The 53798-nt window shown below is 64.1% G+C and carries 61 protein-coding genes and 2 riboswitches (2 of these 63 only partly in view); of the genes, 36 read left to right on the top strand and 25 right to left on the bottom strand.

Annotated features, from left to right (window positions below; genetic code table 11):
* Window positions 1–327, top strand: the 3' portion of a protein-coding gene (locus KUL25_RS08600; protein WP_257892571.1) for a glycosyltransferase family 32 protein. 132 nt of this gene lie to the left of the window's left edge; the window shows 327 of its 459 coding nt (coding positions 133–459); the start codon falls outside the window, past its left edge; the stop codon is at window positions 325–327.
* On the opposite strand, the gene KUL25_RS08595 is transcribed toward KUL25_RS08600, so the two are convergent.
* Window positions 281–646 (bottom strand): MerR family transcriptional regulator, encoded by a 366-nt coding sequence (locus KUL25_RS08595; RefSeq protein WP_257892570.1) that lies wholly within the window; start codon window positions 644–646, stop codon window positions 281–283. The genes KUL25_RS08600 and KUL25_RS08595 overlap by 47 nt on opposite strands.
* Before the next feature lie 130 nt (window positions 647–776).
* On the opposite strand from KUL25_RS08595, the gene KUL25_RS08590 reads away from it, so the two are divergent.
* The 3 genes from KUL25_RS08590 to KUL25_RS08580 are packed head-to-tail and all read left to right on the top strand — an operon-like array spanning window position 777 to window position 3081.
* On the top strand, window positions 777–1214 hold the full coding sequence (locus KUL25_RS08590) for a PaaI family thioesterase (RefSeq protein ID WP_257892569.1): 438 nt from the start codon (window positions 777–779) through the stop codon (window positions 1212–1214).
* Between the two features lie 3 nt (window positions 1215–1217).
* A complete protein-coding gene (locus KUL25_RS08585; RefSeq protein ID WP_257892568.1) occupies window positions 1218–1739 on the top strand; it encodes a PaaI family thioesterase in 522 nt (173 codons plus the stop codon).
* A gap of 7 nt (window positions 1740–1746) precedes the next feature.
* The gene (locus tag KUL25_RS08580; protein ID WP_257892567.1) at window positions 1747–3081 is read left to right on the top strand and encodes an MATE family efflux transporter; all 1335 of its coding nucleotides are present in this window, start codon (window positions 1747–1749) and stop codon (window positions 3079–3081) included.
* 77 nt (window positions 3082–3158) lie between these two features.
* On the opposite strand, the gene arsC is transcribed toward KUL25_RS08580, so the two are convergent.
* From arsC to KUL25_RS08565, 3 genes are read right to left on the bottom strand one after another with little or no spacing between them, the layout of a single operon-like run.
* Window positions 3159–3500, bottom strand: coding sequence for an arsenate reductase (glutaredoxin) (arsC, locus tag KUL25_RS08575; RefSeq protein ID WP_068360673.1), 342 nt, complete (start codon window positions 3498–3500; stop codon window positions 3159–3161).
* On the bottom strand, window positions 3491–4573 hold the full coding sequence (locus KUL25_RS08570; protein WP_257892566.1) for a quinone-dependent dihydroorotate dehydrogenase: 1083 nt from the start codon (window positions 4571–4573) through the stop codon (window positions 3491–3493). The genes arsC and KUL25_RS08570 overlap by 10 nt, the downstream gene beginning before the upstream one ends.
* Complete coding sequence (locus KUL25_RS08565; RefSeq protein ID WP_257892565.1) at window positions 4551–4886, bottom strand: DUF952 domain-containing protein; 336 nt, start codon at window positions 4884–4886, stop codon at window positions 4551–4553. Before KUL25_RS08565 ends, KUL25_RS08570 begins: the two co-directional genes overlap by 23 nt.
* Before the next feature lie 125 nt (window positions 4887–5011).
* On the opposite strand from KUL25_RS08565, the gene KUL25_RS08560 reads away from it, so the two are divergent.
* The 3 genes from KUL25_RS08560 to KUL25_RS08550 all read left to right on the top strand — a co-directional run bounded on the left by KUL25_RS08560 (window position 5012) and on the right by KUL25_RS08550 (window position 7689).
* Window positions 5012–6610, top strand: a complete 1599-nt coding sequence (locus tag KUL25_RS08560; RefSeq protein WP_257892564.1) for a bifunctional metallophosphatase/5'-nucleotidase — start codon at window positions 5012–5014, stop codon at window positions 6608–6610.
* Window positions 6611–6801: 191 nt separating this feature from the next.
* Window positions 6802–6969: a hypothetical protein gene (locus KUL25_RS08555; RefSeq protein ID WP_257892563.1), complete on the top strand. Its 168-nt coding sequence runs from the start codon at window positions 6802–6804 to the stop codon at window positions 6967–6969.
* Between the two features lie 21 nt (window positions 6970–6990).
* A complete protein-coding gene (locus KUL25_RS08550) occupies window positions 6991–7689 on the top strand; it encodes an SOS response-associated peptidase (RefSeq protein ID WP_257892562.1) in 699 nt (232 codons plus the stop codon).
* Here the strand turns inward: KUL25_RS08550 and KUL25_RS08545 are convergent.
* Entirely contained in the window at window positions 7686–8636 is a 951-nt protein-coding gene (locus tag KUL25_RS08545; RefSeq protein WP_257892561.1) for an SLAC1 anion channel family protein, read from the bottom strand. The two genes, KUL25_RS08550 and KUL25_RS08545, sit on opposite strands and share 4 nt — an antisense overlap.
* Window positions 8637–8649: 13 nt before the next feature.
* The gene (locus KUL25_RS08540) at window positions 8650–9204 is read right to left on the bottom strand and encodes a carboxymuconolactone decarboxylase family protein (protein ID WP_257892560.1); all 555 of its coding nucleotides are present in this window, start codon (window positions 9202–9204) and stop codon (window positions 8650–8652) included.
* 172 nt (window positions 9205–9376) lie between these two features.
* On the opposite strand from KUL25_RS08540, the gene KUL25_RS08535 reads away from it, so the two are divergent.
* Complete coding sequence (locus KUL25_RS08535; RefSeq protein ID WP_257892559.1) at window positions 9377–9892, top strand: flavin reductase family protein; 516 nt, start codon at window positions 9377–9379, stop codon at window positions 9890–9892.
* Between the two features lie 25 nt (window positions 9893–9917).
* Here the strand turns inward: KUL25_RS08535 and KUL25_RS08530 are convergent, their stop codons facing one another.
* Window positions 9918–10316 carry a cupin domain-containing protein gene (locus tag KUL25_RS08530; RefSeq protein WP_257892558.1) on the bottom strand — a complete coding sequence of 133 codons (399 nt, stop codon included), beginning with the start codon at window positions 10314–10316 and terminating at the stop codon, window positions 9918–9920.
* A 78-nt stretch (window positions 10317–10394) separates the two neighbouring features.
* Here KUL25_RS08530 and KUL25_RS08525 point away from each other — a divergent pair, with 78 nt between their 5' ends.
* Window positions 10395–11585, top strand: coding sequence for an FAD binding domain-containing protein (locus KUL25_RS08525; protein ID WP_257892557.1), 1191 nt, complete (start codon window positions 10395–10397; stop codon window positions 11583–11585).
* Between the two features lie 59 nt (window positions 11586–11644).
* On the opposite strand, the gene KUL25_RS08520 is transcribed toward KUL25_RS08525, so the two are convergent.
* Complete coding sequence (locus KUL25_RS08520; RefSeq protein ID WP_257892556.1) at window positions 11645–12229, bottom strand: glutathione S-transferase family protein; 585 nt, start codon at window positions 12227–12229, stop codon at window positions 11645–11647.
* The gene (locus KUL25_RS08515) at window positions 12226–13182 is read right to left on the bottom strand and encodes a cyclase family protein (protein WP_257892555.1); all 957 of its coding nucleotides are present in this window, start codon (window positions 13180–13182) and stop codon (window positions 12226–12228) included. Before KUL25_RS08515 ends, KUL25_RS08520 begins: the two co-directional genes overlap by 4 nt.
* Before the next feature lie 87 nt (window positions 13183–13269).
* Between KUL25_RS08515 and KUL25_RS08510 the strand changes: the two genes are divergently transcribed.
* From KUL25_RS08510 to KUL25_RS08485, 6 genes are all read left to right on the top strand, one after another.
* A complete protein-coding gene (locus KUL25_RS08510) occupies window positions 13270–13758 on the top strand; it encodes an OsmC family protein (protein ID WP_257892554.1) in 489 nt (162 codons plus the stop codon).
* A 35-nt stretch (window positions 13759–13793) separates the two neighbouring features.
* Window positions 13794–14399 carry a TetR/AcrR family transcriptional regulator gene (locus KUL25_RS08505; RefSeq protein ID WP_235602088.1) on the top strand — a complete coding sequence of 202 codons (606 nt, stop codon included), beginning with the start codon at window positions 13794–13796 and terminating at the stop codon, window positions 14397–14399.
* A gap of 98 nt (window positions 14400–14497) precedes the next feature.
* Complete coding sequence (locus KUL25_RS08500; protein ID WP_257892553.1) at window positions 14498–15319, top strand: FAD binding domain-containing protein; 822 nt, start codon at window positions 14498–14500, stop codon at window positions 15317–15319.
* Window positions 15320–15322: 3 nt separating this feature from the next.
* Window positions 15323–15793 carry a (2Fe-2S)-binding protein gene (locus tag KUL25_RS08495; RefSeq protein WP_257892552.1) on the top strand — a complete coding sequence of 157 codons (471 nt, stop codon included), beginning with the start codon at window positions 15323–15325 and terminating at the stop codon, window positions 15791–15793.
* Window positions 15790–18165, top strand: a complete 2376-nt coding sequence (locus KUL25_RS08490; RefSeq protein WP_257892551.1) for a xanthine dehydrogenase family protein molybdopterin-binding subunit — start codon at window positions 15790–15792, stop codon at window positions 18163–18165. Before KUL25_RS08495 ends, KUL25_RS08490 begins: the two co-directional genes overlap by 4 nt.
* An 18-nt stretch (window positions 18166–18183) precedes the next feature.
* Window positions 18184–18807, top strand: coding sequence for a glutathione S-transferase family protein (locus tag KUL25_RS08485; RefSeq protein ID WP_257892550.1), 624 nt, complete (start codon window positions 18184–18186; stop codon window positions 18805–18807).
* Here the strand turns inward: KUL25_RS08485 and KUL25_RS08480 are convergent.
* The 4 genes from KUL25_RS08480 to KUL25_RS08465 form a co-directional block, all read right to left on the bottom strand.
* On the bottom strand, window positions 18804–19766 hold the full coding sequence (locus KUL25_RS08480; RefSeq protein WP_257892549.1) for an ester cyclase: 963 nt from the start codon (window positions 19764–19766) through the stop codon (window positions 18804–18806). The genes KUL25_RS08485 and KUL25_RS08480 overlap by 4 nt on opposite strands.
* 10 nt (window positions 19767–19776) lie before the next feature.
* Window positions 19777–20310: a cupin domain-containing protein gene (locus KUL25_RS08475; RefSeq protein ID WP_068355531.1), complete on the bottom strand. Its 534-nt coding sequence runs from the start codon at window positions 20308–20310 to the stop codon at window positions 19777–19779.
* The gene (locus tag KUL25_RS08470) at window positions 20310–21197 is read right to left on the bottom strand and encodes a polysaccharide deacetylase family protein (protein WP_257892548.1); all 888 of its coding nucleotides are present in this window, start codon (window positions 21195–21197) and stop codon (window positions 20310–20312) included. Before KUL25_RS08470 ends, KUL25_RS08475 begins: the two co-directional genes overlap by 1 nt.
* 63 nt (window positions 21198–21260) lie before the next feature.
* Window positions 21261–22340 (bottom strand): C4-dicarboxylate TRAP transporter substrate-binding protein, encoded by a 1080-nt coding sequence (locus tag KUL25_RS08465; RefSeq protein ID WP_257892547.1) that lies wholly within the window; start codon window positions 22338–22340, stop codon window positions 21261–21263.
* A 251-nt stretch (window positions 22341–22591) separates the two neighbouring features.
* Between KUL25_RS08465 and KUL25_RS08460 the strand changes: the two genes are divergently transcribed.
* Window positions 22592–23116: a TRAP transporter small permease gene (locus KUL25_RS08460; RefSeq protein WP_257892546.1), complete on the top strand. Its 525-nt coding sequence runs from the start codon at window positions 22592–22594 to the stop codon at window positions 23114–23116.
* A 13-nt stretch (window positions 23117–23129) separates the two neighbouring features.
* Window positions 23130–24446 (top strand): TRAP transporter large permease, encoded by a 1317-nt coding sequence (locus KUL25_RS08455; RefSeq protein WP_257892545.1) that lies wholly within the window; start codon window positions 23130–23132, stop codon window positions 24444–24446.
* A 10-nt stretch (window positions 24447–24456) separates the two neighbouring features.
* Here the strand turns inward: KUL25_RS08455 and KUL25_RS08450 are convergent, their stop codons facing one another.
* The gene (locus KUL25_RS08450) at window positions 24457–25371 is read right to left on the bottom strand and encodes a LysR family transcriptional regulator (protein ID WP_257892544.1); all 915 of its coding nucleotides are present in this window, start codon (window positions 25369–25371) and stop codon (window positions 24457–24459) included.
* A 147-nt stretch (window positions 25372–25518) separates the two neighbouring features.
* Between KUL25_RS08450 and KUL25_RS08445 the strand changes: the two genes are divergently transcribed.
* Both KUL25_RS08445 and pcaD read left to right on the top strand, forming a co-directional pair.
* Window positions 25519–26625, top strand: coding sequence for an LLM class flavin-dependent oxidoreductase (locus tag KUL25_RS08445; RefSeq protein ID WP_345790959.1), 1107 nt, complete (start codon window positions 25519–25521; stop codon window positions 26623–26625).
* The gene (gene pcaD / locus KUL25_RS08440; protein ID WP_257892542.1) at window positions 26622–27407 is read left to right on the top strand and encodes a 3-oxoadipate enol-lactonase; all 786 of its coding nucleotides are present in this window, start codon (window positions 26622–26624) and stop codon (window positions 27405–27407) included. Before KUL25_RS08445 ends, pcaD begins: the two co-directional genes overlap by 4 nt.
* Here pcaD and KUL25_RS08435 read toward each other — a convergent pair.
* Genes KUL25_RS08435 through cobO form a run of 3 tightly spaced genes read right to left on the bottom strand, consistent with a single transcriptional unit; the run spans window position 27402 to window position 29911 of the window.
* Complete coding sequence (locus tag KUL25_RS08435) at window positions 27402–28847, bottom strand: cobyric acid synthase (RefSeq protein ID WP_257892541.1); 1446 nt, start codon at window positions 28845–28847, stop codon at window positions 27402–27404. The genes pcaD and KUL25_RS08435 overlap by 6 nt on opposite strands.
* 3 nt (window positions 28848–28850) lie before the next feature.
* Window positions 28851–29294, bottom strand: coding sequence for a hypothetical protein (locus KUL25_RS08430; RefSeq protein ID WP_257892540.1), 444 nt, complete (start codon window positions 29292–29294; stop codon window positions 28851–28853).
* Window positions 29291–29911: a cob(I)yrinic acid a,c-diamide adenosyltransferase gene (gene cobO / locus KUL25_RS08425; RefSeq protein WP_257892539.1), complete on the bottom strand. Its 621-nt coding sequence runs from the start codon at window positions 29909–29911 to the stop codon at window positions 29291–29293. Before cobO ends, KUL25_RS08430 begins: the two co-directional genes overlap by 4 nt.
* Before the next feature lie 72 nt (window positions 29912–29983).
* Window positions 29984–30179: riboswitch (cobalamin riboswitch) on the top strand.
* A gap of 32 nt (window positions 30180–30211) precedes the next feature.
* On the opposite strand from cobO, the gene KUL25_RS08420 reads away from it, so the two are divergent.
* From KUL25_RS08420 to cobJ, 7 genes are read left to right on the top strand one after another with little or no spacing between them, the layout of a single operon-like run.
* Window positions 30212–30628, top strand: a complete 417-nt coding sequence (locus tag KUL25_RS08420; RefSeq protein ID WP_257892538.1) for a DUF1636 family protein — start codon at window positions 30212–30214, stop codon at window positions 30626–30628.
* Window positions 30629–30660: 32 nt separating this feature from the next.
* Complete coding sequence (gene cobW, locus KUL25_RS08415) at window positions 30661–31713, top strand: cobalamin biosynthesis protein CobW (RefSeq protein ID WP_257892537.1); 1053 nt, start codon at window positions 30661–30663, stop codon at window positions 31711–31713.
* Window positions 31714–31719: 6 nt separating this feature from the next.
* Window positions 31720–35004, top strand: a complete 3285-nt coding sequence (gene cobN, locus KUL25_RS08410) for a cobaltochelatase subunit CobN (protein ID WP_257892536.1) — start codon at window positions 31720–31722, stop codon at window positions 35002–35004.
* Window positions 35001–36128, top strand: coding sequence for a hypothetical protein (locus tag KUL25_RS08405; RefSeq protein WP_257892535.1), 1128 nt, complete (start codon window positions 35001–35003; stop codon window positions 36126–36128). Before cobN ends, KUL25_RS08405 begins: the two co-directional genes overlap by 4 nt.
* A gap of 12 nt (window positions 36129–36140) precedes the next feature.
* Window positions 36141–36770, top strand: a complete 630-nt coding sequence (locus tag KUL25_RS08400; RefSeq protein WP_257892534.1) for a precorrin-8X methylmutase — start codon at window positions 36141–36143, stop codon at window positions 36768–36770.
* Window positions 36767–37492, top strand: a complete 726-nt coding sequence (gene cobI / locus KUL25_RS08395) for a precorrin-2 C(20)-methyltransferase (protein WP_257892533.1) — start codon at window positions 36767–36769, stop codon at window positions 37490–37492. The genes KUL25_RS08400 and cobI overlap by 4 nt, the downstream gene beginning before the upstream one ends.
* Complete coding sequence (gene cobJ / locus KUL25_RS08390) at window positions 37489–38241, top strand: precorrin-3B C(17)-methyltransferase (RefSeq protein WP_257892532.1); 753 nt, start codon at window positions 37489–37491, stop codon at window positions 38239–38241. The genes cobI and cobJ overlap by 4 nt, the downstream gene beginning before the upstream one ends.
* Here cobJ and KUL25_RS08385 read toward each other — a convergent pair.
* Window positions 38214–38969: a cobalt-precorrin-6A reductase gene (locus KUL25_RS08385; protein ID WP_257892531.1), complete on the bottom strand. Its 756-nt coding sequence runs from the start codon at window positions 38967–38969 to the stop codon at window positions 38214–38216. The genes cobJ and KUL25_RS08385 overlap by 28 nt on opposite strands.
* Between KUL25_RS08385 and cbiE the strand changes: the two genes are divergently transcribed.
* The 7 genes from cbiE to KUL25_RS08350 are packed head-to-tail and all read left to right on the top strand — an operon-like array spanning window position 38968 to window position 44449.
* Entirely contained in the window at window positions 38968–40167 is a 1200-nt protein-coding gene (gene cbiE, locus KUL25_RS08380) for a precorrin-6y C5,15-methyltransferase (decarboxylating) subunit CbiE (protein WP_257892530.1), read from the top strand. The two genes, KUL25_RS08385 and cbiE, sit on opposite strands and share 2 nt — an antisense overlap.
* Window positions 40149–40541, top strand: coding sequence for a cobalamin biosynthesis protein (locus tag KUL25_RS08375; RefSeq protein ID WP_427854411.1), 393 nt, complete (start codon window positions 40149–40151; stop codon window positions 40539–40541). The genes cbiE and KUL25_RS08375 overlap by 19 nt, the downstream gene beginning before the upstream one ends.
* Window positions 40538–41332: a precorrin-4 C(11)-methyltransferase gene (gene cobM, locus KUL25_RS08370; RefSeq protein ID WP_257892529.1), complete on the top strand. Its 795-nt coding sequence runs from the start codon at window positions 40538–40540 to the stop codon at window positions 41330–41332. Before KUL25_RS08375 ends, cobM begins: the two co-directional genes overlap by 4 nt.
* Window positions 41325–42647: a cobyrinic acid a,c-diamide synthase CobB gene (locus KUL25_RS08365; RefSeq protein ID WP_257894829.1), complete on the top strand. Its 1323-nt coding sequence runs from the start codon at window positions 41325–41327 to the stop codon at window positions 42645–42647. Before cobM ends, KUL25_RS08365 begins: the two co-directional genes overlap by 8 nt.
* The gene (cobA, locus tag KUL25_RS08360; RefSeq protein ID WP_257892528.1) at window positions 42644–43366 is read left to right on the top strand and encodes a uroporphyrinogen-III C-methyltransferase; all 723 of its coding nucleotides are present in this window, start codon (window positions 42644–42646) and stop codon (window positions 43364–43366) included. Before KUL25_RS08365 ends, cobA begins: the two co-directional genes overlap by 4 nt.
* Complete coding sequence (gene cobF / locus KUL25_RS08355; protein WP_257892527.1) at window positions 43356–44102, top strand: precorrin-6A synthase (deacetylating); 747 nt, start codon at window positions 43356–43358, stop codon at window positions 44100–44102. The genes cobA and cobF overlap by 11 nt, the downstream gene beginning before the upstream one ends.
* Complete coding sequence (locus KUL25_RS08350; RefSeq protein WP_257892526.1) at window positions 44099–44449, top strand: DUF1636 family protein; 351 nt, start codon at window positions 44099–44101, stop codon at window positions 44447–44449. The genes cobF and KUL25_RS08350 overlap by 4 nt, the downstream gene beginning before the upstream one ends.
* Here KUL25_RS08350 and KUL25_RS08345 read toward each other — a convergent pair.
* The 6 genes from KUL25_RS08345 to KUL25_RS08320 form a co-directional block, all read right to left on the bottom strand.
* Window positions 44433–44909: a hypothetical protein gene (locus tag KUL25_RS08345; RefSeq protein WP_257892525.1), complete on the bottom strand. Its 477-nt coding sequence runs from the start codon at window positions 44907–44909 to the stop codon at window positions 44433–44435. The two genes, KUL25_RS08350 and KUL25_RS08345, sit on opposite strands and share 17 nt — an antisense overlap.
* 16 nt (window positions 44910–44925) lie before the next feature.
* Entirely contained in the window at window positions 44926–45627 is a 702-nt protein-coding gene (locus KUL25_RS08340) for a CbtA family protein (RefSeq protein WP_257892524.1), read from the bottom strand.
* Window positions 45628–45631: 4 nt separating this feature from the next.
* A complete protein-coding gene (locus KUL25_RS08335; protein WP_068355615.1) occupies window positions 45632–45811 on the bottom strand; it encodes a CbtB domain-containing protein in 180 nt (59 codons plus the stop codon).
* A 40-nt stretch (window positions 45812–45851) separates the two neighbouring features.
* Window positions 45852–46072: riboswitch (cobalamin riboswitch) on the bottom strand.
* Between the two features lie 124 nt (window positions 46073–46196).
* Window positions 46197–48182 (bottom strand): putative bifunctional diguanylate cyclase/phosphodiesterase, encoded by a 1986-nt coding sequence (locus KUL25_RS08330; protein WP_257892523.1) that lies wholly within the window; start codon window positions 48180–48182, stop codon window positions 46197–46199.
* Window positions 48183–48228: 46 nt separating this feature from the next.
* Window positions 48229–49518: a type I glutamate--ammonia ligase gene (locus KUL25_RS08325; protein WP_257892522.1), complete on the bottom strand. Its 1290-nt coding sequence runs from the start codon at window positions 49516–49518 to the stop codon at window positions 48229–48231.
* A gap of 13 nt (window positions 49519–49531) precedes the next feature.
* Window positions 49532–50788 carry a cytochrome P450 gene (locus KUL25_RS08320; RefSeq protein ID WP_257892521.1) on the bottom strand — a complete coding sequence of 419 codons (1257 nt, stop codon included), beginning with the start codon at window positions 50786–50788 and terminating at the stop codon, window positions 49532–49534.
* A 68-nt stretch (window positions 50789–50856) separates the two neighbouring features.
* Between KUL25_RS08320 and KUL25_RS08315 the strand changes: the two genes are divergently transcribed.
* Window positions 50857–51570, top strand: a complete 714-nt coding sequence (locus KUL25_RS08315) for a type 1 glutamine amidotransferase (protein ID WP_257892520.1) — start codon at window positions 50857–50859, stop codon at window positions 51568–51570.
* On the opposite strand, the gene KUL25_RS08310 is transcribed toward KUL25_RS08315, so the two are convergent.
* Window positions 51559–52209, bottom strand: a complete 651-nt coding sequence (locus KUL25_RS08310; protein ID WP_257892519.1) for a GntR family transcriptional regulator — start codon at window positions 52207–52209, stop codon at window positions 51559–51561. The genes KUL25_RS08315 and KUL25_RS08310 overlap by 12 nt on opposite strands.
* 119 nt (window positions 52210–52328) lie before the next feature.
* On the opposite strand from KUL25_RS08310, the gene KUL25_RS08305 reads away from it, so the two are divergent.
* Together KUL25_RS08305 and KUL25_RS08300 are read left to right on the top strand one after the other, a co-directional pair.
* Complete coding sequence (locus KUL25_RS08305) at window positions 52329–53312, top strand: LysR family transcriptional regulator (RefSeq protein WP_257892518.1); 984 nt, start codon at window positions 52329–52331, stop codon at window positions 53310–53312.
* A 223-nt stretch (window positions 53313–53535) separates the two neighbouring features.
* On the top strand, window positions 53536–53798 hold the beginning of the coding sequence (locus KUL25_RS08300) for a GcvT family protein (RefSeq protein WP_257892517.1). It continues 2173 nt past the right edge of the window; 263 of the gene's 2436 nt are visible here — the first part of the coding sequence; it begins with the start codon at window positions 53536–53538; its stop codon lies beyond the right edge, outside the window.

Genomic DNA, 53798 nt, shown 5'->3' with positions numbered 1-53798 from the left:
CGGGTCTGGAATGACACCGAAGCACGCGCGCTTCTGGCCGATGGGTTCCCCAACGTCGTGGCCGAAGCCTATGACATCGCGCCCCATGCCTCGATGAAAAGTGACGTTTTCCGCCTCGCGGTGCTGCAACGCCACGGCGGGGTCTACGTTGATGCGGACATGGTGCTGCGCAAGGAGCGGGGGGCAGACCTTTGGGCCAGCTTCACCGAGGCGCTGGTGTTCAAAAGTATACCGGCTGCACTGGTTGGTGGCCGGGCGCTCTGGGTCCCGCTGAGGGGGGCTATGAAGCCGCGCTGGCGTCGCGCAGGTCCCGAAGTTCTTCGATGATCTCATCAAGTTCCTTGCGGCGCGCGCGCAGTTCTTCCAGTTGCGCATCGGCCTTGGCGATCCAGATGTCACGCTGGCCTTCCCAGCCCTCGCCACGATCATAAATCTCCAGCCATTGGCGGATCTCTTCGAGCGAGAACCCGAAGCGCCGCCCGCGCAGGATCAGGGTCATGCGGGCCAATTCGCGCGGGCCGTAGAAGCGGGCACGGCCCTCTCGTTCGGGCGACAGAAGCTCGATATATTCGTAGTGGCGCAAGGTGCGGGGCGTCACGTCGAAACGCGCGCACATCTGTTTGAAGTCGAGGCGGTCCTCAGACATATCTTTACGTCCCAAGAAATACGTAACGTTATCCGAGTATGCCGCGAGTTGGCGGGGATGTTAAGTAAAACCCCTTGCGCCTGCCGCGCCTCGGCGTGACACCTAGAAGGGTAACGCGGAAGAGGGACCCATGGCGGACAAGACACTTCAGAACGACAAGTCCCACCCGGTGCGGCGGTTCATCGAAGCCCTGCCGTTTTCCAAGGCCTTGCAGATGGAAATGGAAGAGATGGCGGATGGGCGCGCGGTGATTTCCATGCCCTATTCCAAGGATTTGGTCGGCGATCCCGCCACGGGCGTGATCCACGGCGGCGCGGTCTCGGCGCTGATGGACACCTGCGGCGGAGCGGCGGTAATGAGCCACCCGCAGGTCACAGCGGCCACCGCAACGCTGGACCTGCGCATCGATTACATGCGCCCTGCCACGCCCGGTGAGAGGATCACGGCGCGCGCGCATTGCTACAACGTCACGCGGTCCGTGGCCTTCGTGCGCGCAGAAGCCTTCGACGAGGACCAGACCCGCCCCGTGGCAGCGGCGACCGGTGCGTTCACCGTGGCGGGGGGCTGAGCCATGGCCCGTCCCCGTCCCGAACCTGTCGATGTCATCAAGGGCCGCCGCGACCGCGCCTTGTCGCTGCTGATCGCCGGCGTGCCCTATATCGCGACCATGGGAATTACCTTTGACCGCCGCGGCGACGAGTTGACGGCGGTGCTGAACTACCACGACAAGCTGATCGGCAACCCGCTTCTGCCCGCGATCCATGGTGGGGCGACGGCCTCGTTCCTTGAGGTCGCGGCGATCATGGAGTTGGGGTTCAACATCCTTTGGGATCAGATCGAGACCGGGCGGCTTGATGCCGATGCGCTGACGCCCCAGTCGCTGCCCCGGATGCCCAAGACGATTGATTTCACCGTGGATTACCTGCGCACGGGCCTGCCGCGCGACGCCTATGCGCGGGCGCGGGTCAACCGCTCGGGCCGCCGCTATGCCAGTGTCCATGTGGAGGCCTGGCAGGATAACCGCGAAAAGCTGTTTGCGCAGGCGACCGGACATTTCCTGATGCCCGCGCCGCTGACACCTGACGCCCCGTAGCGCGCCAATGGAAACGTCCCCCGAGGTCACCACGCCGCCCAAACCCTTGACCCACAAACGGGTGCTGAAGATCGCGCTGCCGATCGTGATCTCTAACGCCACGGTGCCCCTGCTGGGCATCGTCGACGTGGGCGTGGTGGGGCAGATGGGCGAGGCGGCCCCGATTGGCGCCGTGGGCATCGGCGCGATCATCTTGTCGAGCGTCTTCTGGATCTTCGGCTTCCTGCGCATGGGCACCGTGGGCCTTGTGGGGCAGGCGGAAGGGGCAGGCGACACGGCCGAGGTCTCGGCCATCCTGACGCGCGCGTTGATGATTGCGGGGGTGGGAGGGCTTTTGCTGATCGCGCTTTATCCGGTGATGATCTGGGCCGCATTTTCGTGGGAGCCGACGACGCCCGAGGTCGAGGCGCTGGCGCGGCAATACCTTTTCATCCGCATCTGGACCGCGCCCTTCGCGATCTCGGTTTTTGCACTGACGGGGTGGTTGGTCGCGCAAGAGCGCACGGGGGCGGTTTTTGCGATCCAGTTGATCATGAACAGCCTCAACATCGCGCTGAACTTCCTGTTCGTGCTGGGCTTTGGGTGGGGCGTGGAGGGCGTGGCCTTGTCCTCGGCCATTGCCGAGGTCGTTGGCGCAGGCGTGGGCCTGTGGTTTTGCCAAAGCGCCTTCGCCCGGCCCGCGTGGCGCGATTGGCCAAGGGTGTTCGAGCGGGCGCGGCTGGTGAAAATGGCGCTTCTCAACGTGGATATCCTGATCCGCTCGGCGCTGTTGGTGGCGATGTTCACATCGTTCACGTTTCTGGGCGCGCAGTTCGGCGATGTGACGCTGGCCGCCAACGAGGTGTTGATCCAGTTCCTATACCTCACGGCCTATGCCATGGACGGTTTCGCCTTCGCGGCCGAGACGCTGATCGCGCGCGCCTATGGGCGGCAGGACCCGGCACGCGTGCGCCGCTCGGCCGTGCTGACGTCGGTCTGGGGCTTGGGGATCTGCTTCGCCATGGGGGCGGCGTTCTGGTTTGGCGGGCCATGGTTGATCGACCTTCTGGCCAAGGACACCGAGGTGCAGGCCATGGCGCGGGTGTTCCTGCCGTGGATGGCGATCGCGCCGCTGGTGGGCTGCGCCGCCTGGATGCTGGACGGCATCTTCATCGGCGCGGCGCGGGGCCGGGACATGCGCAACATGATGATCCTGAGCGCCTGCATCTACGTGGGGGCCGCGGCGGTCCTGATCCCGGCGTTCGGCAATCACGGGGTCTGGGCGGCGCTGTTGATTTCTTTCGCGGCGCGGGGGGTGACCCTGGGTGCCCGCTACCCGGCATTGGAGCGGGCGGCGGGGTGAGGGATCTTGAGTTGTATTTGGCAAGATGAATGAAGGAGCCGGTGCCCGGTTTGCGGGCGCTGCGGTGCGCGGCGCGCCTAGAGCAGGGGCAGGAGCGCCTCTGGCGGGCGGCCGATGGCGGCGGCCTTGGGGGTGATGAGGATCGGGCGTTCTATCAGGATCGGGTGGGTGGCCATGGCGACGATGAGCGCGGCATCATCGGCATCTGCCAACCCGAGGTCCTTGTAGAGCTTTTCGCCCCGACGCATCAGCGCGCGCGGCGCGACGTCCATTTTGGCCAGGAGATCTTCGATTTCTGCCTCGGTGGGCGGGTTTTGCAGGTAAAGGCGCACGCCGGGTGCGTGGCCCGCGTCTTCCAGAAGCGCCAGGGCGGCGCGGGATTTGGAGCAGCGCGGGTTGTGCCAAAGGGTCAGGTCCATTCGTCTGCTCCGGTGCCGGTGGCGGCGGCGACATTGGCAAAGCCGTCGCGTTGAAGGCGCGCGTCGACGCCCTTGGCGATCTTCGTGACCATCGAAAGCCCGCCGTAGACAAGCCCGGTGTAGAGCTGCACGGCGCAAGCGCCCGCGCGGATCTTGGCATAGGCTTGCTCGGCCGAGGCCACACCGCCCACGCCGATCAGGGGCAGCGTGCCGTCGGTGAGGCGATAAAGGCGGGCCAGCGCGCGGGTCGATTTCTCGAACAGAGGCTGGCCTGAGAGGCCGCCCGCCTCGCCCGCGTGGCGGCTGTGCAGGCCGTTGCGGTCCAGCGTGGTGTTGGTGGCGATGATCCCCTGGAGGGGGCTGTCCAGCGCAACTTCGGCGATGTCGGCCAACTCGGCCTCGCTGAGGTCCGGGGCGATCTTGAGGAACAGGGCGACGGTTGACCCGGCGGGGGTGTCCGTCCGGGCGGCATCGACCTGCGCGATTATTTGGCGAAGCGCCGCTTTGCCTTGCAGGTCGCGCAACTTCTCGGTGTTGGGGGAGGAGACATTGATCGTGGCGAAATCGATGTGGGGCGCGCAGGTGCGGAAGACATGGGCGAAATCCGCCACGCGGTCCGCACTGTCCTTGTTCGCGCCGAGGTTGAGGCCAATGGGAATGTCGCGCTGAAGCCCGTTCAGCCGCGCGGCGATGGCATCCGCGCCGTCATTGTTGAAGCCGAAGCGGTTGATGGCGGCCTGATCCTCGGTCAGGCGGAAGAGGCGGGGTTTGGCGTTGCCGGGCTGCGGGCGCGGGGTGGCGGCGCCCACTTCGATGAAGCCGAAACCGGCGCGTTGCAGCGGGCCTGCGACCTCTGCGTTCTTGTCGAAACCGGCGGCGAGGCCGATAGGGTTGGGCAGATCCATGCCCGCAATCCGGGTCGCGACGCGCGCGGACGTGAAGGGGCCGTCGGACGGCCCGACACCCGCCTTCAAGGCCATTAGCGCAAGGCCATGGGCACGCTCGGGGTCGAGCCGCCGCAGCAGGGGAAGGCCAAGTTTCTCCAGCATCTCAGAGGTCCGCGGGGAAGACATGCGCCCCGTCCACCACCGGCAGGGGCGCGTGCCAGATCACATCGGCGCGGCGCAGGGGGCCGTAGAGGTGGGGGAACAAGGCACCGCCGCGCGAGGGTTCCCACTTCAGGGCGGGGCCCAGATCGTCGGCTTCCAGCGCGGCAAGGACCAGCCCGTCGATATCGGCGAAATACTTCGCCGCCGTCTCTGCCGCTTGCTCTGCCGTGGAAAAATGCACGTAGCCGTCGGCCACGTCGATGGGCGCGCCGGGGGTCTCTCCGGTGGCTTCAAGTGCGGCCCATTCCTCCGCAAGCAATATCTTGTAAATCCGCATGAGATCGTTTCCCCCGCGCGCGCCGTAACGTCAAGTGTCACCCTGCCGTCATCAAGCCGCTTTACTTGGACGCGGGCCGACGCCAAGCTGGCATCAGTTCTACAATAACCTTGGGGAGACTACCTATGCTTGCTCGTATTCTGGGCTCGACCGCCATGGTGGCGGGGCTTGCTGTTGCTGCACCCGTTGGTGCCGACACCACGCTGCACCTTCTGCACATCAACGATCTGCACAGCCGCATCCAGCCGATCAACCGGTTCGATTCGACCTGTGGCGCCGAGGATGACGCCGCGGGTGAATGCTTTGGCGGCGTGGCCCGTGTGGCGACGGCCATCAACACCCTGCGCGGTGAGCTGGAAGCCGCCGGTGAGAATGTGCTGGTCCTCGATGCGGGCGACCAATTCCAAGGCTCGCTGATGTACACAACCTACAAGGGCGAGGTCGAGGCCGAGTTCATGGAGGCGATCGGCTTCGACGTCATGGCCGTGGGCAACCACGAATTCGACGACGGCCCCGAGAACCTGGCCCGCTTCGTGGAAATGGTCAGCTTCCCGGTGATCTCTGGCAACCTCGACCTGTCGCAATCCAACGTCCTGTCCGACGAGATGGTGCCCGATCACGTGATCCTTGATGTGAACGGCATTCAGGTCGGCATCATCTCGGCGCTGGCCACGGATACGGCGGAAACCTCCTCTCCCGGCCCCAGCATCATCTTCCAGAATGAGATCGACGCGCTGCAAGCGGATGTTGATGCGCTGACGGAAGCTGGCGTGAACATCATCATCGCCCTGACCCACGTGGGCCTGCCCCAGGACATTCGTATCGCCGAGGCCGTCACCGGCATCGACGTGATCGTGGGCGGGCATTCGCACACCTATCTGTCGTCCTCCGACCCGGACCGCGCGGGCGCCTATCCGACGATGATCACCAACCCCGACGGGGCGTTTGTTCCAATCGTGCAGGCCTATGCCTATTCCAAGTACCTGGGCCATCTAGAGGTGACCTTTGATGACGACGGTAACGTGGTCTACGCCTCGGGCGATACGATGGTGCTGGACGCCTCTGTCACGCCGGATGCCGATATCGCGGCCCGTGTGAGCGAACTTTCGGGTCCCATCGAGGAGGCAATGGCCGAGGTGATCGGCGAAAGCACGGATGTCATCGAAGGCTCGCGCGAGGTGTGCCGGGCAATGGAATGCGCCATGGGCAACCTTGTCGCGGACGCCATGCTGGAGCGGGTGCGCGAGCAGGGCATCGATGTGGCGATCCAGAACGGCGGCGGCCTGCGGGCCACCATCGACAGCGGCGAAGTCACCATGGGTGAGGTCTTCACCGTGCTGCCGTTCCAGAACACGCTGGCCACCTTCCAGCTGACCGGTGCGGGCATCGTGGAGGCGCTGGAGAACGGCGTCAGCCAGGTGGCCGATGGCGCGGGTCGTTTCCCGCAGGTTTCGGGCATGTCCTACACCTTCGACCTCAGCCAGGAGCCGGGCAGCCGGATTTCCAACGTGATGATCGGCGATGCGCCGATCGATCTGGAAGCGGTCTATGGTGTTGTTTCCAACAACTACATGCGCGGCGGTGGCGACGGCTATTCCAGCTTCACCACGGCGGAAAACGCCTATGATTTCGGACCGGGTCTGGAAGAGGTCGTGGCGACGTATCTGGGGGAAAACAGCCCCTACACGCCCTACACCGACGGGCGCATCACCCAGGCGGAGTGATCCTGCAACAGCCTGGATTATAGGCAAATTGAACCGGCGTTGGGCAACCAGCGCCGGTTTTTTCGTGACGCCGCGTCGCCATGCAAAACATGCAAGGCGGGTCTTCGCAAACCGGGGCTGGTGAAAACTGTTGGCGCTAACATATTGGGGTCAAGACAAACAAAGCCACCGCACGAAACAGGAGTTGCACCATGGCCTCGAACTTCACGAACCTTCGCGTTGCCGCTCAAAAGCGCGCCGCCTACAACCGCACCGTTGCCGAAATCTCGGCAATGCCGACGCGCCTTGCCGTCGAAGACCTTGGGATCTTTCCGGGCGATGCCCACGAAATCGCGTACCGCACCGTTTACGGGAAGTGATTAACGGGGTCTAATGCGGCCATGTGTGGCCGCATGACGATGACCCATCCCAATGACGCCATGGCGCAGCTGTTTCAGGCTGCGCCATCCAACGACCTCCCCCAGCCGCCGAACTACAACATCTGCCCCACAAATATGGTGGGCGTGGTGACGGCCTCGGACACGGGACGGGGCCTGAGGCCGACTTCCACCCAACGCGCGTTCCGCCCGATGCGCTGGGGCTTCATCCCCCATTGGTACAAGAAGCCGGGCGGCGGCCCTTTGCTGATCAACGCACGGGCCGAAACCATTGCCGAAAAGCCCGCCTTTCGCGCCGCCGTGCGCGACCGCCGCTGCCTGATTCCCGCCACGGGGTTCTATGAATGGACCAAGGGCGAGGATGACGCGCGGCTGCCGTGGTATTTCTCTCGCACCGATGGGGCGCCGCTGGTCTTCGCCGGCATCTGGCAGGCCTGGGACAAGGGCGAGGAAGAGGGCCCCCTGACCACCTGCGCCATCGTCACCACGGGCGCTTCGGACTGGATGTCCGAGACCCACCACCGCGAACCCGTTGTGCTTGCGCCCGAGGATTGGGCGACCTGGTTGGGCGAAACCGACGCCAAGGCCGCGCCGCTGATGCGGGCGGCTCCCGAGGGAACCTACCAGCGTTGGCGGGTGGATCGGACGGTGAATTCCAACCGCGCCAAGGGCCCGGATCTGATCGCGCCGTTGGCGGCTTAATCCGGCTGGAACAAGGCCCCCGACAGGGCCGCGCGCGTGGTCTGCACCGCCAGCACGACAATCACGACCGACAGGGCGGCCAGAAGCGCGTAGCCGAACATGAGGTGCAGCGTTGACCCGGCCAGTGCGGCGTAGCGGAAGCTGACGACCGCAATGGCGGCCAGCGGAAACGACAGCGCCCAGAAAGACAGGGCGAAGGGCAGCCGCAACAGCGCGGGCAATTGCAGCGCCACAAGCACGGTGAAGAAGTAGCCGAGGTTGATCATCAGATGCGCTACCGCATCCACCGTGCCGCCGTGAAAACCAACCCACCCCAGGAATCCGAGCGCCGGGGGGGCGATCAGGATAACGATGGTTGGTTGCAGTTTTCCGGGCAAGGGATCGTGGAAAATCAAACGGTTGAAGACCAGCGTCAGCAGAATGATCCAGAACAGCATCCCCACGGCGTAGAAGTACCAGCTTAGCTCGATGTAGCCCAACGCCTGACCGCCCAGGGGGGCCATGAGGTTGCCGACGGCGGGGATGAACCACGCGGGCGACAGCTGCCCCGGCCCGAATGCCCGGTGGCTGATCCAGGCGGAAATCACGATCAGCGTCAGCACGCCTTGCGCCGCCGCACCGATAATCCACACGACGCGCGCCAACTCGGGCGAGAGGTCCAGAAGAAACGTCGCCATCAGGAGGATGGCGATGCTGGTGGCGGGAAAGAACGCCAGCTTGATCGGGTGCGTCCACTCGGCCTTCAGCGCCGCCGGATGCCGCAGGCCTTTTAGGGCCAGCGTCGCGAACAAAACCCCAAGCAACACGATCCCAAGGCCGCCCGCAATCAGGGCGGGCAGCGCAAAGCCGCCCGCGCCAAAGGCAAGCGACAGGCCGAAAATCCCCATCGGGATGGTGAAAAAACTGATCGGCGTATGTGCCAGTTTGCTGTGGGGGGCGGAGGTCATTGCACAGTGTCCTTCAGGGGGCGGGCAGGGGGCGGGCCGCAAGCTCATCGGTGACCGCTGGGTCGAGCGGGGTGTCGAATGTGTTCACGATGAAGGCCAAGGTGGAATAAAACCCGACGGTGGCAAAGAGATCGAGCACGCCTTGCGAACCCACCAATCCGGAAAGGGCGGCAAGGGTTTCGGGCGACAGCCGCGATTGGTCAATCACCTCATCCACCGCGCGGGCGAGGGTGGCGTCGTCGGTCCCCATCGCGTCCAAGGGGCCACGGAGGGAAGCGATGCGGGCATCCTCGAACCCCAGCACGCGGGCGCGGGACACGTGGTGCCCCCACTCATAGTCCGAGTTCAGCCGCGCCCCCGCGCGCAGGATCACCACCTCGGACGCGGCAGGGCCCAGGCTGGTGTCCAGCACCACGTGCTGGCGCAGATTGGCCCAGGCGCGCACCAAATCCGGATGATGGGCCATGGTGCGATACACGTTCAGGCGCCCCGCAAAGGCATCTTCCAGATCTGCCAGCGCGTCTGGCCAAGCGTCGGGTGGCAGCGGAGAGAGGCGGGCTTGTGTCATCGCAGGGGTCCTTTGATCAAGCGTTTCCTTGACGTGGCACGACCCAAGGGGAAGGCGCAAGGCACGTCGGTACGGAATTTGTGTATCAAGAAATATTCTTCAAAAAATCATGCATAATAATTTGAAATAATGCGTTTTGACCTCATCCTTGTGCTGCGAACAGGAGGACACCATGAACGCTGCGACCCCCATCACCGATCAGATCATCAACGCCACGGATTTGCGGCGGACCCTTGGCTGCTTTCCGACGGGCGTGGCGGTTGTCACCACCACCAGCCGCTCTGGCGCGCCGATCGGGGTGACGATTTCGTCGTTCAACTCGGTCTCCATGGACCCGCCGCTGATCCTGTGGAGTCTTGGGCTGAAGGCGCTGAGCCTTGCGGACTTCCGCGCCAACGGCCATTTCGCGGTCAACGTGTTGTCCGAGGCGCAGGCCGAGTTGCCGCGCATCTTCTCCAGCCCGGTGGAAGAGCGCTTCGATGGGCTGGAGTGGACGAAAGGCACCGGCGGTGTGCCTGTGCTGGCGGGATCGGCTGCCGTGTTCGAATGCTCGACCCATGCGCGTTACGATGGAGGCGACCATGAGATTTTCATCGGTCGGGTCGAGCGCCATGGCCACGGCGACGCTGCCCCGCTGCTGTTTGCCAAGGGGCGCTTGACGACCCTGCCGGAAGCCGCCACCGCGTGACGCCGGCCCGCCCGCGTCGCGGTGCCTAGCACAGCGGCGCGTTCGGGCTGTCGAGGTATTCGACCGTCGTGAAGCACAAAACCGTGTCGCCAATGTTTTCAAGGTCATGTGTCATGCTTTCGCCCTGCTTGAAGGTGAAGTGACGCGTGGTGCCGATGTCGTAATCGACCTCGGCGACGGTGCCATCCGCATAGCGGGACCGGGCGCGCCCCGGGGTCGTGGCGACCCAGAAGTAATCCAGGACATGGGTGTGAAACGGCAGCCGATCGCCCGGCTGCATCGTGATTAGCCACACCCGCGCCCGCGCGCTTTCGCTAACCATTACCGATCCCACGGCACCGCTTTCGCGGCCTGCCGCAAGGTCCTCGATCAACGCAGGCGTCCAATGGGGCCCCTTGAAGGCGTCTTGGTCGATTTGTGCCATTTCATATCTCCAACAGACTCGCCTTTTATTTATAGAGTGATAAATAAGAACTGCAAAGGCATGTTCGGAGGCGAAATTTTGACAGGTACAGCAGCGGTTATCGGAGGCTCGATCGGAGGGCTGTTTGCGGCTGCGGCCCTGCGCAAGGCAGGGTGGCAGGTGCAGGTCCATGAGCGCGTGGGCGTGCCCCTGTCGGGGCGCGGTGCGGGCATCGTGACCCATCCGCAGTTGCTTCATGCGTTGGCCGAGGTTGGCGCGGACACGTCCGATCTGGGCGTGCAGGTGCACGACCGCGTCGTCTTTGATCGCGACGGCGCGCGGGTTACGACGCTGCCTTACCCGCAGATCGTGACATCCTGGGACCGCATGTATCAAACGCTGCGGCGGCTGATCCCCGATGACGCGTATCATTTGGGTGAGATGCTTGCCTCTTACACCGAGGATGCCGACGGCGTCACATTGCACTTCGAGAGTGGTGCCGAGGCCCGCGTTGATCTGCTGGTCGGGGCCGATGGCTTCCGCTCGGCCGTGCGGGCGCGTCTGTTACCCGATGTCCAGCCTGCCTATTCCGGCTATGTCGTCTGGCGCGCCCTGGCGCAGGAGGCGGATTTGTCGCCCGAGATGCGGGACCGCATCTTTGACGTCTTCGGCATGTTCATGCCCCAGGGCACGCAGATCGTGGGCTACCCCATCGCGGGCGAGAACAATGACCTGCGCCCCGGCCATCGGCGCTATAACTTCGTGTGGTATTTTCCTGTCAGCCAAGACGGCCTGACGGACATGCTGACGGACGCGAGCGGCCAGACCCACGCGATCTCGATCCCGCCGCCGCTGGTGCGCGACGACGTTCTGGCGCAGTTGGAAGAGACGGCCGCACGGGTGTTGCCGGACGTGTTTCAGCACGTTCTGGCCAAGAGTGAACGGCCCTTCTTCACGCCGATCTACGACCACCTCTCGCCCACTTTCGCAAAGGGCCGCGTGGCGCTGTCGGGGGATGCGGCCTGCGTGGCGCGGCCCCATGTGGGTATGGGCGTGACGAAAGCAGCGCAGGATGCGCTGGCCTTGGCGCGGCATTTGGCGGGCGATGTGAGCGCAGGCTTGCAGGCCTATTCGGCCGAACGCGTGCCCTTGTCGCGTGCCGCTTATGAGCGCTCGCAAATGCTGGGGCGGCACATGATGCAGGTGCCGATGCAGGGCGATCCGATGGACGGCCGCCACAACCCCAATATGGACGAGATCATCCGCCTTACAGCCGTGGCGGATTTCTAGAAGGCATCAAGAACGCGCAATCTGACCCCAAAACCGGCTCCTACTTCTTGGATTGCGCTTTAGCCCCGAAGTTCTTCGTAGGACGTCATCACGATGTCGCGGTAGGCGGCCCGGTCCTTCAGTTGTTCGTACCAGCGGGCCACTTCGGGGGTTAGCGGATCACACAGATCGCAGGCGCGGTACATCATCGCGCCCGCCGCGACATCGGCCATTCCAAAGCTGTCGCCGCCAAGCCATTCGGTCTTGGCCAACTGCCATTCCAGCGGCGGCACGGCGGCGAGGAAATCGGCGATCAGCGCCGCCGCATCCAGCACCCGTGCCTCTGGCGCGGTGCGCACAAGTTCGTAGAACATCCGCAGGAAGGCCGGTTGCAGGGTAGAGGTGGTGTATTCCATCCATTGATCCGCCAGTGGCGAAACCCCGCCAGACAGATACCGCAAGATCGCGTGGCTTTCCCAAAGTGTCAGGTCCCCGTCCTGAAGGACGGGAACGCGTGGGACGGGGGTCATGGCGGCGAACGCCTCGGTATCGGTGCCGCCATATTTGCCGCCGACGACCCGGTTTTCAAACGTCATGCCGTGCTCGGTCAGTGCCCAGAGCACTTTCTGGACGTTGACCGAGGAGGGGCGTCCCCAAACGATCATTTGATCGCCTGGGGATTGATCGGCGAGCCTGCCGCGCCGGGAATGTGCAGGGGCGGGGCGGTGAACAGGAACTCGTAAACGCCATCTTCGGCGCAATCCTCGCCCAGTTCTTTCAGGTAGAAGATCTCGCCCATGGAAATGCCGATCGCCGGGATCACGACCCAGTGCCACGGTTGATTGGCCTCGTCGGTCTCGTTCGGGCGCACCTCGCAGCCCCAGGTGTCGGCGCAGATGGCGGCAATGTCATTGGCCTTGATCCAGCGTGCGGTCTCGAAGCTCAGCCCCGGCGCGTCGCCGCCTGCATAGCCGCTCCAATCGCCCGCCGCGAGGCAACGTTCTTGATGGCCCGTGCGCACGATCACGAAATCGCCCTTGCGGATTTCAACGCCCTGCGCCGCGGCACAACCGTCCAGATCGGCATTCGTGATGCCATAGCCATCGTCAAGGCTATCGACACCCTTCCACCGCGCGATATCCAGCAGCACGCCGCGCCCGACCATCTTGTCGCGCACGTGTTCAATGCCCAACCGCTTGGCACCATTCACCGTCACATCCGTCGCCGGATAGCCGTTGTACATCTGCTCATCCAGGAAGATGTGGCACAGCGCGTCCCATTGCGTGCTGCCTTGACAGGGCAGATTGATCGCGTCGTCGGCATAGCGCAGGTAGGCCTTTCCGTCGCCGTCCTGCTCGCCTTGTACGGCATCGGTTCCGGTGGCCAGCATCTGGTGAATCATGTTCCAACGCCCCCCGAAGAGGCCCGATTGGATCTTCTCTTTCAGATCCAGCCCCAGCGCGAAGGTCTTGCCCTTCCGCACCAGCCCCGCCGCCGCGACGATATCCTCGGGCGAGACGTTGTTGAGCGTGCCGATCTGGTCGTCATCCCCCCAGCGGCCCCAATTGGATAGCTCTTTCGCGGTATCGTAAATCTCCTGACGGGTCAGTTTGGCCATGGTGTCCTCCCAAACGGCATATTCTTAATGATCGACCGATAAATAGATGCTAGCGTTGTGCAGACAATCTAGCAACAGGGTGCTTACATGGCCGATACGAGCAAGACATTCGACGTGATCTTTGAAGGCAAAGGGGTGGCGACAGGCAAAATGCGCAACGACATCTCGGTCGAATGGCCAATGATGAAGGAAAGCTTCGAGCTTGCCACAGACGAGGGGCCCTTCCACGGTGGCGATGGCACGGCGCCGCCACCCCTGGCGCTTTTCACCGCCGCGCTGACCGGCTGCCTGATGACCCAGATCAGGGCCTTCGCCAAGCGCCTGAAGATTGACATACGCGGCGTTGAAGTGGGCGCGCGCCTGCATTGGAAAGGGGAGCAGACCGGCAATGATCCCTATGTCACCCACCCCGTCGCGTTCAGCCTTGACGTCGACATCGACAGTGACGCGACGCCGGACCAACTTCACGGGCTGCTGGACGCGGCGAAGAAGGGATGCTTTCTTGAGCAAAGCCTTGCGACCGGTGTGATCGTGGGGCACCGCTTGAAACTCGGCAATGAATGGATCGATGCGTGAATGATGGTTCCCCTCCCTCTCAGCCCCGGCGCCGGATGGCCTCTGGCGAACGGCGCGAGGAGTTCCTGACCAAAGCGATCGAATTCTTCGCCCAGGAGGGATTCGAATCCTCGACCCGTGATTTGGCCAAGCGGCTGGGAGTGACCCAGCCGCTGCTCTACCGCTACTTCCCGTCAAAGGATGATCTGATCGCCGAAGTCTATGACGCGGTCTATGTAAAGCGGTGGCAGGATGAATGGGGCGAGCTTCTGGCCGACCGCTCGCGCCCCGTGCGCGACCGGCTGCTGGAGTTCTATGATGCCTACACCGAGATCGTGTTCCACAACGATTGGATGCGCATCTTCCTGTTTTCCGGCCTCAAGGGTGTCGATATCAACCGCCGCTACATGCAGCTGGTGCGCGAACGTATCCTGGAGCCGATCCTGACCGAGATCCGCCATGAGGCGGGACTGACGGACCTGGTGCCCACGGATGAAGAGGTGGAGGCCGCCTGGATCATGCACGGCGGCATCTTCTATTATGGCGTGCGGACGCTGATCTACGAGGTCTCGATCCTCAACAACAAGAGCTTCGTGATCGAGACGGCCATTGACGCCTTCCTCTGCCAGATCGCCGCCGCCCGTGCCGCCGGAGAGGCGTAGCGCTTCGGGTCTCCTTGCCTTCCAGAAAGTCCTTGCGACTTATTTATAGATCGATAAATTAGCCAAATTGGGGCGGGAAACCCGTCTGGGGGGATGAAATGAAAGCTGCCGATTTTCTGTATGAACGCCCCGCGTCGCTGGGGGATGCCTTGGCACTTCTGGCCGATGCGGATCGCGACGCCGCGCCACTGGCGGGCGGACAAAGCCTGATGCCGATGATGAATTTCCGCCTCGCAGCCCCCGGTATGCTGGTGGATCTTTCGGGGTTGGACGCCTTACGGGGGATCACGCTGGAAGACGGCGCGCTACGCATCGGTGCGATGACGCGGTATGTGGAGCTGACAGGATCTGATCTTGTATCAGATCATGCGCCGCTGATCGCCCAGGCGCTGCCCCACATCGCCCATGCGGCCGTGCGCAACCGCGGCACCATCGGCGGCAGTGTGGCACTGGCGGACCCTGCGGCCGAGATGCCCGCGCTCCTGCTGGCGCTTGACGCGGTGATCACGGTGCAATCCGAGGAGGGATCCAAGGATCACGCCGCCAACGACTTCTTCCTTGGCATGTATGAGACCGCGCTGGAGCCGGGCGAATTGGTTACGGCTATCACGATCCCGCCGCGCGGGGATCGCCGGTTTGCCTTCTATGAACTTGCGCGACGCCACGGCGACTATGCGATGGCCGGTGTCGCACTGTCTTGCGCCACCGACCGCACCGACCACCGCGTGGCCTACTTTTCAATTGCCGACCGTGCGCTGCGCGCCACCGCGGTCGAGGCGGTGCTGGACGCCGGTGGCGCCGTTGATGACGCGATCGCCGCGTTGGAGGGGCTTCCTTTCTCGGGCGATCTGAACGCAAGCGATGCCACGAAGAAGCACCTCTCGGGCATTGTTTTGAAACGCGCATTGGGGGGGCTTTAGGCCATGTCCGACAGCAAGATGATCTCGGTCACCGTGAATGGTGAGACCACGACAGCCGCCGTTCCCGTGCGCCAGAACCTTGTGGATTTCCTGCGCAATACCATGGGCTTGACGGGAAGCCATGTGGGTTGCGAGCACGGCGTCTGCGGTGCCTGCACGTTGGAAGTGGACGGCGCCATGGTGCGCGGATGCCTGATGCTGGCGGTGCAAGCCGACGGCACACAGGTCACGACAATCGAAGGCTACGGCGACCGCGCCGCCGCTTTGCGGGACGCTTTCACCGCCCGCAATGCGCTGCAATGCGGGTATTGCACGCCGGGGATGCTGGCCTCTGCGGTGGAATATATAGAGGGCGGGGGGGCAGCGGACCGCGCCGCCATCCGAGAGCATTTGTCGGGAAATTACTGCCGCTGCACCGGCTATCAATCCATCGTCGACGCGGTCTGCGATGTCATCGACGGAGCAAGCGCATGAGCGGCCCCCTGACGATTTTCGACAAGCCCAATTCCTATATCGGCAAGCCCGTTGACCGCCCCGACGCCAAGCGTCTGTTGCAGGGGCGGGGCAAGTTCGTGGATGACATCCAGTTGCCGCGCATGGTCCATGGGGCTTTCGTCCGCTCGCCCGTGGCGCACGGTCGGATCCTGTCCATTGATCTGGAAGAGGCGCGCGGCGTTCCGGGCGTGATCGCGGTCTACACCGGCGCGGATCTGGCCGAACATGTGACGCCCTACGTGGGCGTTCTCAGCCACCTCGCGGGGTTGCGGTCGGCGCCGCAAATGCCCTTGGCGGTGGACGTGGTGCGCTGGACCGGCGAGCCCGTGGTGATGATTGTCGCCACCTCTCGCGCGGTGGCCGAGGATGCGGCGGCGCTGGTTTATGTCGATATCGAAGAGCTGCCCGTGGCCACGGATATGGAGCGTGCGCTGGAACCGGATGCCCCCGTTATCCACCCTGATTTCGGCTCGAACCTGGCATGGGAACGCACCGTAGAGGTCGGCGACCCCGACGCCGCCTTCGCGCGCGATGATGTCACCGTGGTAGAGCGGACCTTCCGCTTCGGACGCCACACCGGCGTGACGCTGGAGGCGCGCGCCTCGGTCGTGGAATATGACCCGTCCGAGGACCAGCTGACCTGCCACTACTCAGGCCAAGCCCCTCATATGATGCAATATATCTTCGCCAAGCACCTGGGCTTGGCCGAGGAAAACGTGCGCGTGATCTCCAACGATGTGGGCGGGTCCTTCGGCATCAAGATCCACACCTATGGCGACGAAATCGCCACGGCGGCCGCGGCGAAACTGCTGGGACGGCCCGTTAAGTTCGTGGCCGACAGGTTGGAAAGCTTCCTGACGGATATTCACGCCCGCGACCACGTTGTCCATGGCCGCATCGCGGTCACGCAAGAGGGCAAGATCGAAGCACTGGCGTTCGACGATATCACCGGGATCGGGCCGTACTCCATGTACCCCCGCACCTCGGCGATTGAGGCCAACCAGGTGCTGAACCTGACGGGCGCGCCCTACGCGCTGGAGAATTACCGCGCCAACGCCAAGGTCGTGTTTCAGAACAAGAACCTGATGTGCCAATACCGTGCCGTGGGCCACCCCATTGCCATGGCCGTGGCCGATGGCCTGCTGGAGGATGCGGCTGCGGAAATAGGCATGGATGTCGTCGAAATTCGCCGCCGAAATCTTGTAAAAGATGATGCCTACCCCTGTGTCTCGGCCACGGGGATGAAGCTGGACGACCTGAGCCATCACAAGACGCTGGACCTGTTGATCGAGACCATGGACTACGACGCCAAACGGGCCGAGCATGCGGCGCTGCGCGAACAGGGCATCCACCGGGGTCTTGGCCTTGTGTCGATGATCGAAGTCACCAACCCCAGCCCGATGTTCTATGGCATCGGCGGCGCGCCGATCGCCAGCCAGGACGGCGCAACGATCCGGCTGGATGCGGGCGGCGCGATCCACGTGTCCTCATCCGTGACCGAGCAGGGGCAGGGCACCAACACCATCCTTGCCCAGGTTGCCGCAGGGGTCTTCGGCGTGGATATGGACCGTGTGAAGGTCACCACCGGCGACACCAAGACGACGCCCTATGGCGGTGGCACCTGGGCCTCGCGCGGCGCGGGCATCGGTGGAGAGGCAACATTGCAAGCGGCCTTCGCGCTGAAGGAACAGGTGCTTGATGTCGCGGCGGTGATCCTACAGGCTAAGGTGGAAGGCCTTGATATCATTGCAGGACATGTCTGCGATACCGATGGCACGCAGCGCATGAGCCTGTCTGATCTGGCGCGGACCGTTTACTATCGCGGCAACGAACTGCCCTCGGACATGTCGCCCGAACTTGTGGCGACGCGCCACTACCGCGTGTCAGATTTTCCGTTCGTCTTCACCAACGCCGCCATGGCCGCCGAGGTCGAGGTGGACCCGGAAACCGGCTTCGTGAAGGTCCTCAATGTCTGGGCCGTGGAAGATTGCGGCCGCGTCATCAACCCCAAGCTGGTCGATGAACAGATCCGGGGCGGCGTGGTGCAAGGCATCGGCGGGGCCTTCTACGAGGAATGCATCTATTCCGAAGACGGGCAGTTGGAAAATGCCACTATGGCCGATTACCTCGTGCCGATGGCCTTCGAGATGCCCGACATCACCGTCGCCCACGTCGAGACACCGACCAAAACCTCTGTTCTCGGGGCCAAGGGCGCCGGAGAGGCCGGCACCGGCGGCGCGCCCGCCGCGCTGATGAACGCGGTGAATGACGCCCTGCGCCCCCTGGGCGCTTCTATCCACCAAATGCCCATGACGCCTGAACGCATTCTGCGCGCGTTGGGCACCGTATAACCCAAGGAAAGAGACCCAATGACCACGCTATGCTACGCCAAGAAGACCTGTTCCATCGGCATCCACGTCCTGATGGAAGAGATCGGCATTCCCTATGACCTCAAGATCGTCGATTTCTCGAAGAAAGAGCAGAAGACCCCGGAATATCTTGCCCTCAACCCCAAGGGTAAGGTCGCCGCTTTGGTGCGCGATGACGGCAGCGTGGTGACGGAATACGCCGCGATTGCGATGTATCTGGCGCTGGAGCACCCGGAAAAAAACCTGATGCCCACCGATACCGAGGGCATGATTCGCACGCTGGAGGCGATGGATTTCGTTATCGGCACCGTCCACATGCTGTCCTGGCGCATGTTCCGCCGCCCCGATGCCTATTCCGACATCCCCGAAGCGATCGAACAGCTGAAGGTGCGCGGCAAAGAGGCGATGATGGCGGCCTTCGACGTGGTCAATGAGCAGCTGGAGGGCCGCGAATGGATGATGGGCGACACGTTCACCATCGCCGATACGGCGCTTTATTATAACGAATTCTGGGCCGTCGACGTCGCGGGCTGGGACCTGCCGTCGAACGTGAAAGCGCACTACGAGCGGATGAAGCAACGCCCCTCGGTCAAGGCGAACCGAGAGCTGGAAGGCGTGGACTAGGCCGCAGCCCCGGTCTGAAGCAGGATCTGCTTCCAGATCGCAATCTCGTCAAACAAGGTCGTCTCGCGGCGAATGCCGCGGGGGCCGAACTCCACATGGCTCACAGCCATGACATGCACATGCGTGCCCGTGGGGGGGCCAAAGCGCCCCCAGCCATCGTGGGTTCCCGTCAGGGACCAGCGGATCGCACTGCGCGGGGGCAGAAGCGGGTCGTGACGCCCGATCTGGTGGTCGATCTGGAACGTGGCGCTCGGAAACGCGCTGCGCAGGCCGATCCAGAAGGCGTCCGTGGCCTCCCATCCATGAACATCCTGCCCGCCCGGCAGCGACAGGTGGCAGGCGCGGTCATAGGTCTTGGGGATCGCGGCGAAATCCGCATCCATGATGCGCCGCAACAGCGCCCCATGGCGCCGGCCCCATTCCTCATTATTGCCCCGGCCCGTGTAGGGGCCTTCGATGTCCGTAGCGGGGGTCAGTGGCATTTCTGTCTGGCCCGCGAGGATCTGCGCCCGCGCGGCGTCCTGCGCGCTGTGTCCCAACCCGACCGCGATCGCGGCATTGTCGCGAATCAACCACTCGTCCCACACGCGGTTTTCACGGCAGAAGGTGTCGGCGATGGTGCGGAAAGTCAGCTTGGCGCCCGTGGCAGGCCCGAATGCGCCGCCCCGGTGCGTTGCGGTAGAGACGATGCGATGCGATGACAGGAACCCCGCCTTCTCATCCCCCGACCAGATGACATCCTCGCCAAGCAATTGACGATCCGGAAATTCGACCAGCGTCGCCATGGTATTGGCCTTGCCCGCTTCGTTGCCCCGGCTGATTCCGGCGGGCGTGCGCACCAGCAGGTCATCGCCATAGTGCCAGTTCAGCGCCGCGATGTCGCGGCCCTCCCAGATCATCGCGGTGCACTTCAGGATATAGTCGGTCAGGTCTTCGAACTGGGGGTCAAATCCCTGCATTCGTGGTATCCTACTTCTCTTCCAGATCACCTTCTGCATTCACCCGCAGGCCGGTGGCGTGACTTGCTTCTAGCACGCTTGGCGCCCAGTCCACGCGGCCACCGTCGCCGGTGGTTTCCTTGGACCCGATGATTGCCATCAGCATTCCCGGCGCGTCACCGATGTTGCGAAAGCCCCGGTAGACGCCGGGCGGGAATGAGATGACGTCAAACAGGTCAAGTTCGATCTCCTTGTCGCCATTCTCGCCCCAATAAGCGGCCCAACGGCCCACCAGCGGAATGAAGACCTCGATCGTCTCGTGCGCGTGCAGGGCGGCCCCTTTGCCGGGCTCCGCGCCCACGTAGGTGATCCCGAAATAGCGCGAATCGATGATCGAGGGGGCAAGCCCCGCGTCTTCGGTCACGCCGCGCCCGATGACGTTGTAGATATCACGCTCATACTCAGGGATGCGCGTGTCCACAAAGGCCTGAGGCGAGGCTTTCAACTCGCGGTAGCGTGCAACCCGCGCCTGCATCTCTTCAACGCTGATGTCCTTGATTTCCATTATGATCGTCCTCCTTCACGGGCCATTTCCGCCCGATACCAATCGCCGATCTGGCTGGCGGTCATCCATGCCGTACCCTCATGGCCGCCGACGTAATCCAACAGCGCTTCCAGATACTTGATTCGGTGCGGCACGCCGGTGATGTAGGGGTGGATCGAGATCGCCATGACGCGCGCGTTGTCCGCGCCTTCGGCATAGAGCCGGTCAAACTGATCGCGCCCCCGCGTCAGGAATTCGTCCGAGCGGTGGCCTTGCAGCGCGTAGACGGCGATATCGTTGGTCTCGACCGTGTAGGGCAGGGTGGTGACCGGCCCGAACGGCGTCTCCACATCCTGGGGCAGGTCGTCGATCACCCAATCGGCCACATATTCGACGCCGTGTTTGCGCAGCAGGTCCAGCGTCTCTTCCGTTTCGGTCAGGCCGGGGCTTTCCCAGGCGCGGGGGCGGGTGCCACAGAAGGCCTCGATCGTATCGAGGGCGGCAACGATCGCGCCCTCCTGGTGATCCAGCTTGTGCATCGGGCCTTGCAGGAACCCGTGGCCCATGAACTCCCATCCCGCCTCTAGCGCCGCGCCCGCGACACGCGGATAGCTGTTGCAGACATTTCCGTTGATCGCGAGTGAGACCGGGATGTTGCGGTCGGTCAGCGCCTTCCATTGCCGCCAGAAGCCCGAGCGCATGCCGTATTCGTGCCAGCTCCAATTCGGGACGTCGGGCAGCAGCGGTTGGCCCATGGGGGGCGGCAGAACGGTGCGTGGCATCGGCTTTTCGATGCGCCATTCCTCGACGTTCAAGATCACCCAGACGGCGACGCGCTTGCTGTCCGGCAGGTGCAGGCGGGGGCGATCGACGATGGCTTGATAGGGAAAGCGGTCGGACAGGGCCATGGGGCATGCCTCTGATCTGAATGGAAAAAGGGCGGCCCGTTTGGACCGCCCTTCAGGTTCGTCCTAGTTGCCGAGCGAATACTCAAACGGCCACACGTAGTCTGTGCCCGCGACCACATCGAGGTAGGTCTGCATCACCTCGGTGCCCGGCATGCCGCGGCCATCGGCCTCGGCGGCCTGTTGACCGGGGAACGTCGCGAGCGACTCGGCCCATCCGCTTTGCACCTCGGGCGAGATCTCCGAGATCGTGGCCCCGGCTTCCGCCAGGCCCGTCAACCCGCGCTCCTGCGCGGCGTTCAGCGAAGCCCCGGCCTGCGCCTCGTAGGCGGCGCCGACTTCCAGAATGATCGCCTGCACATCTTCCGGCAGACGGTTCAAGCTGTTTTCGTTCATCGTCAGGGCGTTGACCCCCATCGCGCCGAAGCCGATTAGCGTGTAGTAGGGGGCGGGCTCGTAGAAGCGGAAGCCCAGATAGGCCGACGGGAACATCAGCCAGCCGTTGTAGACGCCGGTCTGAAGCGACAGGTAGCCGTCGGGCAGGGTGGATTGCACCGGCTGTGCGCCCGCGAATTCCAGCCACGGCAGGTTGGGCCCTGCGCCACCGATCTTCACGCCTTGAAGGTCTGCGACGGTTTCCCACGGGTCCGTGGTGCCCAGGTGATAGTTGTCCCAGCCGTGCAGGCCCAGAAGCACCTGATCGTATTCGGCGGTGAACTGTTCGGTCAGCCAGGGCACCTGGTCGTAGACGGCGCGGACGGCTTGCATCTGCGCTTCCGAGTCCTGCGGACCGAAGGGGGCGTAGTAGGGGAAGTTGTGCAGGAACAACTTGGCAGGCTCGAAGCACATGCAATAGGCGCCAATGTCGAGGATGCCATTTTGCACCGATTCCAGCGTCTCGGCCACGCCCGCGATGGAGCCGCCGTAGCCCTCCACGAAGGAAATCGTGTGCTCGGTCTCTTCGGCCACGCGGCGCACGACCTCGGGCACGAAAAATTCCGCGACGTCAGTGACATAGACGGTGGGCCCATTGGGGTGCCCGGCGCCGATGCGCAGCGTGAAATCGTCGGCCAATGCGGCCCCCGCCCCAAGCGATAATGATGTTACGGCAAGGGCTGTGCCCCGCAAGATTGCCTTTGTTGCCATTGTTGTCTCCTCCCATGATGGCGATGTGTGCTCAGCGATCGACCACGGATGTGGTTGGCCCGTTATTATTGGTCCAGTTGGGTGATTTCCTTATTTATCGATCGCTAATCAACCATATCTCCTCACAAAAGTGTCCGCCGGTCAAGCATGCAGCGCCACTATTTATCGATTGCTAAATAAGAACTTGACCCCCCGCCCTGATGTATTAGCGTCACCGGAAATGTCGCAGGGCAACAGGCGGGGAGGGTCTGATGGGCGTGCCGATCAAGATTTCGCGGGGGATCCACTTGATCTCTGCGTTTTGGACTATGGCCTTGGCGTTGCTGATTTTCTGCGACGTCATGGGGCGGCAGCTATTCGGCGCTCCGGTGCCCGGGACGAAAGAGATATTGCAGAACTCGGTGGTCACGATTGCCTTCCTGCAATTGCCCCTCGCGATCTACTCGGGCTCCATGCTGCGAACGTCGATCTTTGCCGATGCGGTGCCTGCCGCGCTGCGCCGCATCCTGCGCACGATCACGGCGCTGTTGGGCATCGCGGTTTTCGCGGCCCTGGTCTGGAGCACCAGCGACTCGTTTTTCGACGCCTACCGGATCGGGGAATATGAGGGGGAGGGCTCTCTGCGGGTGCCCACCTGGCCCGTGCGCGGCACCGTCATGGTGATGTCGGCCTTCGTGGCGTTGGCCTACCTGCACATGATCGTCCTGGATTGGCAGGGCAAACTCGACAATGAAATCGAAGCACCGGGGGCCATCGCGCCGCCGGTAGCCGAATAAGGGGCGCGACGTAATGGGAGGTGATATCGTCCTGTGGATGCTGGGTCTTCTGATCCTGCTGATCTTGTTGGGAACGCACATCGGCGTGGCCCTCGCGGTCTGTTCGGGCATCGGCGTATACCTGATGCTGGGCAGCTTCGAGGCGGCGGTCTCGATCCTTGGCAACACGGCCTATGAGGCGATCCGAAAGGACGTTTTCGTGGTGATCCCCCTGTTTGTCCTGATGGGAGATTTCATATCAAGGTCGGGGGCGGCGAGTGACCTTTACCGCATCTGTGACCGCTCTCTGAAGCGCTTGCCGGGCCGTTTGGCCATCGCCACCATCGCCGGAAACACCGTCTTCGCGGCGGTCACGGGCGTCTCGATTGCCGCCGCCGCTGCCTTCTCGCGCATTGCCTACCCCGAGATGAAGCGCGCCGGCTACAAGCAGACATTCGCCCTGGGGGCCGTCGCCGGATCTGCCTGCCTTGGCATGTTGATCCCGCCCTCGGTTCTGCTGATCGTCTGGGCGATCCTGACCGAGTTGAGCGTCGGCGCGCTGTTCATTGCAGGCATCATTCCGGGCATCCTGCTGGCGGTGATGTTTGCGGCCTACGTTATCATTTCGGTCATGCACAAACCCGAGATCGCGCCAGCCTTCAAGGCAGACCTGGTGCCACTGACCCGGGCCGAGGTCCGGTCCGAACTGGTCGGCGGCCTTGGCATCCTTGGCCTGATCATGCTGGTCATCGGCGGCATCTGGCAGGGTCTTTTCACCCCCACCGAAGCGGCTGGTTTCGGTGCCATTGGCGCCTTTGTGATCGGCCTTATCAAGGGCATGCGCGGCAAGGAGATACTGGACGCGATCTATCAGGCGGGCCGCACGACCGCGCCGATCATGTTCCTTTTGATCTCTGCCCAGATGTACTCGCGCCTGCTGGCCATCGGCGGGGCCGTGCCGTTCATTCAAGGCCTGTTCTTCTCCATCGGGGCCGAGCCCTGGATGATCATCGCCCTGATGATGGTGATCTGGATCGTCCTTGGCATGTTGGTCGATAGCGTCTCGATCATTCTTCTGACGGTGCCGATCTTCGCGCCCATCGCCGGGATCCTCGGGATCGACCCGATTGCCTTCGCGATCTTTGGCATTCTGGTGATCGAGGCGGGGCTTCTGACGCCGCCCTTCGGTCTGCTGGTCTATACCGTGAAAGGGGCCGTGCCCGACCCGTCGGTCACGTTGGGGCAGATCTTCCTGGGCTCCACGCCCTACTTCATTCTGATCCTCGTGGCGGCACTGATCGTCTTGTTCATCCCGTCGCTCGCGACTTGGCTGCCCGAAGTGATGTTCTAGTGGTGATGTTCTAGACCCCGACGGCAGGCTCTTCCAACCGCGCCAACTCGGCCCGCACCTCATCAAGGAATAGATGTCCCTCGGGCGGAAGGGGCCTGCGGGCGGGCTCGATCACCACGAATTCCGAGTGAAGCGGCGGATCGATCAGCGGCGAGACGCGGCGCACGTCGCCGCCCGCGTCGGCGCTGCAAATGATCCATGGCAGGATCGTCACCCAATCGCTGGCGGCCACCAGTTCCAACGTGCCAAGCATCGCGTCCATGTCCAGCACCCGGTCGATCCGCACGCCGTGGGTTTCGGCGTATTCCATGATCTTCCCCCGGCGCACGTTCGAGCGCGACGGCACGATCAGTTTCAGCGACGATTGTTCTGCCAGCCGCACCGGAGCCAGATGCGCCAATCCCCGTGCCGCGCCCGAGACCAACATCTCGCGGGAGCGGTTGAGGTGCGTGACCTTCAGCCCCGTCTCCCCCGCGAAGCCGGGCACCAACGCGAAATCCAGCGCCTGGGACCGCACCCGGTCCATCAACGCGCCGCTGTAGCCTTCGATCACCTCCACCTCCACGCCCGGATAGCGCGTGGTGAAACGCTCCAACGCAGGTGCCAGGGCGACGCGGGTGAAGGCGGGGATCAGGCCCGCCCGGATCTTGCCCGTCACCTCGCTTCCGGTCTCACGCGCCTCGCCTTTGGCCTCGTCGAGGGTGCGCAACACATCGATGCAGTGCTGATAATAGCGCTGGCCTGCGGGGGTCGGCGTGACGCCGTCACTTGTCCGTTCAAAGAGGCTGACGCCAAGGAAGGCTTCGACGGATTTCACATGTTGCGAAATCCCTGATTGCGTCGCGTTTTCGCGGGCAGCGGCGCGGGTGAAAGACCGTTCTTCCACAACCGCCACGACGGATTGGAGCTGGCGTAGCGTAACCATGGTGACCCATCAAATTATCTAATGCGATCGGTTATTCATTATTATTTTCCTCTGGGCAAGCGGCGTCCTACCCTAAGGCAACGCGTAGTTACGGAAGAACTACGAAAAAACGTCAGCGTAATTACACTGCTTTCAGGGAGTGCAACCATGGACCTCGGGTTTTTCACAATGCCCATTCACCCCGTCGAAAAGGACTGGCGTCAATGCCTGGCCGAAGATCGGGAAGCCTTTCTTCTGGCCGATGAGTTGGGCTTCACCGAAGCCTACGTGGGCGAACACGTCACCGACGGGGCCGAGCAGATCGTCAGCTGCACGATGTTCATCGCCTCGCTGGCCTCGGCCGTGAAGCAGATGCGCCTTGGCACCGGCACCGTGAACATGCCCAACAGCCACCCCGCCAATGTTGCAGCGCAAGTTGCGATGTTGGATCACATGCTGGACGGGCGGTTCAACTTCGGTATCTCTCCCGGTGGCCTGGCCTCTGATGCAGAGGTCTTCGGCAACCTCGATGCCAACCGCCAGGAAATGTTTCTGGAATGCATCGACACGGTGCTGAAGATCTGGAAATCCGACCCTCCCTACAACATCAAGGGCAAGTATTGGGACATCTCGACCGAACGGACCGCGATGACTGAAATCGGCCAGGGCATCATGCCCAAACCGCTGCAAAATGACCCCCATCCCCCCATCGTCGTGACCGCCGTGGCGCCGTTTTCCAAGGGCGTGACCGAGGCCGCGGCGCGGGGCTGGGACCCGATCAGCGCCAACTTCCTGATGCCCCAATGGGTCGCCAGCCACTGGCCGAAATACAAGGAAGGCTGCGAACGTGTGGGACGCCCCGCCGACCTCGCCAACTGGCGGGTCGCCAAATCCGTTTTCGTGGCCGACGACATGGACACGGCGCGCGCCTATGCCACCGATCCCGACAGCCCCTACCGCTTCTACTATAGCCAACTGTTCACCAAGCTGAAGAAGCACGGGCGGATCAATCTGTTCAAGGAACACAAGGACCAACCCGATGACGAGGTGACGCTGGACCACGTATGCGAGCGTCTGATCATCTGGGGCACGCCCGAAAAGGTGACGGACGAGCTTCTGTCTTTCCGTGAACAGACGGGCCAGTTCGGCACGCTTCTTGTGGCCGGCAAGGATTGGGCCGACACGGACCTTGCGCGGCGTAACATGGTGCTTCTGGCCGAGAAGGTGAAGCCCGCCATCGACGTGGCGGAATCCGCGTTGCGGGCCGCAGAATGAGCAGGGTGGATCTGGGGGGGCGTGTCCTCAACACCCGCGTGGACGGGAAGGGGGATCAGTGGATCATCCTCTCCAATTCTCTCGGGGCCGACCTCAGCATGTGGGATGATCAGATCGCCTCGCTGACCGCGCGCTACAAGGTTCTGCGCTATGACACCCGCGGCCACGGCGGCAGCGACACGCCGGGCGCCATGGCGACGTTCGCGGACCTCAACGGCGACGTGATCGCCCTGATGGACCACTTCAAGATCGAGAAAGCGGCCTTCATGGGCCTGTCGATGGGTGGCATGACCGGCATGGGCCTTGCCGTCGATCACGCCGACCGCATCACCCGCGTGGTCTGCGCCGATGCCCGCGCCGACGCGCCCGAGCCGTTTCGCGCCAATTGGGACGCCCGCATTGCCGCGATCGAGGCGGGCGGGCTGGAGGCCATCGTCGACGGCACCCTCGCGTCCTGGCTGACAGAAGACTGGCGCGCCGCCAATCCCGACCGTGTTGCCCAGATCCGCGCCATGGTGCTGGCCAATGACCCGCAGGGCTACATCGCCTGTTGTCATGCCCTCAAAGGCCTTGATTGCCTGCGTCGGTTGCCCGAGGCGAAGGTCCCGATCCTCTTTGTCGGCGGTGATCAGGATATGGGGGCGGCCCCGGCGGTCATGCAGGCCATGGCCGATGCCACCCCCGGGGGCGTCTACACGCAAATTCCCAACGCAGCGCATGTGGCCAACATCAATGCACCCGAGGCGTTCAACGCCGCTATCGCGGAGTTCCTGGGGCTATAGACGAACATTCAGGAGGCCGTCGATATCCGTCACGGCCTCCAGATGCGTCGCCAATCCATCCAGCGTTGCCTCGACCGTCGCATCATAGCTGATGGTTTGCGCAACGCCGAACTGAGCCAGCCAGGCGGCGCGGAAGGCATCATCGCGGAACATACCGTGCAGGTAGCTGCCTGACACGCGCCCGTTGGGGCAGATCGCGCCTTCGGGCTGGCCGTTGACGATGGCGAAGGGACGCACGGTGTCTGGGCCATGGGTGCGGCCTATGTGGATCTCGTACCCCTTGAAGGGGGTGCCGGAGGGCGCATGGACGGCCGCCGTTTCCGTCAGGCGTTTGTCGCCCGTCATCACGGTGTCCACATCCAGCAAACCAAGGCCCGCGTCCATGCCCGCAGGCCCCTCGATCCCGCCCGGATCCGTGACGCTACCGCCAAGCATCTGATACCCGCCACAAATCCCAAGGACATGCCCGCCGCGCCGCAGATGCGCGGCAAGGTCCACGTCCCAACCCTGCGCCCGCAGATACGCCATATCCCCGCGCGTGGACTTGCTGCCGGGGATGATGACGACGTCCGCATCACCGGGAATGGCGGCGCCGGGTTCCAGCATGGTCAGCCGCACGCCCGGCTCTTGCGCCAGCGGGTCCATATCGTCGAAATTCGCGATCCGGCTGAGGCGCAGGCAAACGATGTGTAGCCCCTCCGCGCGCGTCCGCGTGGTGATGTCGAGCGCATCCTCGGCGGGCAGGTTGCCCGCGTCGCCGAACCACGGGATCACCCCGAACCCGCGCCAGCCCGTGCGTTGCGCGATCATCTTGTAGCCGTCGTCAAATAGCGAAGGATCGCCCCGGAACTTGTTGATCATGAAGCCGCGCACAAGACGTGCATCTTCCGCGCTGATCACCGCTTGCGTGCCCACGATCTGCGCGATCACGCCGCCCCGGTCGATATCGCCGCACAGCACCACGGGCGTGGCCGAGGCCTGCGCGAAACCCATGTTCGCGATGTCTCCCGTGCGTAGGTTCACCTCTGCCGGAGAGCCCGCCCCTTCCACGATCACCAGATCATGGGCCGCTTTCAATCGCTCGAAGCTTTCCAGAACCGACTTCAGCAACTGTGGCTTCAGTCCCGCATATTCCCGCGCCCGCACCGTCGTCAGCCGCTTGCCCTGCACGACAACCTGAGACCCTGTCTCGGATTCAGGCTTCAGCAAGACCGGGTTCATATCCGTGTGCGGCTCCAGCCCGCAGGCCAGCGCCTGCAACGCCTGTGCGCGCCCGATCTCTCCGCCATCTGCCGTCACGGCGGCGTTGTTGGACATGTTCTGCGGCTTGAACGGCGCGACCGATAAGCCGCGCTGGCGTGCAATCCGGCACAGGCCCGCCACCAACATCGACTTGCCGACGTTGGAGCCGGTGCCCTGGATCATGATGGCGCGGGTCATGGGTCAGACGCTGTAGTCGGCCAGGAATTCCTTGGCCCAAGCTGGTGTGATCGGCCAACTTCGGAGGCCTGTCTCCACCCAAACGCGGCTTTGCTCATCCATCGATCCTCTCGCAAGCAACGTCTCCAAGAACGCGTCGTGCGGGTAGACGTAGCAGTGTTCTGCGTCAAAGAACGCGACATAGATCTCCTTGCCGACGTACTTTTTGTCCACAACCAATCGACCTTTGAGTTGCACCCTCAGAAACGCCGATCCATCGATGTGACAAGCAATCAAATCTGCGCCCTGCCAATCGTCAGTCAAGCGCAAGCAGTTATACCCATATTCCGCAAGTCGTGCCGCCAACTTGTGAAAATTGTAGTTCTCTTGCTGGCGCGCATTCAGCGACGCATAGTCGATTTTCGAGAAGAGCAACGCTGCCCCATCGGCTGAGGCGGCTTCGCTCAAAACTCCACGCCCTTCTGGGCCTTCACGCCATCGCGGAAGGGATGCTTCACCAGAGTCATTTCCGTCACCAGATCAGCCGCCTCGATCAGTTCCGGCTTAGCGTTGCGCCCCGTCAAACACACGTGCGTCATGGGCGGCTTCTGGGTCAGAAGGAAGTCCACGACCTCGTCGATGTCCAGGTAATCGTAGCGCAGGGCGATGTTGATCTCATCGAGCAGTACGAAGTCGATCTCGGGATCGAGGATCTGTTCTTGCGCGATTTTCCAGCCGTTCTGTGCCGCCGCGATGTCGCGCGCCTTGTCCTGGGTTTCCCACGTGAACCCTTCGCCCGAGACGAAGAACCGGCACTCATCGGCGAAGCGTTCGCGCAGGAACGACTTCTCGCCGGTGTCCCAATTGCCCTTGATGAACTGGACGACGGCGCAGCCCATACCGTGTTGAATGGATCGCATCACCATGCCGAAGCCGCTGGAACTCTTGCCCTTTCCGGGCCCGGTGTGGACGATGATCAGGCCCTTCTCTTCGGTCTTGGTCTCCATCATCTTGTCGCGCGCAGCCTTGATCTTGCGCATCTTCTCGGCGTGGCGGGCGTTCTCGGCGTCTTGATCAGCGGTCATCGGTCACTCCTCCTGCGGCATTGTCGAAGGCTTGGCGGCAATCGCCCGGATTGACAAGCCCCGCGCCCCGTGAACAGGGTTTTCCCCGATGGTGCCTGCGGCGCAAGCCAATGGCCTAAGAGGGAACGCGGTGTGATACCGCGGCTGCCCCCGCAACTGTAAGCGGAGAGCGGCCCTGCGTAAGCCACTGAACCCAGATGGGTTTGGGAAGGCGCAAGGACCGCTGAGACCCGTGAGCCAGGAGACCTGCCATCGTGAATGTAACGTTTGACCCGGGCGGGGTGTCCCGGAGGAGGAATGATGACCAACGACACGACAAGAGCCCCGGCCCCGATCCCGGCCCAGACCCCGACCGAAGTTCTGGTCTGCGTGAAATGCCTGCGGGGCACAGATGCGCCGGAAGAGGGGCTGCGTCCCGGCGAGAGACTTTACAACGAACTGATCCAGCGCGAGATGCCCGAAGGCGTTACGATCCGCCCGATGGAATGCCTGCAAAACTGCGACAGTGGCTGTTCCGTCGCCATCCGCGGGGGCGACGCCCGCTGGACCTATGTTTACGGAAACTTCCAAGAGGGGTCGCATCCAGACATGCTGGCCGAGGGCATTGCCCTTTATCACGCGACCGATGATGGCCTGATCCCGTGGCGCGCGCGCCCCGAACACTTCAAACGCAACTGTATCGCGCGCATTCCGCCGGTCTCTCCAAAGGAGAGCTGAAATGAAAAGCATTCGTAAAGGAGGCCTGACCCATGGCTGATCTCGCAAAACTCCCCGTCACCGTGGTGACCGGCTTCCTTGGCTCCGGCAAGACGACGCTGATCTCGCATTTGATCCAGAACCCCGGCGGCAAGCGCCTTGCCGTGGTGGTCAACGAGTTTGGCGACGTTGGGGTCGACGGTGAAATCCTCAAGGGCTGCGCCATCCCCGATTGCCCGGCCGAGAATATCATGGAGCTGGCAAACGGCTGCATCTGCTGCACCGTGGCTGATGATTTCATTCCGACGATCGAGGCGCTGATGGCGCTGGAGCCGCGGCCCGAGCATATCATCATCGAGACCTCTGGCCTCGCGCTGCCCAAACCGCTTCTCAAGGCGTTTGACTGGCCTGATATCCGATCGAAGATCACCGTGGACGGCGTGATTGCCTTGGCGGACGCCGAGGCCGTGGCGGCAGGCCGTTTTGCGACCGACGTGGCCCGCGTCGATGCGCAGCGCCTCGCCGATGACAGCATCGACCACGAAACGCCCCTGTCGGAGGTCTTCGAAGACCAGATCTCTTGCGCCGACATCATCTTGTTGACCAAGCCGGATCTGGCAGGGCCGGACGGCGTGGCCAAGGCCAAGGCGATCATCGCGGCACAAGCGCCGCGCCCGATCCCGGTGATCGAGGTTGCGGAAGGGGCCATCGACCCCCGCGTGATCCTCGGATTGGAGGCGGCGGCAGAAGATGACATGGACGCGCGTCCCTCGCATCACGATGGGCACGACGACCACGAGCACGATGACTTTGAATCCATCGTCGTCGACATCCCCGACGTGACGGACCCGCTGGAGCTGGTGGCCCGGATCGAGAAATTGGCGAAGACCCAGAACATCCTCCGCGTCAAAGGCTATGCCAACGTCTCGGGTAAACCGATGCGTCTGCTGGTGCAGGCCGTCGGCGCCCGCGTCCGTCACCAATATGACCAACCCTGGGGGGACCGCCCGCGCCAAGGTCGCCTCGTGGTGATTGCCGAACATGATGACGTCGATCCCGCCGCCATCCGCGCCGTTCTTGCCCCCGCGCAGGCCGCCGCCGAGTAACATGCCATGCACGTCGTCTTCCGCGAAAGCCACGGGTTAGAAGAGACCGAGACCCCGACTGATCTGGCACAGACGCCAGCGGATCTGGTGGTGCTCTCGCTCTCGGACTCCGACCTTGGCGCTTTCGCGGCGGGCTGGCATCGTGCCAATATCGGCGCGCAAGGGGGCCTGCCCTCCCTGCGGTTGGCCAACATCGCGGCGCTGAAGCATCCGCTGTCCGTCGATACCTATATCGAACAGACGCTGGAGGGCGCGAAGGGCATTCTGATCCGCCTTATCGGTGGTGTGCCGTACTGGCCCTACGGTTTGCAGCAGGTCGAGGCCCTTTGCCGGGCCAAGGGCATTGCGCTGGCTGTTCTGCCTGCCGATGGCCGCGAGGATACGCGGCTGGACGCGATTTCAACGCTTCCCGTGTCCACCCTGCGTCGCCTGCAACACCTCTGTGACGCCGGCGGCGAGGTCGCGGCCCAAGCCGCGCTGGCGCAAATGGCACTGGCCTCGGGCCTTTACGCGGGCCCGGTGAGCGGCGCCAAGGGCCTGGCCAGTGTCGGCGGCTGGACGCCCGAGGATGGCGTTTGCTGCCCGGTCCTTGCGGGGCAGGGCGATACCCCGCTCATTCTCGTGACCTTCTACCGGTCGTACCTCGTTTCCGCCGACCTCTCTCCGATCCGCGCGCTGTTCACGGCATTGCGCGCCAAAGGCTTCGCCGTCATGGGCCTGTTCGCGCCATCGCTCAAGGCGCCGGGCGCCGCCGAATGGATGACCCGCCAGGTGGCCCATCTTTCACCGGTAGCGATCGTCAACGCCACCTCGTTTTCGGGCAAAGGGGCAGGGGGCACATCCCCGCTTGATGCCGCCGATGTCCCCGTCTTCCAGGTAGCGCTGGCCACGTCGGGAGAGGACGCCTGGGCCGGGGCGGAACGGGGCCTTTCGCCCGCGGATCTTGCCATGCACGTGGTCCTGCCTGAGGTTGACGGACGTATCTTCGCGGGCGTGGCGTCGTTCAAGGAACCCGATGACCGCGACGCGGACCTCCAATTCGCGCGCTATGCTCACAAGTGTCATGTGGAACGCATCACGCACCTGGTGGACCGCGTTGCCGCGTGGCACGCCCTGGCGACAAAGCCACCCCGCGACCGCGCCCCGGCGCTGGTTCTTTCCACCTATCCCGGCCGCGCGTGGAACGCGGCCCATGCGGTCGGCCTTGACGCGATCGCGTCGGCCAACGCCATTTTGGGCGACCTCCGCGAGGCAGGCCACGACGCGCCGGGCGCGATCATGGGCAACGACCTGCAAGGCGCGAAGCTCATCTGGCCCTTCGACGCCTACAAGGCCGCGCTCGCAAGCCTTCCGAAGTCCCTGCAAGAGGCCCTCCACGCCGCGTGGGGCAGCTGCGAGGAGGACGCGGAAGCGACCGAGGAGGGGCTGGCCTTGCCCATCACGCGGCGCGGCAAAACACTTGTCGCACTTCAGCCGGAGCGCGGCATACCGTCGTTGCGCGACGCCGAGTACCACGACCTGGCCCGTGTTCCCCGCCATGGCTACGTGGCATTCTATCTTTGGATGCAGCGCCACGCCGATGCGCTGATCCACATCGGGGCGCATGGCACATTGGAATGGTTGCCGGGGAAATCCGTGGCCCTGTCCAACGCATGCTGGCCCGACGCGCTGACAGGATCGTTACCCGTGATCTATCCGTTCATCGTCAACGACCCCGGCGAAGCCGCCCAAGCCAAACGCCGTATCGGCGCGATCACCCTCGGTCACGTGCCGCCGCCGATGAAAGCTTCCAAGACCCCGACGCGCCTTGTCCGATTGGAAGCGCTTCTGGACGAATTCTCCAACGCTGACGGCCTCGACCCCAAACGCCGCGACCGCCTGCAAGACGACATCCGCGCCGAGGCGCAGGCCCTTGGCGTCGAAGGGGACCTGGGCCTCGACGCCGCCACCTGTTCGGCCGAGGCGTTGACCCGTATCGACCGTTTCGTTTGTGACGTGAAGGAAAGCCAGTTCGGCGATGGTCTCCACGTCTGGGGCCGACCCGAGCATGGCCAATCCGGCTTCGACAGCACTGCCTCCGCCCATGGCGAGCGGAACTCCCTGATCGACGCGCTCAACGGCAAACGCATCGCGGCGGGCCCTTCCGGCTCTCCGTACCGGGGTCGCACCGATGTGCTGCCGACGGGGCGCAACCTCTACACCACCGACCCGCGTTCTGTCCCGACCCGGGCCGCCTACGCCCAAGGTGTCGTTCTGGCCGACGAATTGATGCGCCGCCATTTGCAGGACGAGGGTGATTGGCCCAAGGGTCTGATCGTCGATCTCTGGGGTTCGGCGACCATGCGCACGGCAGGTGAGGAATTCGCCATGGCGCTCGCGCTTATCGGCGTGCGCCCGGTCTGGGACGCGGGCTCGGAACGGGTGTCGGGCCTCGAAGTCCTTCCGATTGCCGAGCTTGATCGCCCCCGCATCGACGTGACTCTGCGCGTCTCGGGCCTGTTTCGCGACGTGTTCCCGACGCTTTCCGCGTTGTTCAATCAGGCCATTCGCGCCCTCGCGGCCCGTGACGAGGCGCCGGACTGGAATCCCTATGTCGGCACACAATCCGCCCGCGTCTTCGGCCCCGCGCCGGGCAGTTTCGGGGTTGGGATTGGCCCGCAGATCGGGGATTACTCCGAGGCCGCCCGCGCCGCAGCGGGCGAGGCCTGGCTTGCGGCCTCCGCCTACGCGCTTGACGGTGACACGATCCACCGCGATGCCTCCGGCCTGCGCGACCGCGTGGCCCAGGCCGATGCCTTCGTCCACCTGCAAGACCTGCCGGAAACCGATGTCCTCCTGGCCGAGGATTATGCCACCCACGAGGCCGGGTTCCTTGCCGCTCAATCCGTCACCGGAGGGGCCGCGAAAGCCTATCACCTTGACGTGACGAACCCCGACCAGCCCCGCGCCCGCGCGCTGACCGAAGAGATCGCCCGCGTCGTGCTGGCGCGCGCGTCCAACCCCGACTGGATCGCCGGCATGGCCCGCCACGGCTTCCGCGGCGCCGCCGAGATCGCCGCGACTTTGGAAAACATGGCGGCTTTTGCGCAGTTGGCCCCGGTGGTGCCATCGCATCTTTTTGACCTCTATTACGAGGCGACCCTGGGCCAGGCGGAGGTGACCGCCTTCATCGAAGATGCCAACCCCGGCGCGCTTGCGGCAATGCGAGACCGCTTCGCGGCGCTCCATGCGGCAGGACTTTGGCACTCGCGCCGAAACTCGATCCTCGCGGATCTGGAGGCGGCGGAATGACGGCCCCTTTGATCAAGGGGTGGTGCCCCGGCGCTTACCGACCCATGGCGTCGGGCGATGGCCTTGTCGTGCGGGTCCGGCCATGGATGGGAGAACTTACAGCCCTCCAAGCCCTTTCGCTTTGCGCCGTGGCAGAGCGCTTCGGGACCAGCGCGTTGGAGGTGACCAGCCGCGCCAACCTCCAGATCCGGGGCGTGTCCGAGGCTGACCACGGCGCGGTCATCGACGCGCTTTTGACTGCCGAGCTTCTGGATGCTGATCCGGCAATGGAGGGGCGCAGAAATTTGCTGATGACGCCCGACTGGCAGGCAGGCGACGTGACCCATGGGCTGGCGGAAGCGCTGTTGGGGGCTTTGTCGCACCTTCCTGATCTTCCGGCGAAATTCGGCTACGCGATTGATACGGGGACGGAGCCGTGGCTCGCCGAGGCCCCGGCGGATATCCGTTTGGAATGCGATGCGACCGGTGGGCTGATCCTTGTGGCGGACGGGGCCGGGAAGGGGCGCGCCGTGACGCCCAAGGCTGCAATCCCCGCCCTGATAGAAATGGTGGGCTGGTTCGTGAACACCGGGGGACGCGACGCGGGACGCATGGCGCGGCACCTGCGCGCCACACCGCTGCCTGCCGATTGGGAAGAAATCCCCCGTCGTGTGGCGCAGCCGCCCTCGGCCAGTGCTCACGGCACGCTTGTCGGCGTGCCCTTCGGGCAGATCGATACCGCGGCGCTTCGGGCCTTCATTGATGGCGGCGCCGTGAAGACCGTTCGCGTTTTGCCGGGACGCTTGCTTCTCGCCACGGGCACCGCGCTGTCGCGCCCTGACGGGTTCTGCGCCCCCGATGATCCAATCCTCAACGTCCATGCCTGCACCGGCGCGCCCGGCTGCCCCCAGGCGCTTGGCCCCACGCGACCGCTCGCGCGGGCGCTGGCGCGTACCCTCGCGCCGGGTGAAACGCTCCATGTCAGTGGGTGCACCAAGGGGTGCGCCCATCCCCGCGCGGCAGATCGTACCTACGTGGCCACGCCATCGGGGTTCGACCTTGTCAGTTGCGGCGCGCCGTGGGATGCGCCCATAGCGCGCGATCTCACGCCTGACGTGATCCTGAAACCGACCCCGCAAGGATAGACAGACCACAGCATGCCTTACGAATACGAAAAAAACGGTGCCGCGATCTATGACGAGAGCTTCGCAACGATCCGGGCAGAGGCCAACCTGGCGCGCTTTACGGTCGATGATGAGCAGGTCGTGGTGCGCATGATCCACGCGGCGGGCCTTGTGGGGTTAGAGGATAGCGTCAAGATCGCCCCCGGTATGGTGTCGGCGGCGCGTACCGCGTTGGACAAGGGCGCGCCGATCTTTTGCGACGCCTACATGGTAAGCGAGGGCGTGACCCGCAAACGCTTGCCAGCAGAGAACGCCGTGATTTGTACGCTCCGCGACGCCCGCGTTCCCGAAATGGCGGTGGAGTTGGGCACAACCCGGTCGGCTGCGGCGCTGGAGCTGTGGCGCGACCGTCTGGATGGTGCTGTCGTGGCCATCGGGAACGCGCCGACCGCTCTGTTTCATCTTCTGGAAATGCTTGAAGATCCCGATTGTCCCCGTCCCGCCGCGATCATCGGCTGCCCCGTGGGCTTCGTGGGTGCGCGCGAAAGCAAGGAAGCGCTGTGGGACGCCGCGCCCGTGCCCTCGCTAATCGTGGAAGGACGCCTCGGCGGCTCCGCCATCACGGTCGCCGCGATCAACGCCATCGCGAGCCGCGCGGAATGAGCGGCAGGATTTACGGCGTCGGCCTCGGCCCCGGTGATCCGGATTTGATGAGCGTCCGGGCCGACCGCCTGGTGCGCGGTTGCAAACACATCGCGTTCTTTCGCAAGCTTGGCCGCAGCGGCCGTGCGCGCACCATTGTCGAAGGGATGCTGCGTGCGGATGCCGTTGAATTTGCAATGGAATATCCCGTAACGACCGAAATCCCACTCAGCGACCCGCGCTACAACGAAGTGCTGTCGGCGTTCTACGAGGCGTGCACCGACCACCTGCGCGCCCTGTCGACCTCGGGCGAGGACGTGGTCGTTCTGTGTGAAGGCGATCCGTTCTTCTACGGCTCTTTCATGCACCTGTTCACCCGGCTCAAGGGCGATTGCGACGTGCAGGTCGTGCCCGCAATCACCGGCATGTCGGCGGCGTGGACCGCCTCGGGCGCACCGATTACATGGGGCGACGACATCCTGTCGACGGTCATGGGCACCCTGGACGAGCCCACGCTGATTGACGCCATGACCCGTGCGGATGCGCTGGTGGTGATGAAGATCGGGCGCAACTTGCCGAAGGTGCGCCGGGCCTTGGAGGCGGCGGGAAAGCTGGACCGCGCGGTGCTGGTCGAATACGCCAGCATGGAGGGGCAGAGCGTGCGACCCCTTTCTGAGTTCGACCGCGAAACGCTGCCCTATTTCTCGATCATCCTTGTCCATGGGCAGGGGCGACGCCCATGAGCGGTTGGGTCGTCATTGCGGGTCTCGGGCCGGGGGCCGAGGCGATGATCACGCCCGAAGCGACGGCGGCCATTGACGCGGCCACGGACGTGGTCGGCTACATTCCATATGTGCGTCGCATATCCCCGCGCGCGGGCCTGACACTGCATGAAAGCGACAACCGGGTCGAGCTGGAGCGCGCGGCCCACGCGCTGGAGATGGCCTCGGAAGGCCGCCGCGTGGTTGTCGTCAGCTCTGGCGATCCCGGTGTCTTTGCCATGGCCTCCGCCGTGTTCGAAGCGGTCGAGGCTGGGCCGCCCCCATGGCGCGATCTGGACATTCGTGTTCTGCCGGGCATCACCGCGATGCTCGCCGCATCGGCGGCCGCAGGCGCGCCCCTGGGACATGATTTTTGCTGCATCAACCTGTCGGACAACCTCAAGCCCTGGGCCTTGATCGAAAAACGCCTGCGTCTCGCGGCGGCGGCCGATTTCGCCATGGCCTTCTACAACCCGCGCTCCAAATCGCGACCCGAGGGGTTCGCAAAGGCGCTTGCGATCCTGCGAGAATGCTGCGCGCCCGAGCGGGTGATCATTTTCGCCCGCGCCGTCTCGACGTCCGAACAAGCCGTGCGGGTCACGGCCCTGGCCGAGGCCACGCCCGAAATGGCGGACATGCGCACGATGGTCATCGTCGGCTCGTCCCTGACGCGTGTCATCGCGCGCGAAGGTGCCCCGATTGTCTATACGCCAAGGTCGGTGGAGGCATGACGCAGCCAGTCCAATACTTCCGCCGGAGCGGCGACCTGGGGTCGGTCCGGAATGGCGGGTCGATCAATCATGATGACCGGCAGGCCAAGGCTCCGCGCGGCGGCGATCTTGGCGTAGGCCCCTGTGCCGCCTGCGTTTTTCGACACGACAAGCTCGATCCCATGGGCGAGAATCAGCGCCTCATCATCGGCTTGGGTGAATGGCCCGCGCGAGATCAGCACCTCGGTCTGCGGCAGGGGCAGCGCCGATTTGGGCGGATCTACCAGACGCAGCAGGTAGAAGTGCTGCGGGTTGGGCGCGAACTCGGCCAAGTGCATGCGCCCCACGGCCAACATGACGCGGCAAGCTGGGCGGTCCAGCGCCGCGACCGCGCCCGCGATGTTGGGCACGTGGGTCCAGGTGTCGCCCTCCTGCGCCACCCATGGCGGCCGCGTCAGGGCCAGCAAGGGCACCTCCGCTTGGGCACAGGCGGCGATGGCATTGCGGCTCATCTGGGCCGCAAAAGGATGCGTGGCATCGACCACATGCGTGATGCGTTCCGTCGTGAGATAGTCTTTCAACCCCGCCACGCCGCCAAAGCCACCGACGCGTTGTGGCAGGGGCTGGCGCACGGGCCGCGCGACCCGGCCCGCGAAGGACACCGTGCCTGCGATACCGGCCTCCGCCACCGCGCGGGCCAAGGCCGTCGCCTCGGTCGTGCCGCCAAGGATCAGGAGGTTGGGTGTCATGGCTGAGGCTCCGTGGATCACGATTGTCGGGCTTGGCGAAGATGGACCGGAGGGGCTATCGCCCGCAAGCCGCGATGCCCTTGGTGCGGCGGAAATCATCATGGGACCGCCACGTCATCTGGCGCTTCTGGGGGACACCGAAGCCGAGCAAATCCCCTGGCCGGTGCCGTTCGCCGACGGGATCGAGATCCTGCGTGGCTTCCAGGGGCGCGGGGTCGTTGTTTTGGTCTCGGGCGATCCGTTCTGGTTCGGGGCAGGGCGGGCGATTTCCAAGGCGTTCGCGCGGGATGAATGGCGTGCGATCCCGGCGTCCTCGACCTTCGCCCTCGCGGCGGCGCAGATGGGGTGGCCGTTGGAGGATACACTTTGCCTTGGGCTGCACGCGGCGCCGCTGCAACGATTGCGCCGACACCTGGCGCCGGGGGGGCGGGCCATCGTGCTGCTGCGCGACGGCGCGGCGGTAACGGATTTGGCGGGCTACCTGTCGGAACAGGGATTTGACGCCAGCGCCATGACGGTGTGCGAAGCCCTTGGCGGTCCGCGCGAGAGGATCAGCCACTTGTCTGTCGCCGAGGCCCTCACGGGCAGCTTCTCTCACCCCGTCTGTGTGGCGTTGGAGGTGGCGGGCGCAGGTCCCGTGGTGCCCTGCGCCTCGGGCCTGCCCGATGAGATGTTCAAGACCGACGGCGTGATGACCAAACGCCCGATGCGGGCGCTGACCCTGTCTGCGCTGGCTCCGCGACCCGGGGAGCATCTGTGGGACATCGGCGGCGGCTCTGGCTCCATCGCAGTGGAATGGGCGCTGTCCCACGATACCTGCACGGCCAGCGTGATCGAGGTGCGCGCAGACCGCGCCGCCCTGATCCGCACGAACGCCGAGGCTTTCGGGGTGCAGGACCGCGTCAGCGTCGTAGAGGGCAGCGCCCCCGACGCGCTTGATCCCCTTGCGGTGCCTGAAGCGGTCTTCATCGGCGGGGGGCTCGGCCCCGCGATGCTCGCCCGCATCACCAGATTGCCCGCAGGCGTACGCATCGTCGCCAATGCAGTCACCCTGGAGGCCGAGGCGCTTTTGACCCAATTCCATGCCACCCACGGGGGCACGCTCATGCGGGTCGAGATCGCCCATGCCACGCCCCTTGGCCCCAAGCGGGGCTGGTCGTCGGCCTATCCGGTCGTGCAATGGAGCGTGACGCTATGATCGCGGCGGGCTTCGGATTTCGGGCCTCGGCCACGGTGGACAGCCTGCGCGACGCCTTCGCGCGGGCGGGCGATACCGCAGACACCGTCAGTGTGGGCGTCTTTGCAACGGCCCACGACAAGGCCGGGGCAGAGGCCCTCGTGGCGCTGGCCCATGACCTTGGCCTGCGCGTCATTGGCTTGCCCGAGGACACGCTTATCGCGCAGACCACGCTTACCCAGTCACAGGCTTCCCGTTCCGCGCGCCAAACCGGGTCGGTCGCCGAGGCTGCGGCGTTGGCCGCTGCGGGCCCGGGCGCGCAGCTTTTGGCCGCGCGCGTCGTGTCCGCCGACCGAATGGCAACCTGTGCCCTCGCCCAAGGAGACCCCATATGACAGTACATTTCATCGGCGCAGGCCCCGGCGCGCCGGACCTTCTGACCCTGCGCGGGCGCGACCTGATCGCGTCCTGTCCCGTGTGCCTTTACGCGGGCTCCTTGGTGCCCGAGGCGATCCTCGATCACTGCCCTGAGGGCGCGCAGATCATCAACACCGCGCCGATGGCCCTGGACGATATCATCGGCTCCATCGCCGTGGCGCACGATGCGGGCAAGGATGTGGCGCGGCTGCATTCGGGTGATCTGTCGGTGTGGTCTGCGATGGGCGAACAGATCCGCCGCCTCGACGCCCTCGGCATCCCCTACACGGTCACGCCAGGGGTGCCGTCCTTTGCCGCCGCCGCCGCCAGTCTGGGGCAAGAGCTGACGCTGCCGGGCGTTGGTCAGTCGCTGATCCTGACCCGCACGCCGGGGCGCGCGTCCTCCATGCCGGAGGGTGAAAGCCTTGAGAACTTTGGCAAAACCGGCGCCACCCTGGCGCTGCATCTCTCCATCGGGAACCTTGCACAGGTCGTCGCCGACTTGGTGCCGCACTATGGCGCCGAGTGCCCTGTGGCGGTGGTTTACCGCGCTTCCTGGCCGGACGAGAAGATCATCCGCACCCGCCTTGGCGTGCTGGAAGATGGCATGGACCCCAGCATCGCGCGCACCGCGCTGATCCTTGTAGGGCCAGCGATCGGGGCCAGTGACTTCACGGAAAGCCGCCTTTATGCAGCGGATTATGACCGTCGCTACCGGCCACAGACCGCCGACAGCCCTTGGTCGGAATGGCAACATGGAGATGACTGAAATGACGCTTCCGCCCGGTCTTCTGGTCTCGGCCCCGTCGTCGGGAACCGGCAAAACCACCGTCATGCTGGGGCTTTTGCGCGCGCTCCGCGATGACGGAATGACCGTGCAGCCGTTCAAATCCGGCCCCGACTACATCGACCCCGCCTTTCACCATGCGGCCTCGGGGCGGCCGTCGTTCAATATCGATACCTGGGCCATGGACGAGGCGCTTTTGTCCGCCATCGGGAGCCAGGCCCAAGGCGCGGATATCTGTGTGGCCGAAGGGTCCATGGGCCTTTACGACGGGGTCGCCACGCGGGGGCAGGCGGGGTTCGGGTCCTCCGCCGAGACGGCGCAGCGCATGGGCTGGCCGGTCGTTCTGGTCATCGACGCAGGCGGGCAGGCGCAATCGGCGGCGGCCACGGCGCTGGGGTTCCAGGCCTATATGCCAGATCTGCCCATTGCCGGTGTGATCCTGAACCGTGTGGCCTCGCCGCGTCACGAGCGGTTGATCCGCCGCGGCATGGATCATGCGGGGCTGAAGGTTCTGGGCGTGCTGCCCCGCCGCGGCGATCTGGCATTGCCTGAGAGGCATCTGGGACTGATCCAAGCCATCGAGCACCCCGATCTGGAAGCTGCCATCGTAGGCTACGCCGCTTTCCTGCGCGAAAACGTGGACCTTGCCGCGATCCGGGCAGCGGCCCTATCTCTTCCCGGTCGCAGCTCTGGAGCCCTGCCAAGACCACCGGCGCAGCGTATTGCGCTGGCGCGTGACGCAGCGTTCTCCTTCACCTATCCGCATTTGCTCAAAGGGTGGCGCGAAGCCGGTGCCGAGATCCTCGCCTTCTCTCCGCTCGCCGATGAACGCCCGGACCCGCAGGCCGACGTCGTCTGGCTGCCCGGTGGCTACCCGGAACTGCACGCGGGCCAATTGGCCGCTGCCGACAATTTTCGTGCCGGGTTGCACGCGCACGCCCAGACCAAACCCATCCACGCAGAGTGCGGCGGCTACATGGCCCTGGGTGCCGGGCTGATCGACAAGGATGGGGTTCGCCACCAGATGGCGGGGCTTTTGGGGCTGGAGACGTCCTACGCGAAACGCAAGTTCAACCTTGGTTACCGCCGGGCCGTGCTTTCAGAAAACATACCGGGTTTTGGAGCCGGGACGGCGTTGAGGGGGCATGAGTTTCACTATTCCAGCATCCTTCAACAGCCTGATACGCCCTTGGCCGAGGTTTTCGACGCTGATGGAAACGCGGTTGCCCAAACCGGGTCCAAACGCGGCAATGTCACGGGAACCTTCTTCCACATGATCACCGAGGAGGCGCCATGACAGGCTTCGTCTCCTTCGTAGGCTCGGGTCCCGGTGACCCGGAACTGCTGACCCTGAAGGCCGTGGACCGCTTGGAACGCGCCGATGCAGTGCTGTTCGATGATCTCTCCTCTGGTCCGATCCTGTCCCACGCGCGCCGTGGCGCGGACCTTGTGGGGGTGGGCAAGCGGGCTGGACGTCCGTCTCCGAAACAAAACCACGTGAGCCGTCTGTTGGTGGACTACGCTAAAACGGGCCAGCGGATCGTGCGGTTGAAATCTGGGGATAGCGGCCTTTTTGGCCGGTTGGAGGAAGAACTTATCGCCCTGCGCGAGGCGGGCATCCCCTACGAGATCATCCCCGGTGTCCCCTCGGCCATCGCCGCCGCCGCCGCTGCCGGCATCCCGCTGACCCGGCGCCTGACAGCACGGCGGGTGCAATTCGTCACCGGCCACGATGCATCTGGCGAACTACCCGACGACATCGACCTGAACGCGCTGGCCGATCCCACGGCCAGTACGGTCATTTTCATGGGCAAGCGGACTTTCCCGAAGCTGGCGGCGGCCCTGATCGACCGCGGTCTGCCCGCTGACACGCCCGCGCTTCTGGCCGAGGCCGTCAGCACGCCGGAGCAGGCCTTGCACCGGATGACCCTGCAAGACCTGATCACCCATCTCAGCACCGAGATCGGCTCTGCGCCCGCGTTGATCCTGTACGGGCCACTTGCCGATGCGGATTGATCTTTGGCTGATCGGTATCGGCACGGGCAACCCCGAGCATGTGACGCTGGAGGCGCAGCGCGCGTTGCGCGAGGCGGCGCTGATCCTGGTGCCGCAAAAGGGGCCCGACAAATCGGACCTTGCGGTCTTGCGCCACCGGATCATCGCGGACGCCGGTGCAACCGCGCCCGTGCAGGAATTCGACTACCCCACCCGTGACCCATCGTTGCCCTATAAGGACCGCGTGCGCGCCTGGCATGACGAGATCGCGTGCCGCTGGCAGGACGCGATTGCCAAGGCCAAGCCCGATGGCCCCGTAGCATTGCTCGTTTGGGGGGACCCGTCGCTCTATGACAGCACGTTGCGCATTGCCTCGCGCCTAGACCCAACGCCAACCCTCCGCGTCTTGCCCGGCATCACCGCGCTGAATGCGCTGACGGCGGCCCACGCGATCCCGTTCAATACGCTCGCGGGGGCCGTGACGGTCACGACGGGTCGGCGATTGCGCGATCACGGCTGGCCCGAAGGGGCAGAAACCGTCGCCGTCATGCTGGACGGGCAATGCAGTTTTCAGGCTCTCGACCGGGATGACCTGATCATCTGGTGGGGGGCCTACCTGGGGATGGCAGAGCAGATCCTCGACCACGGCCCCCTCGATCTGACGGGCCCGAGGATCGTGGCAGCACGCGCCCAGGCACGGGCGGATCATGGCTGGATCATGGACACATATCTATTGCGCCCCAAGGGCCTGACATGACCGCGCGGGTGGCGCTGTATCTGTGCGAAACCTGCGATCCAAGTGCTTTCGCAGCGGCCCGCACTGGCTTGCAAGCGGCCTTGGACGCGGCGGGCCTGCACGCGGATGTTCACGCCCAACCCTGCATGAATGCCTGCGCTGATCCGGTCAGCCTTGCGCTACAGGCAAGCGGTCGCGCGACGTATTTCTTTGCGGGTGTTGATCCTATTGCGGACCGGGCGGACATCGTGGCCACTGTCGCGCTTTACCTCGGCAGCGCGGACGGCTGGATCGAAGACGCTACCGGGTGCGGCCGCCTGCGGCACTGCCTCAGGGGCCGTGTGCCCGCGCTTAATTCTGGATCGTAACACTCGCGCGCAGGGGTACATCGCCGACCGCCAATTCCCGGTGATCGTTGGCGTTGAGCGTGACTTCCACGATCACATCGCCGTCGGGCAAGCCATCGAGGTGCACCCAAGGCCCATAGAACCGCCCCAGCTTCACCCCGTTGATATAGACGTGGGCATGACCTTCGCCCTCGGCATGGGCAAGGCTGGCGTTCTGGGGCGAGAAGGTGAAATTCTCGGTCAGGATATGCAGGTTGTAGCCCGTGAGGGGGTCCGTCCCCACGGTGATCGCCAAGGTGGGAGCTGTGGCGGAAGGCTCCAGCGACAGCAGCGCACCATGGTCCGCATCGCCATGGCCTGCAATACCGTGGGCTGAATGGTCGTGTCCGTCCAGCGTGATCCCGTTGGCGGCGGCGATCGTGAAGCCGATGCCACCGCCGAAGATCAGGCCAATAGCCAGAAGGGGGAGACCTGTGTTCATGGGCCGATGCCTCCGCTCAGGTGGAGGGCGCCGGGGCAGGTGCCCCGATCTGCCGAGACCAGAAATAGCCCGAGAACGCGCCCAGAAGCGCCCAGGCGGCCATGCCGACGCCGAACGCACGGGCAGCGAAAAGCGCGCCGATCTCGGTCGGGACGGGGCCGGTGAAAACCTCGGGCTCTGGCGCGCCGTAGACATGGGGGGCCAGCAACAACGCCGCCGCACCGGCCCAAGCCATCCATCCCTTGCCGAACCCGATCAGCGCCATCGCGACCGCCGCCATTCCCACGGTGGCAAACCACCAGATCTGTCGCAGGACAACATCCGCAGCCGCCACACCGGGCACCTCGGGCGCCAGCGAGAACCCGGGCGCGAAGTGCACCGCGACGAAGCCCGCAAGACCCCAGATCAGGCCCGTGCGCGCGGAAATCTGCGCGCCCCGCTCTTCGGCGAGCGCCATCGCGGCCAACATCACCATGGCATAGGCCGAGTAGATCAACATCGTGAATACGATGGACAAGCCGTCGCGCACCAGGTCGAAGCCGCCGACGTCCTGCGCTGCCGCGATGTTGGAATCCGCACCAAAGTGCAACAGCGCGCCGGACTCGTAGAGTTCTGCATGGAGAAGGACAGGCTGAACGAACCAGAGCTGCAAAAGGGCTGCAATCAGCCCCGAGGCAGCGCCAGCGAACAACGCGCTGGTCAAAAGTCGCGTAATCATCGGCTTAGTGGCAGGGGAAGCCGGTGGCGTGGCGCACGTCGTGGGCCGCGTCATGCAAGGTGGCGGCCTGCACATGGCCTGTCACGACCATCAGGCCAAGGCCCATGGCGGCGACCAGAAGGGCGGCCCCCAGCGTCGAGATGCCGGATTTGGACTGCGTGATGGTTTGCGTCTGGGTCGTCATATCATCGTGCTCCTTTTTGCCGTCACACCCGACGGCCCGTTTGCGTTTCTCACATCCGGCAGGTCTCCTGGCTCGCGGCGTGATGGTCTGGCTGGCCTTCCCGGATCGCTCCAGTGGCATCTTCAACCTGACGCACCGCTTACAGTTGCGGGGGCAGCTGCAGACTTGGCCCCGCCTGAACATGCGCGGACCACACTGCATTCCCTTTTGCTTCCCATCGACACGGATGTGCCTGAAGGAACCGAATGTCATCTTTCCATGACAGAGGCGCGCGGGCGATGTCAAACGGAATGCACAGCGCCGAAGGGACATTTGGGCCGAATGTTCCCCAGCATTGTTGGGGTTGGCGCAGGGCGACATGTTTCGCGCTGATCCCGACAGCGGGTCACGCCGTGGCCGGGTCCAGTAACGCGCTCAATTCGGAGGCGGGGCAGGGGCGGGCCACGTAATAGCCTTGGACCTGCGTGCATCCATGGGCCTTGAGCCAATCGAACTGCGCCTGCTCTTCAACGCCTTCCGCCACTGCGGTCACGTCCAATTGTTGGGCCAGCGCGAGGATCAGGCGCACGATCGGCCCCGAACCGGGCAACAGTGAGATGAAAGAGCCATCGATCTTCAAGCAATGCAGTGGAAACCGAGAGATGTAGGACAGGTTGGAATAGCCGGTCCCGAAATCATCGATGGAGATCCGATACCCCATCCTGGTGATCGCCTTCAACTTGGCCGCGATCCCGTCTTGATCACCGATAAGCACACTCTCGGTGATCTCCAGCTCGATCTTGTGAACCGGAAAACCGGGCCGCGCGGCAAAGCCCTCCAACATTTCCAGAAGATGCGGGTCCGAGAACTGGCGCGGTGAGATGTTGAGCGACAGTTGCACGTCATAGCCCGCCTCATGCCACGCGGCAGCCTGTGCAAAGCCGATTTCCAGGACCTGCCGCCCCAGCACATGGATCAGCCCGGTATCCTCGCAAATCGGAATGAAATCGTCGGGGGGCACAAGGCCACGCTCGGGGTGGCGCCACCGCGCCAGACCTTCCACCGCGACGATCCGGCCTGTCGCCAGATCAAGGCGGGGCTGGTAGTGCAGCTCGAACTGGTTGGCATCAAGCGCGACCTCGATCTCGGCCTCGGTCCGGCTGCGTTTGTCGGCTGCCGCGCCCATCTGGTCATCGTAAATAACGTAGCGGTTGCGCCCGTTGTTCTTGGCCAGATACAGCGCGATATCCGCATGGCGCAGGGCCACGTCGATGTCGGTCCTGGCGGGATCAAAAGCGGAAATTCCCATGCTGACCTTCGTATTGATGGAGATGGAGCCGATTTCCGTGGGCGCAGACAAGCCCTTGAAGAAGCGTTCGACCCGCTCTTGCCAGGGGGCGGCGCTGGCCTGGCTCAGGACGATCAGGAATTCGTCGCCGCCCAGGCGCACGACCAGATCGTCGGGCTGTCCGTGACGAATGGCACGGTCGGCCAGTTCCATCAGAACACGGTCGCCAATCACGTGCCCATAGGTGTCGTTGATCTGCTTGAACCGGTCGACATCGAAATAGATCAGCGCCGTGGTCGCGGCCTTTGCCTCGGCCAGCTTGGCCACATGCTGGTGCAGGTACGAGCGGTTGAAACAGCCCGTCAGCTGGTCCCGACTAGCCAGATACCGCGCCTGATCGCGGGCCAGTTTCAGCTCGCTCACATCGATCGCGGTGACGAGGATGGCGGGTTGGCCCGTCACCGCATCGCTGCATTTCTTGGCGGAGACGTCGAACCAGCGTGCCCCTGTCTTGGTGTGGATTTCCGCAATCTGGCGATGCTCTCCGCCCCCTTCGAGACCCGCAAGCAGAACCGCGTGGTCGGCGGACGACACGAACAGATCCCGCAGCGGAGCGCTGGGGTTTCCGCTTGCGTTGTGGGCGGCGGGATTCGTGTAAAGCGGCGGCCCATCGGCGCTGAACAGGGTGACCATGACATCCGTGTGCAACAACGCTTCGACACTGCGCAGGTTGTCGGGCAATTCATCTCGCTCGGGCAGGGCCTCGCACAGCATGCCCATGCGCCCATCCGAAAGGCGAAACCCGCTGTAAAGCACCAGCACGCTGGTGGGAACGCCATTGGGAAACAACGTCCACAGTTCTTTGAACGTGGCGTCGTGGTCAATGAAATCGGCCTGATATTGTTTGAGGCGTCTGGAAACAGTCGCCGTCATGTCTTCTGCAAGATCACGTTTTTGCAGATCTTCCTCGGAGGCGGCCTGCCACAAGGTGCAAGCGGACGGGTTCGCGTGCACGATCCGACAGGCATCGATGTCATAGACCCAAGTGGGCGTCTGCAGACGCCGCGCGGCTGCGAATTGATCGATCTTGTCAGCCCTCGCCATGCCAAAGCGTACCGACCGCAGCATTCTTCGGCAAGCGCAGCCGCTGTCAGAGGTAGGGAATGTAGAAGTCGCGCAAGGCCTCGGGGGCAAGCATGGCGGTCTTCTCGACCTCGGCGGTTTTCATGAAGACGTGATTGTCAACCAGGTCCTGCCCGACAGCGGCACTCAGGGCGGTATCGGCGGCAAGGTCGGTGATCGCTGTGGCCAGGTCCGGGGCGACGCCGACGGTGGCGTCCGTCCGCTCGAACCCATCGCCGGTCTCTTTTGGTTGCAGTTCGTAGCCGTTCTCCACCCCCAGCCGCGCGGCTTGCAGGATCGCCGCGACGGCGGTGTAGGGGTTGGCCGCCGCATCGGCCGTGCGATGTTCCAGCCGCGCCTTCGGGCCGCCTTCGCTGCTGACCCTGATGGTGACATTGCGGTGATCGCCGCCCCAGTTCTGCCAATGACCCGAGAGCGAGCCCGGTTGCAGCCGGTCATAGGAATTCCCCGAAGGCGCAATCAGCCCCGCCAGCCCTTTGTGGTGATGCAAAAGCCCCGCCACGCATCCCCTCGCCAGATCGTTCAGATGATCCGGCCCGCTTTGGCCGCCGTCCGACAAGGTGTTCTCTCCATTGGTTCCGGTGAACGAGAAGTTGACGTGCATGCCGCTGCCACCCGCCTCCACAATTGGTTTCGGCATGAAGGACAGGATCACGCCCTCGCCCAAGGCGACCTCACGCGCCAATTGGCGGAAAAGGACAATGTCGTCGATCGCCTGCACCGCGTCGTCAAATGTCAGTGTGTATTCGAATTGCGGGCTGTCGTATTCCGCCGTGATCATCTCCAGCCGGAAGCCGAGGGCATCGGCGACCTCCCAGATCGCGTCGTTGAACCCGCGCGGGTCGGTGAAAGCGCCGGTGCCGTAGACCACACCGCCGAAGCTGTCGTAGGGGACCAGCCTGCCGTCCGCGCCGTGCACAAAGGCGAAGGCCTCCAGCTCGATCCCGACCTTTGGCGTCAACCCGCGCGCCTGCCAATCGGCGACCGCGCGTTTCAACGCGCCGCGCGGGCAAACGGGCAGGGGGGTGCCGTTGGTATCATAGAGGTCCCCGATCACGATTCTGGTGTCGGCCTCCCAACTGTCGCGGATGTCGTCGCCGCGCCAGCGCAGTTCCATATCCGGCAAGCCCTCCATCATCATGGACCCGGGCGCAGGCAGCAGGTCCTTGTCGTAGTGCACGCCGAAGGTCGAGCGGCAGAACCGCGTGTTGTTGTCCCCGATCTTGGACGCGGGCAGATATTTGCCCCGCATGATGGACAGGTGGTCGCAAAAGACGGCGCGCAGACGTGGGTTCATGGAAAAGGCCTCCTCAGGCGCGTTTGATGCGGACAGGCAGCGACTTGAGGCCGCTGATGAAGTTTGACCGCAAGAACTGCTGCGGTCCATCGGCTTCGATATGGGCGATCCGTTTGGACAACTCCTGGAAAAGCACCGTCACTTCCAGCCGCGCCAACCACATGCCCAGGCACAGGTGCGGGCCACCGTGACCGAAGGAAAGGTGTTTGTTCGGCGTGCGGGTCAGATCCACCCGGTCGGGCGCGGTGAAATAGGCCGTATCGCGGTTGCCGGATGCGAACCAGTACAGCACCTTGTCGCCTTCGCGGATCGTCTTGCCGTGCATCTGGTAATCCTGGGTTGCGGTGCGGCGAAAATAACTGGTTGGGGTGGCCCACCGGATGATCTCATCCGCCGCCGTGTCCCAGATGTCGCCTTGCTGCATCTGCGCCAGCAGGTCCGGCTGGTGACACATCGCCTGCATGCCGGCGGCGATGGAATAGCGCGTTGTATCATTGCCGGCGGCGACCAGCAGGCAGAAGAAATTGCGGAACTCCGTCTCGGAAATGACAGAGCCATCGGGGCCCGGTTGCAGGATCAGGTGCAGCACGCCGGTTGTGTCGCCGCTGGCGTTCTTGGCCGCCATCAGGTCCTTGGCATAGGCGTAAAGCTCGGCCCCGGCGGGCGAGTTGAAGGGCATCATCCGAAATTCATCCGTGCTCATCTTGTCGAGCACGTGAGAGGTAAAATCCGGATCCGTATTGGCGATCAGCGCATCGCCTTTCTCCACCAGCCAGGGCAGGTCTTCTTCGGGCGTGCCAAGGATGCGGCCCAACATGCGCATCGGCAATTCGCGGGCAATGCACTTGGTGGCGTCGAAACTGCCGTCTTGCAAGACCTCATCCAGAATATCGCGGCAGAGGCCCCGGATGTCTTCCTCGAACCCGGCGATCACGCCCTTGGAGAACGCGCGCGCCAGCTTGATGCGCATCTGCATATGCTCGGGCGCGTCCGTCTCCTGGAAGGTGCGCCGCGCCAGGTATTCCTCGTAGCTCTGGTCCTCCATCCGGATGCCCTGCGCCGAGGAAAACACCTTCGTGTTGCGGTTCATCTCCAGAATGTCGTGGTAGCGGGTCACGGACCAAAACCCCTTGCCGCTATCCCAATCCGTCCAACTCAGCGGGTCATCACGGCGCAGGCGCGCAAAGGTAGCCAGCGGCGGGCCCGACACGAAGGTGTCGTGGCTGGATAGATCCGCCTGGCCGTCATCGATCGGTGTCCAAACGGTCATCAACTCCGCCCTTGCTTGATATACTTAACATGACCATAAATATGCATTGGCAAAAAGGAAGCCCAAAAATGCACCTCGCCATTTTGATGACCAACACGGACGAAAGCGCCTTTGCGCAGGCGCATCCCAAGGATGGTGAGAAGTTCACGGCGCTGATCCACAGCGTTCGGCCCGCGTGGCACGTCACGTCGTTCTCGGTGAAGGACGGTGTCTTTCCCCCTGATATCAATGCGTTCGATGGGGTGATGGTCACGGGTAGCCCGGCCTCCGTTCTGGATGATGACCCATGGGTCGCGCGGCTTTTGCAGGTCATCGAGCGGGCCTTTGAAGGCCGCACCCCGATGTTCGGCGCGTGCTACGGACATCAGGCGATAGCACTGGCCCTTGGTGGCGAGATCGGCCCAAATCCCGCCGGGTGGGTCTTTGGGCTGACCCGATCCACCATCATTGACCACGCCGAATGGATGGCGGGTCTGCCCGACAGCTTCACCCAATACGGCGCCCATAACGAGGCCGTCACCCGCCTGCCTGCGGGGGCCACACCGCTGTCCACCTCGGACGCCTGCGCGGTGACCGGATTTCGCATCGGCACGTCGGTTTACACCACCCAGAACCACCCCGAAATGACGCCTGCCTTCATCAAGGCCCTCGTTGCAGAATACCGCGACAAGCTGCCCGACGGGGTCGGGCAGGCGGCCGAGGCATCGCTGACGCAAGATGTTGATATGCGCGTCTACGCCGAGACCATCGCCCGTTTCTTCGAGCAGGCCTCAGCCGACTGAGGCGATCAGGTCCATCACCGTTTGGCGGTCGTAGTTGAAGTGCGCCGACATCGCCGCCTGTGCCTCTGAAGCGCGGTGGGCAAGGATATGGGACGCGATCGCCGCGTGATCCTCGGCGGACGCCGCCGCCGCACCGGGGTTGCGGTAGCGCATCCGGTAATAGGCCATCAATTTGCGCGCGTTGGTCTTCACCATATCGGCCAGGATGTCGTTGTGGGCGGCACGCACGATTACCTCATGAAAGCGCAGGTTCAGTTGGTAGTATCCAGCCGGGTCGCTGTGCCCGTGGGCCGCCGCATGGGCCGTGCATCCCGCTACCACGTCGCGCAATTCACTCGCCAGGGCGTCCGTGATCCGTTGCGCCGCAAGACCTGCCGCGAAGGCTTCCAGATTGGCGTGCACCTCCAGGATCGTCAGGAACTCCGCCACCGAGGGTTGGAAAATCACAGCACCCTTGCGCGCATTGCGGGCGACCAGCCCATCGACCTCCAGCCGGATCAGGGCCTCGCGCACCGGCGTGCGCGACACGCCGCATTCGGCCATCATCTCTTTCTCATCAATGGGGTGGCCGGGCAGAAGCGTGCCCGCATCGATCCGGGCGATGATCAAATCGATGACGGCGGTGGTCTGGGTCGTCACGTCGGGCCTCCTTACGCTGCGCCCCAGCCTACCCAAGCCCCGTGGCGACGACCAGCGCGCGTTGTGCGCAGACCCGGCGCCGGTTTAGGAAGGGTCGTATCCAAGGACTTGAGGCCGCTATGTCGAAACCGTCTTCCCGCAAAGGGCTGAGCCTCAGGTGGCTGGAGTTGTTCCAGGTCTGTGCCCGCACCGGCTCGCTCAGTGAGGCGGCGAAAGAGACGGGCCTGTCGATCAGCACCGTCTCGCACCACCTGCGCGCGCTTGAAGATCACCTGGGGGTGGAGCTGTTCAACCACACGCGCCGCCCCATGGTCCTGACCCCCAAAGGCCAGGTCTTCCTGCGCAATATCGACGTGGCACTGCAATCGATCCGCAAAGCCACCGCCGAGGCCGCGACGGGCGATCTGGCCGAGGCGCGCTACCTGCGCCTGGGCACGATCGAGGATCTCGACAGTGACGTGACGCCTGCCCTCGCCGTGCACCTGTCGCGCAAGATGCCCGATTGCGATTTCCTCTACCACATCTCGACCAGCCACGAGATCCTGGAAATGCTGCGCGACCGAGAGCTTGATCTGGGCATCACCACCACCCCGCCCGAGCGGATGCGCGACCTTCAAGATCACCCACTTCTGCGCGATCCCTTTGTCGTCGTTCTGCCCGCGAACGAAGGTGCGGCGCCGCTGGCCGAGGTCGTTGCCGGCAAGACCACGCTTCCGTTCCTGCGGTTCTCCAATGATCTGATCATCGCAGGTCAGATCGAAGCGCAGTTGCGCCGCCTTGGCGTGAGCCTGCCCCACAAGGTCGAATGCGGCAGCAACCAGACGCTGATGGCCATGGTCGCGGCGGGGGCAGGGTGGACTATCACCACGCCGCTGCTGTTTTCGCGCGCCAAACGCTTCCAGTCCAGGCTGCGTCTGCATCCGTTCCCCGGCAAGCGCTTTTCCCGGACCCTGTCGCTTGTCACAACGCCTGATTGCGCGCGGTCGGTGATGGAGTTGGTGAACGCGGAAATCCGTGCCTCGCTTGACGCCCAGGTCATTCGCCCGTTGATTGAGATGACCCCCTGGCTGGAAGGCGCCTTCGCTTTGATCGACGAGCCCTGACCGTGGCCGGGCCTGACCCTGGTGGACGTCGAACCGCGGCGTCCCCCTCTGGCGCTTTCATCGTGCAGGCCGCGGCCCACGGCAACAGTCCTTACGTCGGCAGGCGCGTCACAGTTGAGAAAATCCGGGATTACTATTCCACTCTTTTCGAAATAATGACGAACCGCTAGGCACAGGCGGCAAAAACCGCTTTCTCAAGCGCAACTGGTTTAGGAGAGAGTCGATGAAGTCGCGCACCAAGGTTGCTGTTATCGGCGGTGGCATCGCCGGGTGTTCCACCCTCTACCACCTGACCCAGGAGGGGTGGACGGACGTCGTCCTGATTGAACGGGATGAGCTGACATCCGGCACCACATGGCATTCGGCCGCGCAGGTGACAAACTTCGGCATGAACCAGACGATGGTGGGCCTGAAGTCCCATTCCATCGCCCTTTACAAGAAGCTGCGCGACGACCCGGAATATCCCGTCGGCTACCACCACGGTGA

This window comes from Gymnodinialimonas phycosphaerae (assembly GCF_019195455.1).
Taxonomy (GTDB): Bacteria; Pseudomonadota; Alphaproteobacteria; order Rhodobacterales; family Rhodobacteraceae; genus Gymnodinialimonas; species Gymnodinialimonas phycosphaerae.
This window is presented reverse-complemented; position numbering and strand designations above follow the sequence as displayed.

Coding starts and splice junctions, on each gene's coding strand:
- KUL25_RS08470 (WP_257892548.1), bottom strand. CDS start 21,197: ATGGCCCTGTCCGACCGCTTTCCCTATCAAGCCATCGTCGATCGCCCC.
- KUL25_RS08445 (WP_345790959.1), top strand. CDS start 25,519: ATGGACCTCGGGTTTTTCACAATGCCCATTCACCCCGTCGAAAAGGAC.
- KUL25_RS08350 (WP_257892526.1), top strand. CDS start 44,099: ATGACCGCGCGGGTGGCGCTGTATCTGTGCGAAACCTGCGATCCAAGT.
- KUL25_RS08385 (WP_257892531.1), bottom strand. CDS start 38,969: ATGACACCCAACCTCCTGATCCTTGGCGGCACGACCGAGGCGACGGCC.
- KUL25_RS08500 (WP_257892553.1), top strand. CDS start 14,498: ATGAAAGCTGCCGATTTTCTGTATGAACGCCCCGCGTCGCTGGGGGAT.
- KUL25_RS08515 (WP_257892555.1), bottom strand. CDS start 13,182: ATGGCCAAACTGACCCGTCAGGAGATTTACGATACCGCGAAAGAGCTA.
- KUL25_RS08535 (WP_257892559.1), top strand. CDS start 9,377: ATGAACGCTGCGACCCCCATCACCGATCAGATCATCAACGCCACGGAT.
- KUL25_RS08420 (WP_257892538.1), top strand. CDS start 30,212: ATGACCAACGACACGACAAGAGCCCCGGCCCCGATCCCGGCCCAGACC.
- KUL25_RS08480 (WP_257892549.1), bottom strand. CDS start 19,766: ATGCAGGGATTTGACCCCCAGTTCGAAGACCTGACCGACTATATCCTG.
- KUL25_RS08570 (WP_257892566.1), bottom strand. CDS start 4,573: ATGTCTTCCCCGCGGACCTCTGAGATGCTGGAGAAACTTGGCCTTCCC.
- KUL25_RS08495 (WP_257892552.1), top strand. CDS start 15,323: ATGTCCGACAGCAAGATGATCTCGGTCACCGTGAATGGTGAGACCACG.
- KUL25_RS08315 (WP_257892520.1), top strand. CDS start 50,857: ATGCACCTCGCCATTTTGATGACCAACACGGACGAAAGCGCCTTTGCG.
- KUL25_RS08365 (WP_257894829.1), top strand. CDS start 41,325: ATGACTGAAATGACGCTTCCGCCCGGTCTTCTGGTCTCGGCCCCGTCG.
- KUL25_RS08485 (WP_257892550.1), top strand. CDS start 18,184: ATGACCACGCTATGCTACGCCAAGAAGACCTGTTCCATCGGCATCCAC.
- cobO (WP_257892539.1), bottom strand. CDS start 29,911: ATGACCGCTGATCAAGACGCCGAGAACGCCCGCCACGCCGAGAAGATG.
- KUL25_RS08565 (WP_257892565.1), bottom strand. CDS start 4,886: ATGCGGATTTACAAGATATTGCTTGCGGAGGAATGGGCCGCACTTGAA.
- KUL25_RS08405 (WP_257892535.1), top strand. CDS start 35,001: ATGACGGCCCCTTTGATCAAGGGGTGGTGCCCCGGCGCTTACCGACCC.
- KUL25_RS08330 (WP_257892523.1), bottom strand. CDS start 48,182: ATGGCGAGGGCTGACAAGATCGATCAATTCGCAGCCGCGCGGCGTCTG.
- KUL25_RS08585 (WP_257892568.1), top strand. CDS start 1,218: ATGGCCCGTCCCCGTCCCGAACCTGTCGATGTCATCAAGGGCCGCCGC.
- KUL25_RS08455 (WP_257892545.1), top strand. CDS start 23,130: ATGGGAGGTGATATCGTCCTGTGGATGCTGGGTCTTCTGATCCTGCTG.
- KUL25_RS08530 (WP_257892558.1), bottom strand. CDS start 10,316: ATGGCACAAATCGACCAAGACGCCTTCAAGGGGCCCCATTGGACGCCT.
- cobI (WP_257892533.1), top strand. CDS start 36,767: ATGAGCGGCAGGATTTACGGCGTCGGCCTCGGCCCCGGTGATCCGGAT.
- KUL25_RS08435 (WP_257892541.1), bottom strand. CDS start 28,847: ATGACCCGCGCCATCATGATCCAGGGCACCGGCTCCAACGTCGGCAAG.
- KUL25_RS08345 (WP_257892525.1), bottom strand. CDS start 44,909: ATGAACACAGGTCTCCCCCTTCTGGCTATTGGCCTGATCTTCGGCGGT.
- cobF (WP_257892527.1), top strand. CDS start 43,356: ATGCGGATTGATCTTTGGCTGATCGGTATCGGCACGGGCAACCCCGAG.
- KUL25_RS08510 (WP_257892554.1), top strand. CDS start 13,270: ATGGCCGATACGAGCAAGACATTCGACGTGATCTTTGAAGGCAAAGGG.
- KUL25_RS08475 (WP_068355531.1), bottom strand. CDS start 20,310: ATGGAAATCAAGGACATCAGCGTTGAAGAGATGCAGGCGCGGGTTGCA.
- KUL25_RS08555 (WP_257892563.1), top strand. CDS start 6,802: ATGGCCTCGAACTTCACGAACCTTCGCGTTGCCGCTCAAAAGCGCGCC.
- KUL25_RS08335 (WP_068355615.1), bottom strand. CDS start 45,811: ATGACGACCCAGACGCAAACCATCACGCAGTCCAAATCCGGCATCTCG.
- KUL25_RS08465 (WP_257892547.1), bottom strand. CDS start 22,340: ATGGCAACAAAGGCAATCTTGCGGGGCACAGCCCTTGCCGTAACATCA.
- KUL25_RS08340 (WP_257892524.1), bottom strand. CDS start 45,627: ATGATTACGCGACTTTTGACCAGCGCGTTGTTCGCTGGCGCTGCCTCG.
- KUL25_RS08540 (WP_257892560.1), bottom strand. CDS start 9,204: ATGACACAAGCCCGCCTCTCTCCGCTGCCACCCGACGCTTGGCCAGAC.
- KUL25_RS08560 (WP_257892564.1), top strand. CDS start 5,012: ATGCTTGCTCGTATTCTGGGCTCGACCGCCATGGTGGCGGGGCTTGCT.
- KUL25_RS08595 (WP_257892570.1), bottom strand. CDS start 646: ATGTCTGAGGACCGCCTCGACTTCAAACAGATGTGCGCGCGTTTCGAC.
- KUL25_RS08550 (WP_257892562.1), top strand. CDS start 6,991: ATGTGTGGCCGCATGACGATGACCCATCCCAATGACGCCATGGCGCAG.
- KUL25_RS08305 (WP_257892518.1), top strand. CDS start 52,329: ATGTCGAAACCGTCTTCCCGCAAAGGGCTGAGCCTCAGGTGGCTGGAG.
- KUL25_RS08320 (WP_257892521.1), bottom strand. CDS start 50,788: ATGACCGTTTGGACACCGATCGATGACGGCCAGGCGGATCTATCCAGC.
- cobM (WP_257892529.1), top strand. CDS start 40,538: ATGACAGTACATTTCATCGGCGCAGGCCCCGGCGCGCCGGACCTTCTG.
- cobN (WP_257892536.1), top strand. CDS start 31,720: ATGCACGTCGTCTTCCGCGAAAGCCACGGGTTAGAAGAGACCGAGACC.
- KUL25_RS08450 (WP_257892544.1), bottom strand. CDS start 25,371: ATGGTTACGCTACGCCAGCTCCAATCCGTCGTGGCGGTTGTGGAAGAA.
- KUL25_RS08400 (WP_257892534.1), top strand. CDS start 36,141: ATGCCTTACGAATACGAAAAAAACGGTGCCGCGATCTATGACGAGAGC.
- KUL25_RS08490 (WP_257892551.1), top strand. CDS start 15,790: ATGAGCGGCCCCCTGACGATTTTCGACAAGCCCAATTCCTATATCGGC.
- KUL25_RS08375 (WP_427854411.1), top strand. CDS start 40,149: ATGGAGCGTGACGCTATGATCGCGGCGGGCTTCGGATTTCGGGCCTCG.
- cobW (WP_257892537.1), top strand. CDS start 30,661: ATGGCTGATCTCGCAAAACTCCCCGTCACCGTGGTGACCGGCTTCCTT.
- KUL25_RS08520 (WP_257892556.1), bottom strand. CDS start 12,229: ATGATCGTTTGGGGACGCCCCTCCTCGGTCAACGTCCAGAAAGTGCTC.
- pcaD (WP_257892542.1), top strand. CDS start 26,622: ATGAGCAGGGTGGATCTGGGGGGGCGTGTCCTCAACACCCGCGTGGAC.
- KUL25_RS08505 (WP_235602088.1), top strand. CDS start 13,794: ATGGCCTCTGGCGAACGGCGCGAGGAGTTCCTGACCAAAGCGATCGAA.
- KUL25_RS08590 (WP_257892569.1), top strand. CDS start 777: ATGGCGGACAAGACACTTCAGAACGACAAGTCCCACCCGGTGCGGCGG.
- KUL25_RS08580 (WP_257892567.1), top strand. CDS start 1,747: ATGGAAACGTCCCCCGAGGTCACCACGCCGCCCAAACCCTTGACCCAC.
- arsC (WP_068360673.1), bottom strand. CDS start 3,500: ATGGACCTGACCCTTTGGCACAACCCGCGCTGCTCCAAATCCCGCGCC.
- KUL25_RS08460 (WP_257892546.1), top strand. CDS start 22,592: ATGGGCGTGCCGATCAAGATTTCGCGGGGGATCCACTTGATCTCTGCG.
- KUL25_RS08545 (WP_257892561.1), bottom strand. CDS start 8,636: ATGACCTCCGCCCCCCACAGCAAACTGGCACATACGCCGATCAGTTTT.
- KUL25_RS08325 (WP_257892522.1), bottom strand. CDS start 49,518: ATGAACCCACGTCTGCGCGCCGTCTTTTGCGACCACCTGTCCATCATG.
- cbiE (WP_257892530.1), top strand. CDS start 38,968: ATGGCTGAGGCTCCGTGGATCACGATTGTCGGGCTTGGCGAAGATGGA.
- cobA (WP_257892528.1), top strand. CDS start 42,644: ATGACAGGCTTCGTCTCCTTCGTAGGCTCGGGTCCCGGTGACCCGGAA.
- cobJ (WP_257892532.1), top strand. CDS start 37,489: ATGAGCGGTTGGGTCGTCATTGCGGGTCTCGGGCCGGGGGCCGAGGCG.